This is a genomic window from Rhizobium sp. SU303, assembly GCF_021052345.1.
GTDB lineage: Bacteria > Pseudomonadota > Alphaproteobacteria > Rhizobiales > Rhizobiaceae > Rhizobium > Rhizobium laguerreae.
This window is the reverse complement of sequence record NZ_CP088095.1, coordinates 1,902,688-1,956,099: the sequence shown is the minus strand read 5'-3', so window position 1 is coordinate 1,956,099 and position 53,412 is coordinate 1,902,688. Positions and strand designations below refer to the sequence as shown.

Below are 53,412 nucleotides of genomic sequence, written 5' to 3'. Positions count from 1 at the left end.
TGAGCGCTTCGCCGGAAGCCTTGAGTAGAACACGTTTATAGACAGGCTCTAAAGACATCTTGGCTCCTCGTAAATTGCCGTGAATGCCCGATACACGAAGGGCACCGCGTTGTCACGCGGTGCCCTTCGTGTTTTCCCAATTATGGCTGGAAGATCAACCCTTGACGGCAGCAGCGACTTCGGCCGCGAAGTCGGATTCTTCCTTCTCGACGCCTTCGCCGAGCAGCAGACGGGCCATGCCGGCAACCTCGATCGGCGCGCCGACGGCCTTTTCAGCTTCCTTGATGGCGGCTGCGACCGTCAGATCCGGATTGATGACGAAAGCCTGCGAGAGAAGGGCGACTTCCTCGAAGAACTTGCGCATGCGGCCGTCGACCATCTTCTCGATGATATTGTCCGGCTTGCCGGAAGCGCGCGACTGCTCGATGAAGACGTTGCGCTCGCGCTCGGCGACGGCGGCATCGACTTCTTCCGGGCGGATCGCCAGCGGCGCAGTGGCGGCGATGTGCATGGCAACCTGACGGCCGATGGCGTTCAGGGCTTCCTTGTCGCCGGTAGACTTCAGCGCAACGAGAACGCCGAGCTTGCCGAGGCCGTCGGAAACAGCATTGTGGATATAGGTGGCGACGACGCCGTCCTCGACCGAGAGAGCAACCGAACGGCGCAGGTTCATGTTCTCGCCGATCGTTGCGATCGCATCCTTGATCGTGTCGGACACGGACTTGCCGGATGCCGGGTAGATCGCAGCGGCAACGGCATCGACAGTGCCGTCGGTCGAGACGGCGACCTTGGCGATGCCGCGAACGAGTTCCTGGAAGGCATCGTTACGGGCAACGAAGTCGGTTTCGGAATTGACTTCGACGACGACGGCCTTGGTGCCCTGGCTCGAAACGCCGATGAGGCCTTCGGCAGCGGTGCGGCCGGACTTCTTGTCGGCCTTGGCGATGCCCTTGGCACGCAACCAGTCGATCGCCGCTTCCATGTCGCCACCGGTTTCAGCAAGAGCCTTCTTGCAGTCCATCATGCCTGCGCCGGTCTTTTCGCGCAGTTCCTTCACCATTGCAGCCGTAATCTCGCTCATTAGCTTCCTCTTGTCGGTTCATACGGTGGGCCGTAAAGCGCGGCTCGGCACCGGATTGAGGCACGAAATGTACCTGTATGTATGACAGCGTGATGAAGACGCGCCATAACGAAACTTATCGGGCGGAGAGCCTGACGCCCTCCCCTTGAAACAGGCAAGGCCGCCGAACTTCGATGAGTCGCGAGCGGCCTTTCCCAGTCTCTGCAAGCATTGGCGGACCTTTTCGATCCGCCCGCTTTCATCAGCCTTCGGCTGCTTCCTCGAGAGCCGGCTCGACCGGAACTTCGGAGGATGCGCCGAGATCGCGGCCGGAAGAGCCCTGCTGGCGTGCGATGCCGTCGATGGCGGCGCGGGAGATCAGCTCGCAGTAAAGAGCGATCGCGCGCGATGCGTCGTCGTTACCCGGGATCGGATAGTCGATCAGGTCCGGATCGCAGTTCGAGTCGATGATGGCGACAACCGGGATGCCGAGGCGCTTGGCTTCGTCGATCGCGATCTTTTCCTTGTTGGTGTCGATGATGAACATCAGGTCGGGCGTGCCGCCCATATCACGGATACCGCCAAGAGCCTTGTCCAGCTTTTCACGTTCGCGCTCGAGGTTCAGGCGTTCCTTCTTGGTGAAGCCCTGGGCTTCGCCGTTCAGGATCTCGTCGAGCTTGCGCAGACGCTGGATCGAGTTGGAGATCGTCTTCCAGTTCGTCATCATGCCGCCGAGCCAGCGCGAGTTGACGTAGTACTGGGCCGAGCGCTTGGCGCTGTCGGCAATGATCTCGGACGCCTGGCGCTTGGTGCCGACGAAGAGAACGCGGCCGCCGCGGGCAACGGTGTCGCTGACGACCTGGAGGGCGCGCGACAGCATCGGAACGGTCTGGGCCAGATCGATGATGTGAATGTTGTTGCGATCGCCGAAGATATACGGCTTCATCTTCGGGTTCCAGCGATGAGTCTGGTGGCCGAAGTGGACGCCTGCCTCAAGAAGCTGGCGCATAGAAAAATCAGGCAATGCCATGCCTTGTTACTCCTTTTCCGGTTGAACCTCCGCAAGGCGAACAGCACCCTCTTCGAGGATGCCACCGGGCGGAACAGCCCGGATTTCTCCCGGACGATCCCATGCCTTACGTGTGGAATGCCGGTGCCCATACATTCGATTTGGCGCAAAAGCAAGGCTTATGCCGAAAAAACCTGGCGGCTCAGCTTGCCAGTGTCGGCAGCAGCGACAGCATAACGCCTGCATCCGGCATCGGCAGGATGGCATCGACCTCGGCCGGCAGCAGGGTGCCGATCGCACTGTCGGCGTTGCCGGTGGCGGTCCCCAGCGGACCGCGGAAGCCGTGTCTCGTCCAGGCGAGTTCCTGGAGCTTCGGGCTCACCAGCGCTTCGATCAGCCGGTTGGCGTTCTCGTCGACGACGATCAGCGGATGCGCCGAATAGACGGTCGGGCGCGGATAGAGCACCACCGGCTTTGCGCCGGCACTCGCCTTGATGCGGTCCCAGCGTGCGGGATCGGCGAGGATCCATTCGACCAACTGGTTCTCATAACCGACGATCATCGGCTCGCCGCCGAGGCCGCCTGCGAGATACTGGTCGAAAAGTTTGCCTGACGACGGCGACTTGAAGCCCATGTTGCGGAAGATCGCCTGCACCTTGCCGCCGAAGGTGGCGAGATCGCCTGAAGTCGCGACATTGCCGCTGAAAAGGCTGAGCACCAGGCCTGCGAACATGAAGCCGGAATTGGAGCGGTTGGGATCGGTCGAGACGATGCGGGCACGGCCGTAGAGCGAATTGACGCCGAGCTTCGACCAGTCGGACCCGGCAAGGATCGCATCCAGCAAAGCCTTGAGGTCGAGCTGATGATGGCCTTCGTTCGTCACCGTCACCAATCCCGCTTTCATCAGTCCATCGACGACGGGCTGCCAGGAATAGACGACGATCGGCGTGTTCAGCACGACGCGGTCGTTGCGGATGGAAATGCCGTTCTGCCTGGCGATATCGACCATGATCGAGGAGGACGGCCAGAGGAATTGCGGATGCTGCGACAGCAGCGCCTGTTCGCGGACCATCTCGACGGAGCCGGCGACACGGCTGCCCACCGTCAATCCGTATCCGCCGAGCGCCTTGATGACGTCGGGATCGGCCAGGAAGGCTTCCTTCTCGCCGCCGACGAAGCCGAACAGCGTCGTGCGGCTGCCGAGCAGGCCCTGCAATTCCGGCCGATCACGGACGGCGAAATAACCGCCGGTGCCGACGACGCCGGCTCCGAGCAGTCCCACTCCAAAGGCGCGACGAGAAAGGGCCATCAGCGTCCGATATCCTCTTTGAGCGATGCCTGGATGAGGCGCAGATCGGTGTCGAGCGTGCCGAGTTCCTCATCGACCAGGCTGTCGGCATAATGGACGAAGGCCTCTTCAAGCTTGACCAGCACGCCGCGCACCTCTTCCAGCTGCTTGGGGTCTGGAACGCGCTTGGCCTCGATCACGGCAAAACCTTCCGCCACCTCGGCGGCACGCGGCAGATAATAGGAGAGGAACCGCCGTACCGCATTGGCGCTCTCGGGCTTGGCCTCGACCTTGCGAAAGACATCGGCGGCAATTTCGGCGAGATGCCGGACTGCGGCTGCCATCTGACGATCGCTTATCGTGTCGGCGGCAGTCTCCAGCCTCTGTGCAAAGGGAACGGCGGCCTCTAGCAGGTCGCGGGCAAAGGCGACGCGCCCGCTGCCGATGCTCTTGATATCGAGGCCTTCGAACAGCCGGCGCGGCGCGAGCAGAATGACGAGGCCGGCAAAGACCAGAAGGGCGATGATGGCGGCGATCCAGAAGGGCATGCCGGCGGCAAAGCTCAAGAGCGGCACGGTGATTGCCGCCGCCAGTCCCGCCACGATCCAGTTGCCGTCATTGCCGAGCCAGTTGCGCATGCCTGTCCTAATTGTAGCCTCGCGCGGTGCGGAAGGCGGTGGCGAGATCCGAACCGCCATCGAATACGCGCGCCGAGGTCAGCTTGGCGAGACTGTCGAGCTGGGTCTTGTCGGCATCGCCGAATGTGATGCCGAAGATCGGCACATGCGGCTCCATCGCCTTCCATTCTCTGGTGAAGGGCTGGCTTTGATCATCGGACTTGCCGTCGGTCATGATGACGATGGCAGGCAGATAAGTCGAGAGCCCGTCGGTTCGGGCAATCTGCTGCAGAGCCCGTGCGGCGCAGGCATACATGTTCGTGCCGCCATTGGCCTTCTGCCGGGAAATCTCGTTCAGCAGCCCCTCCTGCTCCAGCGGATTTCCACTCGCCATGAAAGTGTTGCGCACGCTGCCGTCGAAGGGAATGACGATGATCTGATCGGCGGGCGACCATTGCACCAGCACCTTGCTCGCCTCGTCGGGCGTCAACAGGAAACGCATCGCCTTCTGCAGCTGATCCTCGCCGTCACCCTGCATCGAACCGGAAAAATCGAGGCAGAGCGCGGTCAGGGACGGTTTGCGCAGCGCGGCCTGATAAAGGTTGAGCGCCTGGCGGATGACGCCCGCCTCCGGCATGCGGATTGCCGTCACCAGCCGGGCGGGATCGAAATTCCAGCTTGGCTCCGGCTTTGCGGCAACGCCGGTCAAGGGAATGCGCCGGCCGGTATCGGCGATGCGCTGCTGCACGGGGGCCGAGCTCAGATAGGCGAGCAGATCGTTGAAGAAGGTCTGGACTTCCGGCCCGCGGCCATGATCGACGAAACCGATAGGCGAATCCGCCATGGCCACACCATCGGCCGGATAGATCGCGTAAAGCGGTTCCTGCGACAGGGCGGCGAGCTTGTCGTTGGTTTCCTTCAGCACCGCCTCGTAATTCCACATCGCATCATAGATCGTGCCCTTGCCGGCGGATTCGACATAGAGTTCGGCAAGCCAGCCGGAAGAGCCGGAAGAGCGCACGACACCTGACAGCAGCGACCGGACGCTCTCCTGGACGTGTTTGTCGTCGAGATCGCCGGGCTCGATCACCGGCTTGTTGCCGAGCGCGCTCGACAGCATGGAAAGATAGGCGCTGGCGCCCGAATTGGATTGCGTCGCCGAGGTCATCAGGAACTTCAGCGACCCGCTCTCGACCGCAGCGAGAATGTCCTTCATGAAAACGTCCTTGCCGATCCAGCCGAGCTGCTCGGCCTTCGACCTGCGCACGCCCAAGACCACCGGCGTCTGGGCGATCGAGGTCAGGCTCTTGACGCGGCGCTTGGTGTCGAACATGTCGACCCAGACGCTGGAGGCCGGCCAGACCGCATCCTGCGCGACGCCCTGGTCACTCTGCAGCGCCAGACCGATATCGAGCGTGCCTTCATACTTGAAGGTGCAGGTGGCGTTCTTCTGCTTGCAGAATTCTTCGACGATCGGCTGCAGAACGGTGTTCTCCGATCCCGATACGATCGAGAAATCCGGCCCCAGGGGATTGCAGCCGGCAAGGGGCAGAGCGGCAAGAAGTGCCAGGCCTGAAAGCAGTGCTCGCATCGTCATCTTGCCGATCACGCTTGGGTCATCGCCTTCTTGAGTTCGATCGTCATCTGCTCCATCTGCTGTTCGGCGAGCGCCCGCTTGCGGCGTCCCTCCTCCTGAACCTGCAGCACGCCTGATATCGTATCGATCAGATCCCTGTTCGCCTTGGCGAGCGTGTCGATATCGACGATGCCGCGCTGCGACTGCTGCTCGATTGATATCGCCTGGTCCTTCATCATCTCGGACGCCTGGCGGATCATGTCGTTGGTGGCGTCGGTCACCGCCTTCTGCAGGTCGAGCGCCGATTTCTGCCGCGTCAAGCCGAGCAGGATCACCATCTTCTGCTTCCAGGCCGGCACCGTCAGCGCCGAAGTCGCCTGCAGATTCTCGATCAGCGTCTCATCGCCCGCCTGAACGATGCGGATCTGCGGCAATTGCTGGATGCCGAGCTGACGGGCCTGCTGCAGGTAGAAGACCCGCTTTTCCAGCCGGTCGAGCGCCTGCAGGCTGTCCTGATAGGTCTGTGCTTCCAGCATGCCGCCGCCGGGGCCGGTCGCCGCCGCCTCGGCTTGCGCCTTCAGCGTCGGCAGATCGACGCTGCGGAAACGCTCGGCGAAAGTCTTGCCGGCCTGAACATAGGCCTCGAGCCGCATGATCGATTGCCTGGTTTCCTCATGCAGGTCGTCGAGCAGCGCAATGTCGCGCCTTAGCGTATCCTTATGGCGGTCGAGCTCCAGGCCGATCCGGTCGATCTGGCCGGCCACGTCTTCGAACTCCGCCTTGAAGCGTTCGAGCCTGGCCTTGGCCGAGAGAAACATGCGACTGAGGAAACCCTTATCCTTCAGCGATGCCGGATCGAGGCTTTTCGATTTGAGGATGATGTCGGTCAGCAGGCGGCCGACATCGCCGAGGTCCTTGTTGCGGACTTCGCGCAGGATCCTGTCGGCATAATCGCTGACCGCCTGCTGGGCGCGGTCGCCATAGACCGAAATGCCGGCACGGTCGGTGATGTTGATGCTATCCGAAATGCGGGCAATTTCCGCCGGATCGGCGACAACAACCGGCAGGGCGGCATTCTGAACAGTCGCGAGATCGGTGTCGGCCATGATTCGGGCTTTCAAGCTTGCGATGCGTAATGGCTACGCAGTCCAGCAGATAAACGTCATCGCAATGGCTTGGCCGCCAGGATCGCACCGACCCGAAAAGCAGGACGACAGACGGCGACTCAGTCATCGCTGATCGCCGAACCATAGTGAATTTTATGATACAGTTTTATGACAGGCGAGAGCCCGTCGCCTACTTGCAAACCTCGGCCTTGCGGTCCAGCAGCTCCAGCTTGGCGAGCTTGCCGCTCAGGACGAAATCACCGTAATCCATCGTCAGATCGCGGGTAATGCCGTTCTCATAGAGCTTGAAGGACATGCGGTAGACCGGCAACGCATCCGATTTCGCACTTTCGTTGAAATAGGCGATCGTCACCGGCCAGAAGGCCGTCTTGGAGAAGGCGCCGGCGTTGCCGGCATCGGCTTCCTCGGCGATCGGCGTCTCCTGCTTGCCGACGATCGTCGTCGTCGCCAGCGACTTGTCGCCGTCGTCCGAACCGTCAAAAACGCGCGCCTCGAAGAAGCGCTTGCCGTCCTTGGCGTGCTGGATCACATCGAGCATATGTTCCGTGGGAAAACGGCTTTCTAAAAGCTGCAGCTCGCGGCTCGCCGGCTGCTTGAGATCGACCTTGACACCATCAGGCTGGTCCTGCGCCGCACCGTTGACCTCTTTATCGAGCTGCTCGTCGGTGAAGGATTTGGTGTCGAAAGTGAACTTGCCGTCCTTCAGGTTTTCGAAGGTCTTCGTCTGTTGATCGCTGACACGCACGCTGTCGCCGGTGTCGATCTGGGTCACGAAGCGGAAATTGGTGGTAAAGCCCTGGCAATAGCTGCCGTCGAACTCATAGACCATGCGACCGTACATGCCGGCGATGCCGGAGCGGTCCGAGGCATCCTTCAATTCCAGATCGTAGACCGCGCGATGTGCGACGAGGCCGGTCGCGATCGCAGCGCTAACCGCGGGCGCAGCCGCCCATGCATTGGCGGAAACGCTGGCGAGAAGCAGAGCGACAAGACTCGATCGGAACATTCATTAACTCCTGTTGGACTCGGTCGCCATGTTATAAGAACGCTTTCGGCCAAATCGAGGCTCGAAACTGTCATATTGAAGAATCTAGTCTTGATGCATAATTTTTGAAGAATTGACAACAAAAGCGGAGACGAAAATGCCCGATGAAATTGCGGCTCGCCTGATTGAGATGGGGATAACCCTTCCCGAAGCCGCAGCACCTGCTGCAAATTACGTTCCCTATGTCATCAGCGGCAATCTTCTCTACATCTCCGGCCAGCTGCCGCTCGAAGGCGGCAAGATCGCTGTCTCGGGCCATCTCGGCACGACAGTCGACGTTGCAACGGGCCAGCGCGGCGCCGAACTCTGCGCCATCAACATCCTTGCCCAGGCGAAGGCCGCACTTGGCGGCGATCTCGGCCGTATCCGGCGCGTCATCAAGCTGAACGGCTTCGTCGCCTCGGCGCCCGACTTCGTCGAGCAGCATCTCGTCATCAACGGCGCTTCGAACCTGATTGCCGGCGTGCTTGGCGAAGCCGGCAAACATGCCCGCGCTGCCGTCGGCATGGCGGCCCTGCCGCTGAATGCCGCCGTCGAGATAGACGCTATCATGGAAATCGCAGAATGACCAATGTTGCCTGGATCAGGGAACTGCCGGTCGCCCATCGCGGCTATCACGACCTCAACACGCATGTCTGGGAAAACACGCTTTCGGCCTTCTCGCGCGCCGTCGAAGCGGGCTTTGCGATCGAATGCGACCTGCATTACGCCTCCGATGGCGTGCCGGTCATCTTTCACGACGAGGACCTGCAGCGCCTGTGCAATCTCAACGGCGACATCCGCGAGCGCACCTCTCGGGAACTCGGACTGATCGCCGTTGGCGGCACAAGCGACAAGGTGCCGACGCTGCGCCAGCTCCTCGATCTCGTCGAGGGCAAGGTGCCGTTGGTGCTGGAGCTCAAGGGGCGCGAGGCCGATGACGAAGGTTTCGCCGAAGCTGTGCTCGAGGTCCTCGAAGGCTATGAGGGCAAGGTGGCGCTGATGAGCTTCGACCACTGGCTGCTGCGCGATCTGAAGGCGCTTGGCTCACCCTACCCGCTCGGGCTGACCGCCAACGGCAACACGCCGGAAGAGTTAAAGGCGCATGCGAAGGCGATGGAGATCGGTCTCGATTTCATCTCCTATTATTATGACGACCTGCCGAATGCCTTCATCACCGGCGAACGCGAAAAGGGCATTCCCGTCATCACCTGGACGGTGCGTGACGAAGAGGCGCGCCGACGCACATTCGCCAATGCAGACCAGATGACCTTCGAAGGCTTCGATCCGCGTGGGACTGTTTGACGCTCGCTTTTTGGCCAAGATCATGCGCAAACTGCTGCATAATTCCTTAAACCGGATCGATTTGAGGACAAAATTATGCCGCAACTCAAAGTGTTACAGCGTCCTTTGCGGATCTGAAAAGACGCGCGGCGCTGTAAGGCAGAGCCGAGACTCTCCTCCCACAGGCTTCGCATTTGTCCCATGACTGATGAATTATCCATTCGCGTAGAACGCTCCTTCACCGCGATTTCCCCGGAGAGCTGGTCCAGGCTTTCCGGGGCCTCGAAGACCTGCGCTACGATTGCCTACAACCCTTTCGTTTCGCACGCCTTTTTATCGTCGCTGGAAGAATCCGGCTCGGCCGACGCAGAGACGGGATGGCTCGGCCACCATCTGCTGCTCGAGACCGGGCACGGCGAACTGATCGGCGCCCTGCCCGGCTATCTCAAGAACCACAGCCAGGGCGAATATGTCTTCGACCATGGCTGGGCCGACGCATTCGAGCGGGCCGGCGGGCGTTATTATCCCAAACTTCAGTGCTCGATCCCGTTCACCCCGGCGACGGGCCCGCGGCTTCTTGTCGCCGAAGGGCTGCAGCGACTGCCGATCCAGAGCGCGATCGCCGAAAGCCTGAAGGAGGTGGTGCGCCGGCTCGGCATCTCCTCGGCCCACATCACCTTCGTGCCGGATGATGAGATCGGCGTCTTCGAGATGGACGGCTATCTGCACCGCACCGACCAGCAGTTCCATTTCATCAATGACGGCTATGCCAATCACGAGGATTTTCTCGAAACGCTTGCCTCGCGCAAACGCAAGGCGTTGCGCAAAGAGCGCCGCGCCGCCCTCGAAAACGGAATCAGCATCGACTGGCTGACCGGCCGCGACCTGACAGAACGCATCTGGGACCAGTTCTTCAAGTTTTACATGGATACTGGCGGGCGCAAGTGGGGCCGGCCCTACCTCACCCGCAAGTTCTATTCGTTGATCGGCGAGCGCATGGCCGACGATATCCTGCTGATCATGGCCAAGCGCGACGGGCGCTATATCGCCGGCGCGATCAACTTCATCGGCGGCGATACGCTCTACGGCCGTCACTGGGGCTGCATCGAGGATCATCCCTTCCTGCATTTCGAGGTCTGCTATCACCAGGCGATCGACTTCGCCCTTTCGAAAGGGCTGAAACGGGTCGAGGCCGGAGCGCAGGGCGAACACAAGCTCGCCCGCGGTTACCTGCCGGTGACGACGCATTCCGCCCATTATGTCGCGCATGCCGGCCTTCGCCGGGCGATCGGCGACTATCTCGCCCGCGAGCGCGCCGATGTCGAACAGATGAGCGAGTTGCTGAGCGAGCACAGTCCTTTCCGCAAGGGCGAGCGTCAGCAGGAGGATTGACGCCGCCGCACCGGCTGCGTTACCCGCTCGACGACGCATATTCCTTAAATCGGAATCGATTTAAGGATAAAACTGTGCAGCGATTCAAAGTGCGACAGTGTCCTTAGCGCGTTTGAAAAGACGCACGGCGCTCTGAAAAACGAGGAGATTTCGTGATGACCAGCCCGGCCGCTTATGACGACAACAACATCTTCGCCAAGATCCTTCGCGGCGAAATCCCCTCGCACCGGGTTTACGAGGACGAGCATACCATTGCCTTCATGGACGTGATGCCGCAGGCGCCGGGCCATGTGCTCGTCCTTCCCAAGGCGCCGTCGCGCAATCTCCTCGATGCCGATCCAGCCACCCTCACCCACGCGATATCAGTCGTCCAGAAGATCGCCAATGCGGTGAAGGAGGTCTTCGACGCCGATGGCGTGTTTATCGCCCAGTTCAACGAGCCGGCCGCCGGGCAAACGGTGTTCCATCTGCATTTCCACGTCATCCCGCGGCATGAAGGCATGGCCCTCAAGCCGCATTCCGGCAAGATGGAGGACGGTGCGGTGCTTGCCGGCAATGCCGAAAAGATCAGGGCAGCACTCGCGTAAGGTCAACAACTGGTGGGCGGACGTCCCACTGACAGTCCATCCTTGCTGAACGGTGATTTTCTGGATATATTACCGGAAATAAGCTGAAGGTGCATCGTGACCAGTTCGCAAAAGCGTGCCATTCAAAATTATCGATCCCGCCTCGGCGAGCGTGGTATGGCGCGCTTTGAGGTGATTGCGCTTGACAGCGACCGAGATCTTATCCGCTCCCTTGCTCGGCGCCTTGCGGAAGAAGGTCCGGATGCCTCGCGTTTGCGTGCGGTCGTCAGTCAATCGATTGCCGGCGAGCCTGCTCCGAAAGGCGGCATTCTGGCCGCGCTTCGCCGCTCTCCTATGGTCGGCGCTGACCTCGACCTCACGCGCCCTCGCGAGGAAGGTCGCAAAGTCGACCCTTGATGCGTTATCTGCTCGACACGAACATTCTCAGCAATGTCACCAAGCCCGCGCCATCGGAGCCCCTGCTGGCCTGGATGGCCGTTCAGACCGACACAGACCTCTTTATTTCCTCCCTTACCGTCGCCGAGATCCGAAGCGGCGTTCTTGAGAAGCCTGCCGGCAAGAAGCGCGATCAGTTGGAGGCATGGTTTTCAGGGCCCGAAGGTCCGCACGCCCTATTTGCCGGTCGTATCCTCGCATTCGACGAGAAGGCCGGCCTGATCTGGGCACGGCTGATGGCTGATGGAAGGGCCAAAGGCCGGCCACGCAGCGGCCTCGACATGATCATCGCGGCTGTCGCCGAGGCCAACGGATGCATTGTCGTCACGGATAACGAGAAAGATTTCGACGGGTTCGATATCGTCAATCCGCTGCGGTATCCTTCATGACCGGCATACCCATCCCATCGTTCCCGTTGACGCTCTTCTACTGAATTTCGTTCGCACCTCTGAAGGAACAAGATCATGATCCGCCATACTGTCGCGTTCCGCCTGAAGCACGAAGCCGGCTCGGCTGAAGAAACGTCGTTTCTCGCCGACGCGCTGGTGCTTGCCAAGATCCCGAGCGTGCGGAACTTCGAGCAGCTTCGGCAGACGAGTCCAAAAAACGATTTTACCTTCGGCTTTTCGATGGAATTCGACGATCAGGCTGGCTACGACACGTACAACCTCCATCCCCTGCATGTCGCCTTCGTGCGCGACCGCTGGGTGCCCGAGGTCGCCGACTTTCTCGAGATCGACTACACCAGGCTCTGAAAAGGGCATACAGATCCGGAAACGAAAAAGGCCGCGGGTGACGCGGCCTTTTCCAATTCGGTGACAGTATCTTACTTCTTGCGTGGAACCTTCGGAACCGCGCTTCCCTTCTTCGGGGCGTCGCGGACCTCAGGCTCGGCCTGCGGCACCGCCTTGGCGCGCGTCTTGCGGGCTGCCTTCGTCTTCAGCTCGCCGTCATCCCCATCCTCGGCTTCGGGATGCACGACCTCGGCTTCGGGCTTCGGCTTGATCGGCGCCGTTTCCGAGATGGCTTCGAGCACGATGCCGGGCTTGCCGTCTTCCTTCGGGCCGACGGTGACATTGACGACGCCGCCCTTCTTCAGCTTGCCGAAGAGGATCTCGTTGGCAAGCGGCTTCTTGATCGTATCCTGAATGACGCGAGCAAGCGGGCGGGCGCCCATCTTCTCGTCGTAACCCTTTTCCGCCAGCCAGGCGATCGCATCCTCGTGCAGGTCGAAGGTGACGTTCCTTTCGGAAAGCTGGGCCTCCAGCTGCATGATGAACTTCTGTACGACCTTGTGGATGACGGCCGTCGGCAACGCCGCGAAAGGAATGATCGCGTCGAGACGGTTGCGGAATTCAGGCGTGAACAGGCGGGTGAGCGCCTCCTCGTCCTCGCCGGTGCGCTTGGACGAGCCGAAGCCGATCGCCGCCTTGGCCATTTCCGACGCACCCGCATTCGTCGTCATGATCAGGATGACGTTGCGGAAGTCGATCTTCTTGCCGTTATGGTCGGTCAGCGTGCCGTGATCCATGACCTGCAAGAGGATATTGTAGATGTCGGGATGGGCCTTCTCGATTTCGTCGAGCAGGACCACGCAATGCGGGTGCTGGTCGACGCCATCGGTCAGAAGACCGCCCTGGTCGAAGCCGACATAGCCGGGAGGCGCGCCGAGCAGACGCGAGACCGTGTGCCGCTCCATATACTCCGACATGTCGAAGCGCAGGAGTTCGACGCCGAGCGACGATGCCAGCTGCTTTGCCACCTCGGTTTTGCCGACGCCGGTCGGACCGGAGAAGACATAGGCGCCGATCGGCTTGTTCGGCTCGCGAAGACCAGCACGCGCCAGCTTGATCGAGGTCGAAAGAGCTTCGATCGCGATATCCTGGCCGTAAACCACAGAACGCAGTTCCTGCTCAAGATTGGCGAGCACGGCTTCATCGTCCTTGGAGACGGTCTTCGGCGGAATGCGCGCCATCGTGGCGACCGTCGCCTCGATCTCCTTTTCGGTAATCAGCTTGCGGCGCTTGGACGGCGGCAGCAGCATCTGGGCCGCACCGGTTTCGTCGATCACGTCGATCGCTTTGTCGGGCAGCTTGCGGTCGGAGATGTAGCGGGCCGACAATTCGACGGCCGACTTGATGGCATCGTTCGAATAACGAAGGTGGTGATACTCTTCGAAATAGGGCTTCAGGCCCTTCATGATCTCGATCGCATCTTCGATCGACGGTTCGCTGACGTCGATCTTCTGGAAACGACGGACCAACGCACGATCCTTCTCGAAGAACTGGCGGTATTCCTTGTAGGTGGTCGAACCGATGCAGCGAATCGCGCCCGATGACAGGGCCGGCTTCAGCAGGTTCGATGCATCCATCGCGCCGCCCGAGGTGGCGCCGGCGCCGATCACCGTGTGGATCTCGTCGATGAAGAGCACGGCGCCCGGATATTCTTCCAGTTCCTTGACGACCTGCTTCAGGCGCTCCTCGAAATCGCCGCGGTAGCGCGTGCCGGCGAGCAGCGTGCCCATGTCGAGCGAGAAGATCGTCGCATCGGCGAGGGCTTCGGGAACCTTGCCTTCGACGATGCGCTTGGCAAGGCCTTCGGCGATCGCCGTCTTGCCGACGCCGGGATCACCGACGTAGAGCGGATTGTTCTTCGAACGGCGGCACAGGATCTGGATGGTACGGCTGACCTCGGCGTGACGGCCGATCAGCGGATCGATCTTGCCGCCCTTGGCCTTCTCGTTGAGATTAACGCAATAGGCCTTGAGCGCATCCTGCTGCTTCTTCGGGCCGCCCTCTTCCTCGCCGCCGCGCGCAGTCGGCTTGCTGCTTTCGGCTTCGTCCTCAGCGCCGCGCGGGGGACGCACATCCGAAGCGCCCGGCCGCTTGCCGATGCCGTGGGAGATATAGTTGACGGCATCGTAGCGGGTCATCTCCTGCTCCTGCAGGAAATAGGCGGCGTGGCTTTCGCGCTCGGCGAAGATGGCGACGAGCACGTTGGCGCCGGTCACCTCTTCGCGGCCAGACGATTGCACGTGGATGACGGCACGCTGGATGACGCGCTGGAAGCCGGAGGTCGGCTTCGAATCCTCGTCATAACCGGTGATCAGGTTGGAAAGTTCGTTATCGACATATTCGACGAGCGTCTTGCGCAAGGTGTCGAGATCGACATTGCAGGCACCCATGACCGCGGCCGCATCGGCATCGTCGATCAGGGCAAGCAGCAGATGCTCGAGCGTCGCATATTCGTGGTGCCGCTCGTTGGCAAAGGTCAGTGCCTGATGGAGCGCCTTCTCTAAACTAGGCGAAAATGTTGGCACGTTCAGATCCTCACTTCTTTTCCATGACGCATTGCAGCGGATGCTGGTGCTGCCGGGCGAAGTCCATCACCTGGCTGACCTTCGTTTCCGCTACCTCGTATGTGAATATTCCGCATTCGCCAACGCCGTGGTTATGGACATGAAGCATGATGCGGGTGGCACTTTCACGATCCTTCTGAAAAAAACGCTCCAGAATATGGATGACGAATTCCATGGGAGTGTAGTCGTCATTCAAAAGCAGCACGCGATAGAGGTTGGGCTTTTTGGTCTTCGGCTTGGTGCGTGTGATGACCGAGGTTCGATTTGCGTTGTCCCCGTTCCTTTCGCTGTCGTTCTGCATCCGGATCGGCTTTGCGATCATTGTCATTCATTCCTCAAGCAATCCGGCGGAGCATGGGAGGGTGCTTTTCCCGCCGAATATCTGAAACACTAACTTAGTTCATAATAGGCTGATTTTAAGCCCCCTGTCAGACACTGCAATCAAGAAATGGCCGGCATGCACGGGAAAGACCAAAAAAGTCCCTGGTCGATCCCATGCGGGCGCTGCAGCGAAAGCGGAAACAAAAAGACCGGCCACAGATGCGTAGCCGGTCTTCGTTTTTCAATATGTAGCGCAGGTTGCGCCGTCAAAATCGATTCATGCAGCAGCAGGCGTCGCCGAGGGCGCCGACTTGGCGGTCTTGACGACAGCAGCGGCGACCGGCGCTTCATAGGGTTTGTAGGCTGATTTGGCGAGATCGGCATACATCTCACTGAGCTTCGTCGTCTCGGAGACAAAGCCTTCAAAATACGCCTTGACGTAGTTTGTCTGCAGCTCGAAAGCGGCCTCGAAGCTCTTGACGCCGGCCAGGGTTTCGAAATGCGTCACCGCGTCCTGAAAGGATTTCTTCGAATATTCCGTGGCTTCAGCGGCGATCGCCTGAAAACCCTTGGTGGTGTCGGAATAAGTTTTCACCGCCGTGTCGACGGCTTCCTTGCTCTTCTTGTTGGCGTCTTCAAAGTTGAACATAAGCCATCCTCCGTTGGGCTGTTGGTGGCGGCAGGGTAGCTGCAATGCAAAAATAGTCAAGTAGTCTTGTGCGCTGCACAACATCCAGTAGTTGCATGACAATCATATAACAAAGTCCGCGCGTCAGGGCACGTACGTCTTTAACTGATTTTGCTAAAATATATCAGAATGCCGCAACCAGAAGTTTTGAATAAATTCTCACTCCGAATCGAAAAACAAAAAAGACCGAACGGATTGCGCCGTTCGGTCCTTTTGAAGCATTCGAGCGCGATCAGAGATCGACGTCGAGGATCGCCATCGAAAAGTTGTATGAGCGGTCGCCGTCCTCGTCATCGATATAGACGACACCCAGAAATTCTTCGCCGAGATAGACTTCCGCAGAATCATCCTTGCGCGGACGCGCCTTGACGATCATCTGCGGGTTGAACATGCGCTTGAAATAGGCGTCGAGCTTCTTGATTTCTTCTGGCTTCACTCTGTCATCTCCGTAAGCGGTCTTGATTGGCCGCTTCTTGCACAGGAAATGCAGCGGTGTAAAGGCAAGGTTGCCGTTTGCTCATGGCCCTGCCCGCTCGGATCCCGCCGACTTTTCCTATCCTTGTTTCCAACGGGCGCTCAGATATCGGCGCCGATCACCTGGTCCATGTTGCGCGACGGCTCGGAACAACCGGCCTCGCCGACGACCTTGGCCGGCACGCCCGCAACCGTCTTCTTGGGCGGCACCGCCTTCAGGACGACGGAGCCGGCGGCGACGCGTGAGCAATAGCCGATCTCGATATTGCCGAGGATCTTCGCACCGGCGCCGATCATGACGCCGGAGCCGATCTTCGGATGGCGGTCAGCGCCCTCCTTGCCGGTACCGCCGAGTGTGACGCCGTGCAGGATCGAGACGTTGTCGCCGATGACGGCCGTCTCGCCGACGACGAGGCCGGTGGCGTGATCGAGGAAGATGCCCTTGCCGATACGGGCGGCCGGATTGATGTCGGTCTGGAAGACGCTGGAGGAACGGCTCTGCAGATAAAGCGCAAAATCACGCCGGCCGCGGTTCAGCAGCCAATGGGCGAGACGATGCGTCTGCAGCGCGTGGAAGCCCTTGAAATAAAGTACCGCCTCCATGAAGCGCAGGCATGCGGGATCGCGGTCGTAGATCGCTTGGATATCGACACGCAGGATGGAGCTCCAGTCCGGCCAGTCGAGGAGCATTTCCTCGAAGGTCTGGCGAAGCAGGTTCGCCTGCATGTCGGGGTGATCGAGACGTTCGCAGATGCGGTGGATGACGCATTCCTCGAGCGAATGGTAGTTGATCACAGTAGAATAGAGGAAGGCGGCGAGAACCGGATCGCGTTCGGCGGCGAGTCGGGCTTCCTCACGCAGGCTGTCCCAGATGGGATCCATCACCTTCAGCGGATGGCCTGTGTCAAAAGCACGAATGTCAGTCTTTGCGACCATCGCCGCTCTCCTCGTTGCCGGAAGGAATGCCGTTTTCGGAATGCCAATATATAGAGGAAAACGCCAATAACATAAATGGGTGCCGTCGCCATGGTTTTTTAGTATGGTTTTTCGGCATCACGATGTTGTCAGCGATGGGCGACCTTTGCGTAGAAGGCCAGAACCGCCTGCTTGAAAACCCTGTCGCCGACGGCGAGCATATGATCGCGGCCGGGAATATCGAGCGCTTCGGCATTTTGCATCAGCGCCGCCAATTCCTGCGGCGAGCCGGCGATATCATCCTTGGTGCCGACGCCGATCAGCGTCGGCATGTCCAGCTTGGCCATGTCGGAGCGGGCGACGAGATCGCGCGAGCCGCGGATACAATCGGCAAGCGCGACGCGGTCGCTCTTCGTCTGCTCGGCGAAGGCGCGGAACATGCGGCCGCGGGTATGCGTCACCGCCTCCAGCGAGGGAGCCAGCAGCGCATCTGCGATCGGGTCCCAGTCGCCGACGCCGTCGGTCATGCCGATGCCGAGGCCGCCGAGCACCAGCGAACGGACGCGATACGGATTGGCAAGCGCGGCAAAAACGGAAATGCGCGCGCCCATCGAATAGCCCATGACATTGGCTTCCGGGATGCCGAGATGATCCAGCAAGGCGATCGCATCGCCGGCCATGACCCAGGGACGATAGGCTTCGGCATCGTGCGGCTTGTCGCTTGCGCCGTGGCCGCGATTGTCGATGGCGATCACCCGGTAGCCGGCATCGCCGAGCGTCTTCAGCCAGCCCGGATGCACCCAGTTGACGTTTGCGGTCGAGGCAAAGCCGTGGATCAACAACACGGGGACGCCGGCCGGATCGCCCTCATCGAAGAAGGCGAGCTGCAATCTGTCATGGGTGAAGCTCGAAAATGTCGGCGTATTCAGGTTCATCGGGCCTTCCTTTTTGGCGCGACCATAATCGAGCGGCCCTTTATCGTGAAGCCAAAAACTGTGGCTAAAAACTGTGCCTGGCGCGGCGCTTTGGCTCTACACATTTGCGGCGAAGGCTTATAAGGTTCGCGCACATTTCAAAGCATTCGGAGAGCGACATGGCCGGCCACAACATTCCTCACTTCCAGAACGACGGCGGTCACCGCGTTATCGAAGTCGGCGTCAAGGAATTCATGTGCACCGGCGCTTCGGCTCCCTTCGATCATCCGCACATCTTCATCGACATGGGCGACGACAATGAGAAGGTCTGTTCCTACTGCTCGTCGCTCTATCGCTTCAATTCCACGCTCAAGCCGAGCCAGACCAATCCGGCCGGTTGCGTTTTCCACGTGAAGGCGGCGTAACGCGTCCAGATCCGGATCGGACGGACAATGCCGGTCGAACATGCCGCCATCATCGGCGCCGGGATATCAGGGCTGACCGCTGCCCTTGCGCTTTCGCGCCGCGGTATCAGCTCGGAGATTTTCGAGCAGGCGGGCGAACTCACCGACATCGGCGCCGGATTGCAGGTTTCGCCGAACGCTTCCCGCATCCTTGCCGAACTCGGTATCCTTGAAGGACTGTCAAAGGTCTGGCTCGAGCCGGACGCGATCCGGCTGATATCGGGTGGGTCGCTCCGCCAGCTCGCGGCCGTGCCGGCCGGCAAATTCGCGCGGGAACGCTGGGGCGCTCCCTATGGCGTCCTGCATCGCACCACATTGCAGAAAACCCTTTTGGCTGCGGTTGCGGCCGATCCGCGCTGCCGGCTTCACCTCGGCGTGCGGATGGACTTGACCCTACCGCCTTTCGAGCGGGCGGCCGATGTCGTGATCGGCGCCGACGGCGTCTGGTCGAAGCTCCGGCAAGCGGTGCCGGGCAGCCCCTCGCCGCGCTTTTCCGGCAATATCGCCTACCGCTTCACCATTGCCGAAACGGAGGCGCCCGGTTTCCTCGACCGGACAAGCGTTTCGGCCTTTCTCGGCGGTTCGGCGCATCTCGTCTGCTATCCGCTGAGGGAGACCGGCAGCTTCAACATGGTGGCGATCACGGCCGGCAATATCGCGCCCCAGGCCTGGCAAAGCGAAGCGACGGCCGAGCAGCGGGCGCAACTGCGGGCGCGCCTTTCCGGCTGGAACACCGCGATCGTCTCGCTGCTCGACAGAAATAGGAAGCTGACGTTCTGGCCGCTGTTCGAAACCACATCAGGCGCATGGCAGGATGGCCGAAAGACGGTTCTGATCGGCGACGCAGCGCATGCGATGATGCCTTTTGCCGCCCAGGGAGCGGCGATGGCGATCGAAGATGCCTACGAACTGGCCGCGTTTCTTTCGAACCGTCCCGTGGCGGAAGCGCTGGCGCGGTTTGAAAGACATCGGGCGCCGCGCATTGCGAAGCTTCGCCAGCGTGGCGCCTTCAACCGGTTCGCCTATCATGCGAAAGGGCCGATTCGGATCGGCCGCGATCTCGTGCTCGGCCTCAAGCCGCCGCTAAGCCTCGCGGCAGATCTCGATTGGATCTACGGCTATCGGGCTGTCGATCTGCCTTGAGGCGCCGCAAGCGACGATGAGCGTGCCTGATCAGACCGCGCTTGCCGCCGCAAAACCCCGTTCGATATCGGCCTTCAGGTCGGCCACGTCCTCGATGCCGATCTGCAGGCGGATGACCGGACCGTCCGTCGGCGCCTTGGCGACCTTGCGATCGTTGAGATAGGCATGCAAGGCGAGGCTTTCAAAGCCACCCCAGGAATAGCCGAGACCGAAAATCCTGAGCGCGTCCAGGAAGGCATGCGCCTTTGCTCTGGACTTTTCGGGACCATCGGCGGCAAGCACGAAGGAAAAGATGCCGCTGGCACCCTTGAAATCGCGCTTCCAGAGATGGTGCGAGGGGAAACTCGGCAGGGCCGGATGCAGCACGCGGGCGACGTCGTCCCTGCCCTCGAGCCATTCCGCGATCGAGAGTGCGCTTTCATAATGCCGCTCGAGGCGCAGGCCCATGGTGCGCAATCCGCGCAGAATCTGGTAGGCATCATCGGGTGCGCCGCAGATGCCGAGCACACCGTTTGCTTCCTTCAGCCGCTCCCAGTGCTCGGCATTGGCCGAAACCGTTCCGAGCAGGATGTCGGAATGGCCGGACGGATATTTCGTCGATGCGTGGATCGAGATGTCGACGCCGTAATCGAGCGGCCTGAAATAGACCGGCGTCGCCCAGGTATTGTCCATCATGACGACGGCGCCATGGCGATGCGCAACCGCCGAGATCGCCGGAATATCCTGCATTTCAAAGGTATTGGAGCCGGGAGCCTCGGTGTGGACGAGCTTCGTGTTCGGCCGGAACAGCGTCTCGATGCCGGCGCCGATCTCCGGATCGTAATATTCCACCTCGACACCGAGGCGCTTCAGCATCGTGTCGCAGAAATGGCGCGTCGGGCCATAGACCGAATCGACCACCAGCGCATGATCGCCGGCAGCGACGAAACCCAGAAACGGAATGGTGACGGCCGCAAGGCCCGACGGCACAAGGATCGTTCCGGCCGAGCCTTCAAGTGCGTCGATCGCCTCGCAGAGCGCATCCGTCGTCGGTGTGCCGCGCGTTCCGTAGGTGTATTTCTGCGTGCGCGTCTCCATCGCCCGCGCATTCGGAAACAACACCGTCGAGGCGTGCACGACCGGCGGATTGATGAAGCCGTGATAGTCGAAGGGGTCGTTGCCGATATGGGTCAGGCGGGTATTGATGCCGGCATTCTGCAGCAAGCTGTCTTTGTCTTTCATGTCGGGGATAGCCTTTGCGAAAGGTCGCGAAACCAGACTTTTGGACGCCCGACCGTTTCGGGTCAACCCCTTGAGGATCGGTTGGAGGCGACGATCCGAAATGATGGAAATTTCGATTTTCGCGTTATTTTTCCGCAACAGGACGCCTATTTCCTAGTCAACCGCCCATGAATGCAGCGCTATCTGCCAAAATGTTGCATTTCGCCGCAATTATTGGGCGCGACACTTGACCGTAGTGACATTTGCGACTGTGATAGGGTCACTCGCGCCGGGAGGGTGTCGAGACAATGGGGAGGCGGCACGGATTGTCGGCACGCACTCTCCACAAGAAAAGATAAGACAACGGAAAAGGTTGGGAAAATGAAAAATAAGCTCCTGTCGGCCGCCATCGGCGCAGCAGTTTTGGCAGTTGGCGCCTCGGCCGCCTCCGCCACCACTCTCTCAGACGTCAAGGCAAAGGGTTTCGTTCAGTGCGGCGTCAATACCGGCCTTACCGGCTTTGCCGCACCTGACGCTTCCGGCAATTGGGCCGGCTTCGACGTCGATTTCTGCAAGGCCGTCGCTTCGGCCGTGTTCGGCGACCCCACCAAGGTCAAGTATACGCCGACAAACGCGAAGGAACGTTTCACCGCTCTGCAGTCCGGCGAAATCGACGTCCTCTCGCGCAATACGACCTGGACGATCAATCGCGACACCGCACTCGGCTTCAACTTCCGTCCCGTCACCTATTATGACGGCCAGGGCTTCATGGTGCGCAAGGGCCTGAACGTGAAGTCGGCTCTCGAACTCTCCGGCGCCGCAGTCTGCGTGCAGTCGGGTACCACCACCGAACTGAACCTTGCCGATTATTTCAAGACGAACAATCTGCAGTACAATCCGGTCGTCTTCGAAAATCTTCCTGAGGTCAACGCGGCCTACGACGCCGGTCGTTGCGACGTTTACACGACCGACCAATCCGGTCTCTATTCGTTGCGTCTGACGCTGAAGAATCCCGACGAACACGTCATCCTTCCTGAGATCATCTCCAAGGAGCCGCTTGGCCCGGCCGTCCGTCAGGGTGATGATCAGTGGTTCGACATCGTTTCCTGGACGGCTTATGCGCTGATCAATGCCGAAGAGTTCGGCATCACCCAGGCAAATGTCGACGAGATGAAGAACTCGCCGAACCCGGATATCAAGCGCTTCCTCGGCAGCGAGACCGACACCAAGATCGGTACCGATCTCGGCCTGACCAATGACTGGGCCGCCAACGTCATCAAGGGCGTCGGCAATTATGGCGAAATCTTTGAGCGCAACATCGGTCAGGGCAGCCCGCTCAAGATCGAACGCGGCTTGAATGCTCTGTGGAACAAGGGCGGCATCCAGTACGCACCGCCGGTTCGTTAATCGAGCACTGGCATGAACTACCGGGAGGGCGGCCGAGCCGCCTTCCCGCTTCCAAAAGTTAAAAAAGAAAGCCCGAAAACGGGCACAAGGGGATTGGCGCGGTATGACGCATGAGGCTGTGGATAGGACACCTTTGCATGGCACCGGCTGGAGTTTCCGGTCGGCAATGTACGACCCGAAATACCGGAGCATATTTTACCAGGTTCTAACAATTGTCGTTCTCGTGGGCTTTGTGTGGTGGGTGGCCCATAACACGGCCGTGAACCTTGCCCGCAGCAATACGGCATCGGGTTTCGGCTTTCTTCGCGGTCGCGCCGGTTTCGAAATCGGCCAGTCGCTGATCGGCTTCTCGAGTGACTCGACTTATGCGCGCGCACTTCTCGTCGGTATTCTGAATACCTTGCTGGTGGCGGTGACCGGTATCTTCACGGCGACCATCATCGGCTTTCTGATCGGGATCGGCCGGCTGTCGCGCAATTGGCTGATTGCCAAGCTCTGCACGGTCTATGTCGAGGTTTTCCGCAACATTCCGCCGCTGCTCGTCATCTTTTTCTGGTATCTCGGCGTTCTCTCCGTGTTGCCGCAGCCGCGCGAGTCGGTGGGTCTGCCGTTCAGCATGTACCTCAACAACAGAGGACTAGCCTTCCCGAAGCCAATCTTCGAGACGGGCATGATAGCGGTCGGCATCGCCCTCGTGATTGCGATTGTCGCCACCATCATCATCGCGCGCTGGGCCCACAAACGCCAAGCCGCAACCGGCCAGCCGTTCCACACCGTATGGACGGCGATCGCGCTGATCGTCGGCTTGCCATTGCTGGTCTTCGTTATCTCCGGCTTTCCGCTCACCTTCGACGTTCCGGTTGCCGGAAAATTCAACCTCACGGGCGGCTCCGTCGTCGGCCCCGAATTCATGTCGCTGTTTCTCGCTCTGTCCTTCTATACCGCCTCGTTCATCGCCGAGATCGTTCGCGGCGGCATTCGCGGCGTTCCAAAGGGACAATCCGAAGCAGCCGGCGCGCTGGGGCTGCATCCGTCGAGCGTGACGAGACTTGTCGTGGTGCCGCAGGCGCTGCGCATCATCATCCCGCCGCTGACGAGCCAGTACCTCAACCTGACCAAGAACTCCTCACTCGCCATCGCGATCGGTTTCTCGGATCTCGTTGCCGTCGGTGGCACGATCCTCAATCAGAGCGGTCAAGCGATCGAGATCGTCTGCATCTGGGGTATCGTCTATCTCAGTTTGAGCATTCTCACGTCGCTGTTCATGAATTGGTTCAATGCCAAGATGGCACTGGTGGAGAGATAAGATGTCGGTTGCTGATAAACCCTTCGTCAGAACGTCCATCCTTGCCGCCGAACCGCCGCCGCCCGGCGAGAGGGGAGCCGTCGCCTGGATACGTCGCAATCTCCTGGCAACTCCGAAGGACGTGATCCTGACAATTCTGGCTCTTGCGCTCATCGCATGGGCCGTGCCGCAGCTCGTCAACTGGTTGTTCATCCAGGCCGTGTGGTCCGGTCCGGACCGCACATTCTGCGCGACGACGCTCCAGGGCGGCATCCAGCCTGACGGCTGGAGCGGTGCATGCTGGGCCTTCATCAGCGCCAAGTACGATCAGTTTATCTTCGGCCGCTACCCGCTCGGTGAGCGTTGGCGGCCGGCGATCGTCGGGATCCTGTTCATTGTGCTGCTGGTTCCAATGCTGATCCCGTCGGCGCCGCGCAAGGGCCTGAACGCCATTCTTCTGTTCGCCGTCCTGCCGATCGTCGCCTTCTGGCTTCTTCACGGCGGCTTCGGCCTCGAAGTGGTGGAAACTCCACTCTGGGGCGGGTTGATGGTGACGCTCGTCCTGTCCTTTGTCGGTATTGCCGTCTCCCTACCCGTCGGCATTCTGCTTGCGCTGGGACGCCGCTCGAAGATGCCCGTCATCCGGATGCTTTGCGTTACCTTCATCGAGGTCATTCGAGGCGTTCCGCTGATCACCGTTCTGTTCATGGCAAGTGTCATGCTGCCGCTTTTCCTTCCGACAGGCTGGAACGTGGACAAACTGCTTCGGGCGCTGATCGGCGTGTCGATCTTCACGTCGGCCTATATGGCGGAAGTGATCCGCGGCGGCCTTCAGGCGATCCCGAAGGGACAGTTCGAAGGCGCCGATTCGCTTGGCCTCGGCTACTGGCAGAAGACCCGGTTGATCATCATGCCGCAGGCCATCAAGCTGGTGATCCCGAGCATCGTGAACACTTTCATCGGAACCTTCAAGGACACGTCGCTGGTCACCATTATCGGCATGTTCGATCTGCTTGGCATCGTCAAGCTGAACTTCTCCGATGCCAACTGGGCAAGCGCCGTCACGCCAATGACGGGCCTGATCTTCGCGGGCTTCATCTTCTGGCTGTTCTGCTTCGGCATGTCGCGTTATTCAGGCTTCATGGAACGCCATCTCGATACCGGCCACAAACGATAAGAACGCTACAACGATAAGAATGAGGGAAAATAGTCATGGCTGAAGCTCCAGCGAAAAAGCTCACCGTTTCCGCAACGGAAGTGGCGGTCGAGATCGTCAACATGAACAAGTGGTACGGCGATTTCCACGTGCTGCGCGACATCAACCTGAAGGTCATGCGCGGCGAGCGCATCGTCATTGCCGGCCCGTCGGGTTCGGGCAAGTCAACGATGATCCGCTGCATCAACCGCCTTGAAGAGCATCAGAAAGGCAAGATCGTCGTCGACGGCACCGAGCTCACTAACGATCTGAAAAAGATCGACGAGGTGCGGCGCGAAGTCGGCATGGTGTTCCAGCACTTCAACCTCTTCCCGCATCTGACGATCCTGGAAAACTGCACGCTGGCACCAATTTGGGTCCGCAAGATGCCGAAGAAGCAAGCCGAAGAAGTGGCCATGCACTTCCTGAAGCGGGTCAAGATCCCGGAGCAGGCCAACAAATATCCGGGCCAGCTCTCCGGCGGCCAGCAGCAGCGCGTGGCGATCGCCCGGTCGCTGTGCATGAACCCGAAGATCATGCTGTTCGACGAGCCGACTTCGGCGCTCGACCCCGAAATGATCAAGGAAGTGCTCGACACCATGGTAGGTCTTGCAGAGGAAGGCATGACCATGCTCTGCGTCACCCATGAAATGGGCTTTGCCCGCCAGGTCGCCAACCGCGTCATCTTCATGGACCAGGGCCAAATTGTCGAACAGAATTCGCCGGCCGAGTTCTTCGACAATCCGCAGCACGAACGCACCAAGCTGTTCCTCAGCCAGATCTTGCACTAAATCGAAGCGTCCTTTGAAAAGACCCGCCGCGCCTCCCGGTCGGCGGGTCTTTCACGTTCAGCGGGAGGCTGTCGCCTGCAGCAGACTGCAGAGACCGGCAAGACCGGAATCACCGCCGGAGCCGGAGATGTCGGCGCAACGGACGAGCATCTTGCGCTGCTCATTGACAGGCCTCGCCCGGAAGGCCTCCAGAGTGCGGGCCTGTGAGGGCCTGAGGGTGCTGCCAGACGTAGCCGTGGCTCCGCCGCCAGCTTCGTCTACCCCGCCTATGGCGAGATTGGCGATGCCATTACCGCTGCCGACCGAGGCCGTTGTGTTGGCATCGATTCCATCGGAACCGCCGATGCGTGGGTTGAGATCGGCATTGACGCCACGCCCGCCACCGATCCTGGCGTGGGCGTCTGCGTCGAGACCGTTGCCACCGCCGACACTGGCATTGACATCGGCGTCGATGCCCCGGCCACTGCCGGCATTGGCGGTCGCATCGGCATTGACGCCACTCGAGCCGCCAACGGAAGCATCGGCATCGGCGCTGATGCCGCTCCCGCCGCCAATCGAAGCCCCGACATCGGCGCTGACGGCGTTGCCTGCATTCACCGACACACCGACATCGATCGCACGCGCATCGCTTGCCGGCATGGCAAGGAGGGCGCAGGTAGATGCGAAGACTGCAAAGGAGAGTCTATTGTGGTTATGGGTCATGTTTTCCTCCGTTTCCATTCCGCCGAACGATCTGCCCGGCAGTCGAAAATCGAGGAACGCGCGTGCCTTCGATCGATCGGACGCCTGCAACTACAGGACGTCCATGGCAAGGCAACGTGAAGAGATGACGAAGGTTTCACAGTATGGCGCGGCAAAGTCGGTTCGGCGGCGTGCAATGATGTTTCACGGTTATTGAATTCCGAATCGACCGACCGACTGTGCCAAAAACGGGCATGTCTGCTAACAGTCGGAGGACTGCTGAAGTATTCCCTCCGATGGCGCCAGCAATCTTCAGCCGTCGGCGAATAATCGTATGGCAGCTTTTCCCTATGATCGACCTCAGATGTCGCGCGCATTGGCTTTTCCACCAGCGATTGAACATGCTAAAAATAACTCCCTTTCCGCCTGGATATATCAAGCGGGAAGTCCATGTTTCTGCATGTTCTCATCTGAGGGAACTGGAGGTTTAAAATGGGTATTTTCGACAAGATCAAAAATGCAATCTTCGGAGAGGCGAAAGCAGCCGAACCCGTTGCTGCCGGCGCGCCGAAGACAGAGCCGGCGCCAGCGCCTGCCTCACCGTCGGCAGCCCCCAGTCCGGCGCCCGCGGCCCCTGCCCCGCAGAGCAAGCCGGTCCCCACGGCCACCGCACCAGGCACAGCCACAGTCGATATCGTCCCGATCCTCGATGCGGCTGCGAAAAAGAGCGGTCAGAAACTCGATTGGCGCCGCTCGATCGTAGACCTGATGAAAGCCGTCGGGATGGATGCGAGCCTGACCGAACGCAAGGAACTTGCCGCTGAACTCGGCTATACCGGCGACACCAACGATTCCGCAAAAATGAACATGTGGCTGCACAAGGCCCTGATGAAGCGGCTTTCGGAAAATGGCGGCAAAGTCCCGGCCGATCTCCTGGATTGATCGATGACGCATCGCTGCCGCTATTCTGTGGCGGCAGCGATGCGGGCAACGTCTCGGGCAGATGCGGACGCCGGAACAAGGCGTCCCTTGCCCGCAGGCGCTGGAACCAATAATGTTTGGCTCGATACTTCGATAATCGATCAGGGGAGAATTAAATCCGATGAGATTGATGGCAGTCGTTGGTGTTGCACTGAGCCTGGGCTGTATATCGGCCGCAGAATCTCCTTCAAACTATCAATCCTACAGCGGCATTCGGGTCGATACGGACCCGGTCCTCCTGGCTCGATACGACAAGGCACTCCAACGCTGCGTGCCGGAAGCAAGCTCATGGCGACGAGGCTCGCCGGACCCGCGAAGCCTTTATTACAACGCGGCTCTCAGAAATTGCCTCTATAGGCGCAGCTTCGTCGACAGAGGCGTCCACGCCTACCCCATCCCCCAGGTCTACTTCGATCATTTCCTGGATCGCTGAGAAGAGCCGCGCCCTTCAGAGGCCTGTCAAACAGAAACCCCGCCATTTTGGCGGGGCTGTCTTCAATCGCGATGCTGCAACCTCTGCATAGTTCCTTAAATCGGAAAAGACGCGCGGCTTTATAGTCAGCGTTTGCCGCCAGCTGGCGGCCGACCCTTGCCCGCCGGGCGATTGCCGCTTCCGGACGAGGTCTTGGCATCATTGCCCTGACCGAAGTTGGTGCCGCCGAGATGGCCACCGCCGCTGGTATTGGCAACCTGGCGCTGCGCTTTGCGCAACAGTGCCTCTGCATTGGTCTTGCTCATGAAATTCTCCTCAATGGCTGGAAAACCCAGCCGGAATGCCGCCGCTGACATCCGCGGTCAAAGACCGAAGGCATATCAGGCAGCGACGATGGGTGTGGGCGGAGGCTTGTGTCGATCAAAGAATTGCCTGCGTTCATGACGATCCCCCCTCAACCGGCATGACAATCACCCTCCGGCGGCTGCCGGACGGCGCAGAAATCGATTTTGAAAGGAAAGATCAGCTGGGACGCCAAGGCGCAACCAAGCTCGACAAGCAATTTCGATAGATGAATCAATATGACGGCAATGTGTTTAAAACAAGTTCCCGGCTTCCTGCCTGGAGAGGCGTTGCCGACTGCTTTTGCCGATTCATAGAGGATAATCATCCTGCAGCGCTGGTTGGAACACTTCTTGCAGAGTTACTAATATGTTTATGATGCAAGGACCAAATGTCATGAATCGGTACACATCGCATCAGTTTCCCGCACTGAGGATCCTCATGAGCGGCCAGGAAAAATACAGCGTCGTCAGGACCCTCGGCGACGCAGCCACCATGCTCATTTCCCAATGGCCCGGCGATGACGGCGAGGAATATGTCGTGGCGGTGAGGACATGCCTCGACGCCATCCGCGGCACGACGCCCCCAAATGCCGCACGGGAAGCGCTGATGAGAGCGGCTGATGAAGCCGGCATCCGCTACCTCTCGGTCGTTCACTGAGAACGCTCGAGCAGATTCCAGGGAAGAATTTGCGGAAAACGCTCGAGCAGTGCAAATTCGCCGCTCGAACAGATATGGGCACCGCGTTCCTGAGCTTTGGCGAATAACGGAACGACTGCAGAATTCGAGCCGCGCGTATCTTCCTGGCTTCGCCATTTCAAGCGCGTTTGAAGCAAGGCATTTCTGCCTTCTGATCGACCTTCGCAATTTCGCACATGGTCTTTCCCGCGTCACACGAATCGAAATAAACACCGAACGCCGATCAATGGGTCATTAAGGGAATAATATAATAATGCGCGCTGGTATCTTAACAGTATTGATTGCCATGGGATTGCTTACGGCCTGCACGCCGACGCGTCAGGACTATGATGCTCTCGTCACATTGCTGCAGGGCAGCTCGAGAGCGAGAAATGAAGCCGTCAAAGAATGCGTGAGGGGCTTCGACGGAAGGACCACTCGCAACTTCGGCCTTTTGACAAACACCTCGGACAAAGACGCTGCGCGCGTTGGCTGCAATCGATTTGTCGCAGCGATCGCTTCCGGTCGCGCCACTTATGACGACGTCGTTGACATCAAACGTCACCGGCCCACCCCGAAGCTCATCAAGATTTTTCAAGGTCGCTAAATAGAATGCGCCGCCGGCTTGCAGTGTCAGGCTCGCAAGCCGGCGGCAACTCATTTGGGACGAAGCCGCCGCCCAGCAGGCGGCGGACACGGTGCATTCAGAGCCGATTGCCAATTCATCTGAAATGGCTATCGTGTGGCATCACCAATCTGCCGTGTGAGATGAGATGACCTACGAGAAGATGCCCGGAGGTCCGGAACTGCTGGCGTGGTTCGGCCAAAAGCCGACCTTTCATGACGCGGAAATTTTGAGTCTCGCTCTCAATCGCACTGGCATAAGCGAGCTGAAGATTCACGGCTGGATTGGCACCGACGCTGTTGATCAAGATGGCTATCGCGTCCTCGACAAGCACGCAGTCGTCACCTTCACCTTCGAAGATATTATGGACCTGCAGCTGGACGGCTTCAGCCGTCAGAACGTGATCAACGGTCTCGTCCTCCGCTATGCAGCTGATCGCGGTCGAGCCAGCTACTATGCCCTGCCAAAAGGACCAGAAGACATCGAAATCGAGCTCCGACCCTGTTACGGGCTGGATGGTTTCATCCGCGCGAAGAAAGTCACCGTGACGTTCCGTCCGGGTCGTCCTGCTGACGACAAACTAACCGCCGCAGCGGTCCCTTGAAGAAAGCTTGCTTCTCGACTTTGGTTCTGCCCAACTCATAGCCTGTCCTGGCGCTTCTCCCGTGACATCAGTTGGCTGGCGAATGCAGCGGAGAGCGCGTCGTCGACATACTCAAACGTACCGGCTGTTTTGACCTCCATAGCGGCGCGCATCAACGCACCCAGCGCGGCCCGCGCGAAAGAGCCGCCGACACTCACGCGGCGCACGCCGACGCTCGACAGTTCGGCAACAGAGTATTTTCGCCCTTTCAAACCCATGACCACGTTGACTGGCTTGTCCACGGCTGCACAGACGGTTCTGATTGCCTCGATATCAGGCAAGCCGGGGGGCGTAAAGTACATCTGCCCCAGCGGCCGAAAACGCCTGCAGCCTTTCGATGGTATCGTCCAGATCGGGTCTCTCCCAAAGATAGTTCTCCGCCCGCGCCGTGAGTAGGAAAGGCAGACCGCGTGCAGCCTCTGCTGCAGCATGGATGCGCTCGACGGCTTGCGACAGCTCGTAGATCGGGGCAGCAGAATTCCCTGTTGCGTCTTCGATCGATCCGCCGACAAGTCCGGTTTCGCAGGCCAAGCGGATGGTTTCCGCACAGGTTTCTGGCGACGCACCGAAGCCATCTTCAAGGTCGGCAGAGACAGGAAGATCCGTAGCACGGATGATCTCGGCAGCGTTCTCAAGAACCTCATCCCGTCCAAGGCTCGCGAATGAATCCAACTTGCCTTTGGAAAAGGCGTAACCCGCGCTGGTGGTCGCGAGCGCCTCGAAGCCAAGGCTTGCGAGAAGGCGAGCCGAACCGGCGTCCCATGGGTTCGGGATGACAAAGGCGCTATCCCCCTGGTGAAGTTCCTTCAGTCGCTCGAATTTGGCCCTTTGATCCATAAATGCCCCCTCGCGGTCACTGAGGGTGAGAGTAGCACCATGGGAACGAAATATGAACAAGCTCACAAACTTGCTTCGGCGAGAATAGCGACAATGTCCGCTCGGGCCGCTGGACCAGACATGAGTCCGCACCAGAGGCCGAAACCAGCTGTTACCCATCTCTTCGGTACGGACACTTGAAATGGTGGCGACCCCTGCAGGAATCGAACCTGCGACAACCTGCTTAGAAGGCAGGTGCTCTATCCAGCTGAGCTAAGGGGCCGTCCGGCGGCCGCGTCTCACGAGCGCGACCGGATGCGGCATATCTGGACCAGAAATCTCAATGCGTCCAGGGCTGCGTGCGCGTATAGCGGAAATTGTCCGGATAGGCGACGACCTGGCGAACCGGATCCTTCGGTGCGATGACGCGGTATTCGATGCCGCTGCGCTGGGCGTAGGCTTCGGCGAGTTCCTGCGTTTCGAAGGTGAGCCTCACCTGCTGGCGCATATCACCCGAGGAAGTGTAGCCCATGATCGGATCGATCTTGCGCGCCGACTCCTGATCGTATTCAAGCACCCAGAGATGGGTCTTGGCCTTGCCGGACTGCATGGCGGTCTTGGCTGGACGATAGATCTTGGCAGACATGACTGCAGCGTCTCCGACTATGCGGGCAGCGCCCGCCTTTCATGGTCTCAATCCCGTTGCCGGCCCGTTCTCGGGCCTTAGCATCATCGCTGAGGATAATGCCAAGAGATGAATTTTGCTTAGCCGCGAATCCCCGCTTTTTCAAGAAAAAAGGCGGTGTGCGACACGGCTGCCGACTCCGTTCGCATAACGGTCGACACCGCCTCCCTTTCAAATCCGGTGATTGCCGGCCGGATTTCGCAATATTTCCGCTTGTCTCACCTTGTGATCACAACCTGATTGCCGCTGCCTTCCCTCAGCACTAGTTTACGGCTCAATCGATTTCAGTGGATTTGCAGCTCATGATGAGACGTTCGGCGGAGTTCAATGCCATTGTCATAGGCGCTAGCATCACGGCGTTCTTCTACATTGTCATCAGCTACGCCCAATATATCGGCCTGATCGCCCACGGCTAAGGTAGCCTTGTGCTGACGTACAATTGCGCCAGGCAGACCGAACTCATGCGCCCGGCAAGCAGGCTGGCGGCCCATCAAGATTTTTCTGTCTTGCATCCACAGGTCCGGCGAGGAATCTTCGGCCAGAGCTGGATTTATGGGTTGCGACGGCGAAGTGAACCGTGTATCTCCCCTGCCATTCACGGCACGGAGTGTAGCGCAGCCTGGTAGCGCATCTGGTTTGGGACCAGAGGGTCGGGAGTTCGAATCTCTCCACTCCGACCATCAATCTTCCTTAGTTTTGCGGTTTGGGCGGTTGACGCTCCAGCAGGCGCCACCGAAAGCCGCCACCGGTTCCGCCACCGTTTGGTGGACGTAAGACCCCGGATCAACGTTCTCGTCTATCCCTTTTGCTCTCAGCTTAGTCGAAACAGACGCTCTCCCCTCATTCGTAGCTGGCAGCCAAGGCCTTCTCTGCTAGCGCCCCGATGCTTGCGCCTCACCTCAATTAGGCACGCCAGTGTCATTCGGGCAGCAAGGCCATACCCAACCTTCCGTCTCAAGCCAACAGCAGGAGAGGATGGCCCAACTCAGGCCATCAATCGCGAGGAGCCGCGCGGGCTTGATTACAAAATACGCGGGGCGTGACCCGTCCGCTTGTGTCGCTCCGCCCCAGATAGAGCCATTCGAACGAAGCTTTGAAACTCCGCATTCTTACCCCGTCGTCACGACTCTTCGCCGAGGACCACGCCATTCCTTAACTGTGGCTTAGCGCAGACATTCGGCGCGCTCACCCTGGAATGTTGACAAATAATCAGGTTTGAGGAACATTCTGATCACGTTGTGATCAAAATGTTTCTGATTCTCGAAGGATTAGCTGATGAAAATTCTCAGATTTGGAGAGCCGAAGGGCAACTCGTCGATCCGTGCCATCGTCGGACGGATTAATTCGTCAGCCACTCTCATTGCTGATTTAAGCTTGATCTTGTCCGAGCGCTCGCTGCCGGTCCTTGATCCAGCAGAGTCTGCAATCGTTGAGCAATGGACTATCGAAACCTACATGGCGCCGATGTTGACCGGATACATCCATTATCCGAAGCGGTTCGATCCCAAGGCGGCAGAGTGGCTCAGCTTCACGACCCCAATAGAGTTGATGTCGATCCAAGGCGGAGCGGTCAGATCAATGGATCGGTGGTACAGGCTCGGGACGCCTTCCGCGTTCGCAGAAGATTCGGTCAAAGTCTGGAGTTCCTCCGATGGCAGGTAGAGCGATCGCCGCAGCGGCCGTCGAGTCCAGGAACATTCGCCCCGAGGTCTTCAATGCAGTTCGCAGAATTCCAGCGCTTTTCTTAGCCTATTCCACGCTTCGGAAGACGTTGCGGACACAACACGCCCTGATGAACGGACACCCTGCGACCGTCGTTGTGGTGACCGGCAGCGCAGAAGTCACCGATGCTCATCGAAAGGCAGCAGAGCTCCTACTGATGGGATCGACCGACACCTGGAACCGGCGATCGCACGGGAGGGAACTGGTACATGTATTGGACCTCCCTTCGCACCGAAAAAAATCCAAAATTGCAAATCCAATTTTGGAGGAGCATGGGAAATACGACTTTATAATTGTACTTGCCCGCTCTCGCGCCGAGGTTCCGCCCGATCTGGCTATTTCGGCGGACGCGATTGTTGATTTGGCCCGCCCCAAGGTGCGACACATACACGCCGTACGTCGACTGCTTGGGCGACAGCCTTTCGATGAGGAAACTGCTACGATAGTTGCGACGCTGGATTTTCCACTGTTGGTTCCCGTCGTTTGCAAACGCCGGCTCTCGGCAGCAGAAGCGCAACATCTAATCGCAACGGCCCAGGGCGCCGCCGCGAGCGCGCCATCACTTGAAGAGCTTCCGGGATATGGAAAAGCGAAAGACTGGGCCAACACCTTCATCGCCGATCTGGGCCGAGTCAGGATCGGCGAACTGGCGTGGGTCGATATGGACCGCGGCGTCCTTCTTTATGGTCCACCAGGAACGGGTAAGACACTCTTCGCACATGCATTCGCGCAGTCCGCGGGTCTGCCTCTCATAAGCGCCTCTGTATCGCGCTGGCAATCGTATGGACATCTTGGGGACCTGCTCGGCGCGATGCGGGAGACTTTCGACCGCGCTCGCGCTCAGCAGCCAGCAATCATATTCTTGGACGAACTGGATTCGATTGGTGACAGAACCAAGTTCAGCGGCGATCACGTCAACTATTCCCGTCAGGTGGTGAACTACCTTCTCGAGTGCATTGACGGCGCGGAAGGTCGGGACCAGGTGGTGGTCGTCGCAGCAACGAATCTTCCGGAGGTCATTGATCCGGCTCTTCTGCGCAGCGGCCGTATTGAGCGGCATATAAAGGTCGACCTCCCAGGCGCCAATGAGCGGTTTGACATCCTGCGCTATCACCTTGCAATCAAAAGTTCGGATGAAGCGCTCAGGATCGCTGCAGCCGATCTCGAAGGTTGGAATGGCGCAGATCTGGAGATGTTGGCGAGGGAGGCGAAACAGCGTAGCCGCCTAAGTCAAAGAGCGGTTCAGGTGGATGACGTCATCGCCTCATTACCTCCGTTGCAGGAGCTTTCAAGTTCAAATGCCCGACGTGTCACGGTTCATGAGGCCGGCCACGCCGTGGTCGCTTGTATCCTCTCACCTGGCTGCCGCGTTACTTTGTCGTTCAAAAGGAAGTTCCGCTGGTTCCGAGAGAATGAGCTTGCACCTGGTATAATGCGATATGAGCTTTCCGGCGACGACCAACTCCTCCAGACCCGTGAAGATTTCGAGGATCTGATTTGCAGAACGCTGGCCGGCGCGGCCGCCGAGGAACACATCCTAGGGTCGAGATCAAATGGTTTCAGCGGGTCGATCGGAAGCGACCTCGAGACAGCAACGGTCATCGCCACACGCATGCTCTGCTCCTACGGTTTAGGAGGAAGCCTGCCATTCCTCTTCGAATCCCGCAGAGTGGATGCGACCCGGACCTCTGGGCTGCCCGGAGACCTCCGCAGAGAAGTTGGTCGAATCCTTGACGAACAGTATTCGAGAGCAATGGCAATCGTCGCCGAGCACACGACCAGAATTGAGGAAATCGCAGCAGAACTCATGAATCGAGGCATGCTTGGTCCTGATGACGTCGCGACGATCTTTGCTAACGGCGTAAATACCGGGGGCTCCAACAACTTACCTAATCTACGGTAGGCCGATTCTTTGCGCCGCGATTCCGTACGAGCGCGACCGCAGGCCCACGCTCCGCATTTCCTTCAACGAAGACAATGCCGTCGGCCTCCAACGCGGCTCGGACCTTATCGATCGCCTCCGCGAGGATATTGCCGTCACATCTTTCGATGCGGATTATGATTTGACGGCTGACCCCCGCGGCTACCGCAAGCTCTTCCTGGCTAAGGCCGAGCAGCGCTCGCGCAGCGCGTAGCGCGCTCATTATGTCCGACATCGAATCCATAGATTCGAACAGTCTTCAAATGGAAATCATTGTCAACAATTAAGGATTCGCGCTGAGGCGCTGGTGCAAGTTTCCAAGAATTCATGGATTCTTGCCGCGTCGTTTCAACGCCTCGCGAGGTCGACCTTGCCCGACTACACGGCGTCGAACTCGGTCATCGCTTAGTATAGATTCGGCGATGGGTTTGCGACTGGGCCTGTCCGACATTGGGCCCACTCGGCTGTTCGTTAGATGGCATCTCTGTGCCACCGTTGTCGTCGCTTCCGTCCATCGCGGCCTCAGGGGTCCGGGTTCATCCCTTTCCGGAAGATCGTGAAGGCGAGGTCCGCCGGGAAGATGTATTCGCCGATTCCATCGCGATCGAGGCCCGAAGCGTCGGCGAGTGAATGGATGAGTTGGTGCGAGAACGAGTGCAGGAGCATGTACACGAACGGCGGAAGCGTCCGCGGCATTCCCTGCCGCTCCTTGTCCTTGTAGTCGTCGAGGAACTGTCCGAAGTCCTGGTACCGTTCGAGATATGCCTGCGACAGGCCGACGCCAGTGTAAAGACGTGTCAAATCGAGAGCTTTCGGATCCGATCACCATGCGCCTTCCAACCGACGTCCTTGCGGAGATGGAGAAAATCGCGGAAATCTGCGGCCGCACCCGGCGCTGGGTGTTCGTCCGGGCGCTGAAATCGTATCTGGCCGCAGAAGGAAGAGAGATCGAAATCGACCGCGCCCGGCGAGACGTCGAAGCTGGCAACGGACATGATCTCGACGATGTCATCGACGAGCTTGAGGGCATCGTCAAAGGCGCAGCGGCGTGAAGGTCACGGTCTCTCCAGACGCATGAGAATACATCGCGACAGAAGGCAGATATCTCAGGGCGCGGCGTCCAGGAGCGGCACAGCAAATGCCACCAACCTCGGAACGTATGACGGCCGAAACCCTTCACACAAGCGGACGTGAGCCCTTGACTTAAAATGAGTGGACGACTGGGGGCCGGTTTCTGCCACTCTCCTTTAAAGGTTTGAATGCCCGAAAACAGAAATTCGCCCGGTCAACCAAGGATGCTTAGGATTGTTTTCGAGCCAGGGTTGCAGAAGTTGATGAATCGGGTCAAACAGACTTCCTAGCTCAAGAAATTAGGGGACGAGAGTTGCTTAAAGAAGAAATCGAAGAAGCTAAGCGGTCAGTCAATACCGACGCTGTGCAGATAACGATCGGGGAAGTGAGCAATATGTACACTTCGAAAGAGCTCAACATCCTCCCCGACTTCCAGCGGCTTTTCCGCTGGACCAACGATCGAAAGTCTAACTTCGTTGAATCGATACTAATCGGCATCCCAATACCTCCTGTCTTCGTCTACGAAAACGAGGATGGCACCTGGGAGCTTATCGACGGCTTGCAACGCATCTCAACGCTTCTCGAATTCATGGGCGTGCTGAAAAATCTGGAGACTGGGAAGCTGCAGCGTTCTCAACTCCAGAAGACCAAGTATCTGCCGTCCTTGCAGGGTTTATTCTGGGAGGAGAAGGCTGAGGGAGAGGTGGCGATCGACAAAGCCCTTCAGCTTTTCTTCCGACGTGCAAGGGTGGAGTTTCAGATCCTGAAGCACCCCAGCGACCCGAAAACAAAGTTCGACCTGTTCCAGCGGCTGAATCGAGGCGGTGCTTATGCGAACGAGCAAGAGGTCAGGACATGCTCGATGGTCTTGGCCAACGCTGAATTTGTGCAAGCAATCAGGAAGTTCGCCCAACGAGAGGATTTCCGGAAGGTATTTCAGATCACTCCCGAGCAGGAAGGCAATCAAAGAGATGTCGAGTACGTCGTACGATTGATCGTACACACGTTCACGGAGTTCGACCGCACACTCGATGTTCAAGAATTCTTAGATGCAGCCATCGTGGATATCCTGACAACCAAGGGACAAGACGATGTCATGAGCACCATCACATGGATGGTGGAATCGCTTTACAGGACATTTGGAGAACGTGCACTCTTCCCGCCGCCGGAAGCTGCGGGTGGTGTGGCGCCACGCTTTTCTCTCAGAGCGTTGGAAGCAATCGCAGTCGGTATCTCTCGTAACAAGGCAGCCATCACTGCGTTGGCCGATGCCGATGGCTTCCTAAAAGAAAGAATTACCTCGTTCTGGCAACAACCGCAGGTGCCAGAGATGAGTGCGTCCGGTCTCCGAGGCACTGTGCGGCTGCAGCGCACCATCCCCTTCGGCAATGATTGGTTCAAGCCAAATGACTAAACTGGACGATTTCTTCGACGAGATCGATCTTGCACGAATTCGAAGAGCCAAAGAGCTGTCAGAGGTCAAGCGAAGCTTCGGTCGGATGACTGATAGCGACATCTATGGAGTGGCTTCGAAGGCGGTCGTGGTCCTTGCGTATGCAAACTGGGAAGGCTTCTACAACGAGTGCGTGCGAACCTACATGCGGTTTCTGATCGAAAAGGGCGGCAGGATTCGTGATTCCGACTGGCTGCTTTTGGTGAGTGCCCTCCACAGTGATTTCGAGAGCATGAGGGATAGAAATCATTCGTTGGAGGCACGCCAAAAGTTCGTTGAGAACCTCAAGATTAAAATCGACTGCGGGTTCGACGCTATAGATACTAGCATTGTCGAGGCAAGATCAAACTTGGACTTCGCTCGTCTATCGCAGAACTACTCGCTGCTCAGCTTTGATCTCTCTGCGATGCAGCGGGTGAGGAACCGATTAGACAAAGAGCTAGTGGGATGGCGTCACGCGGTTGCTCATGGGGACTCCCCCGACCTCACTTCCATGGATGTCGAGACCCACATCGATTTCGCCTCATCTCTGCTAGTTATGATAGCCGATCGATTCCAATACGCGATGCTGGGGCGGGTATGATTGGCTTTTGCGAATTCTGGCAGGATATTGGCCGACGCCCGAAAAGGGGCGAAGCCGGCTTCTGTGGTCGGTTCCTGTATGTCTACTTTGGGCCGACTGCAGACGAACCCTTCGGCGGCTTCGCGCCAGAACTGGTCATCGCAAGATCGACTGCCGCGTCTGCGGCGTCACGGCAGTCGAACACGTTAAGCCACGTCCTGAAGCTGAGCCTCGCCGTTGTGCAGGAAGCAGGCTTTGTTGAAGAGCCCTAAATCGACGAGATTGGGTAGACGAATGTCCCGGATATCCGGCAGGCGCTTGCTCTCCGGATCAAACGACCGATCAATCTGTGAGATGAACCCAAGGACAACACCAGTTTTTCTGGCGAAATCTCCAAGAGCGAGGACCTGGTCCGAAAGCGCCGGTTTGCTTCGCTGCTGGTCGAGTATCTGCAGATAGTCGATCACGGCGACGGTTCCTGGCCTCGACCCCGACAAATAGCGGATGATGTATTCCGCGCTGATTTCATCCGACGTCACGATTTCCAGACCGTCGCCAACGCCGTGAGAGCCTTCATCCAAAGACTGAAGGTGTTTGCGTGCCTGCTGCTCGGTAAATTCTAACGTGAATAATACCGCTTTTCTCTCGTCTCGGGCGGCGTCGAGCAAAAGCTGAAGGCCAAGCGCGGTCTTGCCATGTCCCGGCCGACCGGCCACCAACAGCAGATCACCATCATTCAGTCGGGACAGTATTGTTTTGGACAGTGATCCCGCCGCGATTTGAGAGGAAAGCAGGCTCCATCTTGCGAACCCCTCCTCTCGCGCAATTTGATCCAGGGCTTCGTGCAGCGGGACGTTACTATTCCGAGCCATGAGCTTGGCTCGGCGTTTCAATTGGAAGATCGGGGCAGAAAGTTTCATCAAAGACCTCCATTCCGAGCCAAAACGCAACCCCTCCTTATGCGACGCCCGAACAGATGGTTCGATGATGATGCGGAATGATGTAGCAATTGCCACCAACGAAGCGGGTCTTGAGGCGTGAGTATATGACATTCGTTGCTAGGTATGTTGACGCGAACTCCTATTGAAATTCACTGCCTCAGAAGGTATATAGGAATGGTGTATTTCTATAGGAGTCTGCGATGTCCTCTACAGTTTCGGCGAATGTCGATGGCAAAACGGCGATGAAATTGAAGGCGGTGGCCTCGATGGAAAACAGGTCCATATCGAATGCGGTTTCCAGCGCAATCGCAGTATTCGTTGGGCTGCCCAAGGGTGTCCGTGATTTCCTACTCGAGTTAAACGCACAGAACGACCAGGACACTATCAACAGGCTTGGCCGTGAAATGATGGCAGCGGCGGCGCGAGTTCGCCTTGAGAAGGCAACCACCGACCTAGCATCCGAGCACCGCTTCGGGGGGACAGAAGAAGTTTCCAGCGAGATCGACATGTTGGAAGAAGCGACGGCTCTCGCCCGTGCCGCAGCACACCGGAAGTAAGACATGGATCGTCCTGTCCGAGTGCTGCTCGATGTCAACGTCTTCGTCGGCAACATAATGGCGCACGACCGTGGCCATAAAGGAACTGCAATCCAGACTCTGGTGTCGATGGTTAGCAGCCAAAAATGGGGCATAGATGACAGAGCTCAGCTAGTCATCTCGTTCGAGATGGTCGAAACCCTCGAGACGGTTCTCCGTCGGCTGCAGTTCACGGAAGACCGCATTAAGGCGTATACCAACTCCATTATCGACATCATGAAATATGGGCCAGATTCGCTCGATCCCTATCTTATTTTGGGCGGAGAAGAGCGCTTCGCCATGTCTGACGCAGAGGATGCAGGCGTGCTAGCTACAGCCTTTGGCGCCGAAGCCGACATTCTTGTTACGGACAATTTGAGGGATTTTGCAACCAAGGACGCTTCTGTCGTAGACACGCAAGTGGTCAACACTACTCATTCGGGCCAGCGAACCCTACAGGCTTTAAGATATGAGATCGGCAGTGCGGATCTCATTGTCGCGCACCCGTTCGATGTAATGCAATGGATGCGCTTGGGCTATGATTTTACGCCGGCCACCCTCTGGAACTCCATTCAAGAGCCCGGCAATGAACCTGGCCTATGATTGCGGGCAGCGTTCTCACTTTTGGAGTTCTGGTGGCACTTGCTACATAATTCCGTGATGATGATGTCACCCCGTATGTGCGATACTTCCCCGAAAGGAGGGAGGAGGCGCGGGCCAAGCCTGTGCAGCGGAAGCTAGCGGGCCTGATGATTCGTCACAAGCGTCAAAGACTGCAAAGGGCCGAAGGGAGACGCCGGTTGGCGTCTCGAATGCGCCAGAAGCAGACATCGCCATCAATTGACAATGCCCTATAGGCTGCGCTTATGGCCTCGCCAAACGCGTGTCGCGGCCATGAATTAAGAGCCCGTTGATGAAAAATCCCGCTGCTGCTTTCGTCATGGCGGCCTCAATATGGCGGACCATTGGTGGGGCATTCCGAGATTGGCGAGGGGCTTAAGGATCTTGGAGCGAGAAGCAACGCCCTGCCGTCCGTTTCTTGCGGGATCGAAGCGTCGGTGCAACGGGATGCGAAACGGCTATTTGACGAGCGGTCTGAAACTTACCAAGCCCTTTGGTTCCTCGAGAAATGGGTCGACGCCCGTCTCGTCGAGGCTGTCCGCGAGCAGGATAGCGCGAAGCAGGACAGCAACTTCTCGGCTCCCGACAACGGTAACGTGGTCGCACGCTTCTGCGGCCTCATGCGTGACGTGAAGCATCCGGGAGCCGGCCTCGTCGCGGCTTTGCATATAGGCCCCCTCGTTGCTCGAGCCGACCGGTGCCGGATGAAGCTGATTGGACCGTTCCTCCACAATCCCGTCGTGAACCGGCCTCAGCGTGACCCGAAAGCTACTGATCATATTGAGGAGCTTCCGTCCGAGCGAGACGCTCCCCATGAGCATCGATGGCAGGCGATCTCCGGCCTGCCGCTTCGTGTGGAAGTATTGCGCGGGAATACTGACGTAGGTCTTGCCGTCGAGCCGGCCGGGCTCGACCTTGTGCATTTCCTTAAGTGCGTTGCGAATAATGGAATTGGCGTTCGTCAGATCCATGATCCCCGAAGCTCGCGGAAACACAGGGTCCAGGCGTCTGAGCCCAAGGGTCGTCATCTGTCCAAGGAGATTCAATTGCTCGCCGCTGATCGTCCCGTGGTTTGGCGTCGCGAGGGTCACTATCCTCGCCACCATCGGAAGATTCCGGCGCAGCACGGCAAGGCGTGCGACGAGGCCCCCCATGCTGTGTCCCACGATGTCGACGCGTCGCTTTCCAAACGCCCTACGCTCGATGGCCTCCGCAAGATGGTCTGCGCTCGTAGCGAGCGATTGACGGTAATCGTAGTCGAATGTCCAGAGGTCAAAGGGACTCATCACATCGAGCGCCTGAATGGTGGGTAGCATCTGACCGAAGGTTCGCGAATCCGATAGTATACCGTGCACGAATATCACGACATGATCGTTTGTCGCGATAATCGGTTGGTCGGGCCATCTTCCAAGACGAGGACGTGTCGCCACTAGAATTCCCCCTTGATGAGGAAGACGTCGACGATTTGAATGTCCATACGCATCTCGGGAAGGCTGATCCGGACAGTGCATCGGCCGCCGTGTGATGCTTCGTTCGAATAGCGGTCGAATGGCCATGCCATCGCTGTGCTTACCGATGCGAAGGCAGGAAGAATCGAGGAGCCATCCGGTCCATGGCCGACGACGACCGCGGTCAGGCTTGCTGGGCTGACGTTCGACCGCATCACCGGGAGCGGCAGCGAGACATGGAAGAATTCTTGCTTGTATGACCCCATAGGCTTTGAGGACGCGCTCGCGCCCTTTCTGACGGTGATTCCGAGCTGACCTCCGATTACCTCGTTACCAGGAGCCAGTACGACGGGTTCCAGGAAGCCGTCGCCTGGTGATAGCTCAGACGTTTTCTCCAAAGCCCATTTGAACGCCAGGTTCCAGTCACGGCTGGCGTCTTCACCGAAGATCATTGGAGGCATACGGTACTCGCCGCTACCGAGATAGGTCGAAACGATGGGGACGACGCGTGCTTCAGTGAATTGCGAGGCGGAGTAGTCGGTTTGATCAAGAAGTTCGACCAGAGGTTCCAAACCAAAAAATTCTACCGCGCGTCGCCAGACGGAGGGGGACACTCGTAGTGCCGTCCCCGCGAAGCGGTACCAAGTTCGTCGCAAAGCAATCGTTCGCTGCGGCTCGGTCATCTCTTTGAGGCGACGAACGCCCGTGGCCACCAGTTCGGTGGCGGGCGACGACTTCCCAGGGCCGCCGTGAGGAACCGTTGGCACTCGCCGAGAGTACGCCTGGAGAACGTCGATCGCGGCGTCAACATAGATTAGTACTGCAGATGATTCCGAGTCGAAGGACGCGCGAGGCGACTCTTCGAACCGAGGATTGGGCAGCAGGTCGAGGTCACCCCGTAAGGCTCTTTCGAGTAGTTCGTCCTTTTCAACCGGATCGAAAAGACGCTGGGTTCCAATCCTGAATTGTCGTAATGGAACGGCGACGTTGTATTTTCCGAGACTGTCGAGAGCGGCAAGCCCTTCACGGTCGACGATCGACCACCGGAACCACGGAGCCAGAGGCATCTCCTCGATTATTGCCTGCGCGAACTTCGGGTTAAGAGACGGCGGGCCGGTGTGTCCGACGTCGATGTCGGCTACATGCTCGGCGAGTTCGAACAAGTTCTTCGCAGGTGCGCCGGCGGCTTCGAACAGCAGCGCCCGCGTAGCGACCGAGCCGAACAGAACCACATCGACGTCGAGGCGCTTGCCTACGCGAGCGAGCGGCTTAAGGACCGGCGAGTCCTGTAATACTCTCAATGACATTTTGGAATCTCCCCGGCGCACGATCGGTCCAACAGACCGCACGTTCAAGTGGAAAATGGCATAGAGGCTGCTACTCGCCCCCGAAACAGGACGCTTCGATGTTAATGTTCGGCAAGACGCCCAGCGCTGTCCACTCGTTGGTCATCGAGGGGTCCCCGATGTCAGCCTTCGAGACGAAGTTCGACTTCGTCGATTACGACGCTGCCCGTCTCCCCGATCGCCCCCCTGACATCGGCCGGAAGGGCGAGCGAGGCCCTGAACGTAGCCTTCCTGCCTTCGAATGTGAAGAAGCCGGTGCTGATCAGAAGGTTTGCCCGGCCGAAAAAACCGAGACCCGTCTTCTACGTCGATGCTGCTGGGGTCAACCTCAACGGCCACAACCGTCGGATCATCAAGACAATCTTCCCACGTTCCCCCAGGCTGGGAAGTGGCGTGGATCCATCCGCCGTATCGTAGCGGCAATGGCCGAGCTCACGCATTCTTCCGTCATGCGACCTCCTGAGACCTTGTAGCCATCTGATCGCATCGATGCATGGCTAACTTCGAAATATTTCGACAGGCAGCCGCTCCGAAAGCTGCCTCTCGCGTGAACGTTGGCGAGGTTGTGAGGATATTCGAAGGTACCGATGTCCTCCAGCTCTCAGAAGGTGTCGATCCCTTCAAGTCCCGCGCTGTTTTCCAAGAACTGAAAAGGCGCGAACGAAAGTTCATGTCGTCCTCGTGATCGCTGGTCGCGTCTGCCTTTCTCTACCCCTAAGCACGCGGTTCCTCCGAGGCGACAACCGCGTGCTCCGAGCTCGTCAGTCTTGTAGATGCCATTCGTGTGGACACTGGTTTCGAAGGCCATTGCTATCAGTTGATCGTGCCTTCGAGGCCGCTCTTCTACGGGATCATCTTGGGGTCGAGGTCGAGGATCGTCACGACGCCCTCGCCCCGAATTCTGAGCGACTGCTCGGTTATCACGTACTTCTCGGCCGACCAGTTGTCGAACCAAGCGTCCGCGCCGATCTTCCTGGGAAATCCCTCGTCCTTCGAATCCGGATTGTGCAGAAGTTCGAAAGCGAAGCTCTCCACGTCGAGATCGTCCCTAGGACGCCAGTAGCCTGGGATGCCCGCCGCGAGCTTGTGCCACTTCCGTCCGCCCGTACCGTGGCTGATCATGATGACAGTCGGGTAGTTGCCGCTGTCGATCATTCGGATAAGTGTCGCCGTGAGGCTAGTATTGAAGACGCCGGCCACCGCCTTGAGGGCCTTCAGGTCCAGTCGGCGATGCTGCCGGCATTCAGTCTTGAACATCGCCAGCGGCATCAGGAGGTTAGCGGCATAGAAGTCGGCCGCCCGCTCCTGTTCGTTCTTGTTGGAAAACTTGCCGATGTCGCTCGACCGGCATGCGATGGTTTCTCCGCGGTGCTGGGCCCAATGGCCAAGCTCGTGGGCGATCGAGAACCGTTCCCGCTGCGGCATCCCGCCAGGCACGACCGATATGATGCCCTTATTGCCACGCCCAGTGATCATCGCCTCGCAGCAGTTGAGGCAGCGGCGCTTGATGCGGAGACCGACGTAGTAGGCTATCGCCTCGACGTCGATGTCTCGAGGCTCGGTGATCCCGAGTGATCGAAGCAGGGCGTCAGGCGACAGATTTTTCGGCAGGGGATCAATCCTCGGCATCGTCGTCGCCTTCGAGTTCCGCCAGGTCCTCCAATATCGCGTCGAGATCCCCGTCCATGGAGCCGTCGCCAAAACGGGCCGCCAGAGTCAGGCCTGCCGTCGTATCGCCTGCTTTTGCTCGCTCGTATAACCTTCGCGCCTTTTCGATATCCAGACTGGTCACCTTTCCAGACATATTGCTGGAAAAGGCGCCCGCACGAGCGCGCTCGAGACGAGACTTGGCAAGCTTGAGTTCTGCCTGCTCGACTGCGTCGCTGAAGATCTTGAGATCGTCCTCGTCCTCGGCGCCGACAGGCGTATCGTCCGACAGGATGAATTCCATGAGGTTATCGAGAGCGTCCTTTTTCGTGTCGCTCATCACGATGTTCCTTCCTTTTTGCCGTATTCGGCAGCGAGTTTCTTAAGCTCGCGCGTCAACCGGGTGCGCAGCGCCTCAAGGCGCTTGGCGTCGACGCCGATCAACTCCTGCAGTTTCTCTCCGATCAGTTCCTCGCGAAGGCCGAGCAGCAGCAGCTCCATTTCCTCGTCTCCGGCGAAACGTGCCTCGATCTTTGACAGAGCCTCCTCGCCCATCGCTTTACGGGCCTGTTCGTCCTCGTCTTCCTCGAGGGCAACAGTGTCCAGATGCTCGGACGTGGCGATAGACGAGCCCTCGTTGCGGCGCACGAGTTTTCTCTCCTCCGGGAGAAAGTCGCCGTCACTTGCGAGGCTGCGCAGCACGCCAGCAAGAAACTGATGGAAGGTCCTGTCCTTCCGCCACTTGCGCCGGCCGTCGGCGATCCTGACGTAGGCTTCGCTTATGAGTTCCTGGGGCGTGGCGAACCCAGTCCCGGCCAGGCCGATCCGAGCCACCCCCACCAGGTTGCGCTGCTCCTCCCTCGAGAGTGCGCGGAACGCTTCGATGGCTTCGTCCGCGGTGTAGTGTTTTTCGACAGGTCGATGCACCTGCTCCTCCTCTTTTCCATATCCACGCTCCGAGTCCTCCTTCTCTCTGGCACTGAGTTTGCGCGCGAGAACGCGGATTCCGACAAAGTTTTTTTCATGTCGGAATCGACGAGTGGTGCGCGCAAATGTGGTGGACGAGATGTCCATCCGAACAACAGGACGCATCACAATGACTATCGAACATCACGAACCGCCCCCCGACAAGAAGACCACTATCGAAATCGCGGGGCTCGACCTCAACTTCCACGACTTTCCTTCGGATACGACGACGCCCACGGGTGGCAAGATCGCGAAGGTGTTCGGGTTCACCCCGGAGCAGCCTGCGTATGTCTTCCAGTGGCGCGACGATGGCGATCTCGAGGAACTGCGCACCCAGGAAGAGGCAGACCTGGACAAGGGCCGCAAGTTCATCGTAGCGGAAGCCGACGGCACCAACCGCATTAGCATCGAAGGCGAAGGACTCGACTGGCCTGCGGATACGATCTCCGGTTCGATCATCCGGAAGCTGGGAAGGATTCCCGCCGATCGCGCGATCTATCTCGAACGGACGAACGAGCCCGACCACGCGGTCGCAGACGCCGACGTCGTGAAGATCAAGGCTTCCGGCGTCGAACGCTTCCGCAGCGGCAAGCCCGAGGTCTGGGAACTGAACGTCCAGGGCAGGAAGATCACCTCGCTGACGCACGTGATCTCTGTCGTCGACGCTCTGACGCGCACCGGCTTCGATCCCGACGCCTGGATCATCATCCTGAAGGTCGCCGGACAGCCGAAGCGTCAGCTCTCCGTCGGTGACGACATCGATCTTCGCACGCCGGGCATCGAGAAGGTCCGCCTGACGGCAAAGGACGTGAACAACGGGGCGGCGCGCCACGCGCCTCTTCGCGACTTCGCTCTCCTGGAGCCGGACGAATCCTATCTGGACGATCTCGGTCTCCAGTGGGAGACCCGCGTCAGTGACGGGAACAGGTGGCTTGTCATCAACGACTTCCCGCTTCCCGACGCGTACACGGCCGGCAGCACGACCCTCGCACTGTTGGTGCCGCCCACCTACCCTCAGGCCGAGATCGACATGTTCTACTGCTATCCGCCGGTCGTCCGGTCGTCCGGCGCGTCTATCCCGAACACGGAGGCGACCCAGGCGATCGGCGGCCTGAATTTTCAGCGCTGGTCGAGGCATCGCGGCGCGATCGTTCCCTGGAACCCGCTCCGCGACAACGTGGTGACGCACCTCGCCCTTGTCGAATCCGCGCTCGTCAGGGAGGTCGGCGAATGAAGCCCGAACGCACTCTCGCCATGGCCGGCGTCACCCATGCTGCCCTTCATGCCCACCTGATGGCCGACGGGAACGAGGCAGCGGCTATTCTGATCTGCGCGCCGTCCCCCGGTCCGCGCCAGCGCCTGGTTGTCCGCGATACCATCCTCGTCCCGTACGAAGCCTGTCCGGTACGAAAGCCGGACGCTATCGTATGGCCAGGGAGCTTTATCGAGGACGCGATCGACGTCGCAGAGCCGGAGGAGCTCGTCATCATCCTGCTGCATTCCCATCCAGTCGGCTGGCTCGAATTCTCCCGCGTCGACGACGAGAGCGACGCGAGAGTGATCCCCGGCCTGTTGGAAGCGTTCGGGACCAGCCACGGGTCGGCGATCATGACGCCCGACGGTGCGATCCGCGCGCGGCTTTATCGTCCCGACATGACGTCTCGGCCGGTAGACCTCGTAACGGTCGCGGGCGACGACATCCGCCACTGGTGGAACGACGTCGTCGACGGGATTCCGGCAGGCCGCCCCCTCGCTTTCACCGGGGCGATGACGGCTGAACTGTCTCGGCTGTCCGCCGCGGTCGTCGGCGTTTCCGGTACCGGCTCGATCGCTGCCGAGCAGGTCGCTCGTCTCGGTTTCGGCTCCGTCACGCTCGTCGATCCCGACAGGATCGAGCGGAAGAATCTCAACCGAATCCTGAACTCGACGTCGGAAGACGCTGATCAGGCGGCACCGAAAGTGGAAATGTTCGCGGATACGGTTAGCCGTCATCGCGGCGACGGCGTCGCCTTCGGAATTTTCGATACCCTGGGCACGCGCGAGGCTATCGAAGCAGTCGGCCAGTGCGACGTCCTGTTCTGCTGCGTCGACAGCAAGGAAGGCCGCATGTACGCCGACCTCCTCGCCTCGGCCTTCCTGCTGCCGCTGTTTGACGTTGGCGTGACGATCCCTACGTTCACCAACGAGGGAAAGGTCGCGATCGCCGATGTCAGCGGCAGGATCGACTACGTGCAGCCGGGCGGATCGACGCTCTCAGATCGTGGAGTCTACACACCGGAGGGTCTGCGTGCCGAGCATCTCCAGCGGTCGAATCCTGCCGCATATCAGGACGAGCTCGCCGCCGGCTACATCAAGGGAATCCTTGAAGAGGCGCCTTCAGTCATCACGCTCAACATGCGGGCGGCATCCGCCTTGATGAACGAGTTCGTTGCGCGCGCCTTCCCCTATCGGCAGGAAGCGAACAGGAACTACGCGAGGACGGAATTCAGTCTCGCCGCCTGCGACGAGGAGCACTACTCGGAAGACGACTTCGAGAAGAAGGACAACCCGGTTCTTGGGCGCGGCGCCGCCGAACCGTTGCTCGGCATGCCGCAGTTCCGTCTGGTAAGGAAGGGCACGGCATGACGTTCATATCCTGGTTTCGCCGGCTGTGGGACCGATACGGTCCGGCCCGACGTCGTCTCGTCGTCGAAGGCAACGGTCTTCCGGAGGCGCTGCCTCGCCGCGATCTCGTCCTGCTGCGCGAAGACGGCGACGACTGGAGCGTGGGCATGCGGTGCCCATGTGGCTGCGGCGAAAAAATCGAGCTGATGGTGATCGAAGAAGCTAGGCCAAGGTGGGACGTCGCCGTCGACGAGCGAAGCCGGCCGACGCTTCATCCGTCAGTATGGCGGAAAACCGGCTGCAAGTCTCATTTCTGGCTACGGAAAGGCCGGATCCATTGGTGCAAATGATCCGAGGCCCAAGCGACTTGCCATGGTGGGGACCGCAGCTTTAGTGCGTTGAATCCTAGCTGCTTTCTTCCCATTTATGGCGAACGGCGAAGCGTAGCTCGCCCGGCGCAGTGAAACCGTGTCATTCGACAAGCCATCCGCCTCGATGGCTTGTTCGATCCAGATCAAGACGATCCTGAACACCACAAAAGGCGTGACGGTGAGCCTGTCCGTCGTCGAGCGTCTGGCCCAGAGTCCTACACCCGCGTTCATCTACATCATCAGGCTCGACGACCAGCGCAAGCCCTTCCAGATCAGGGCCTTCCACCGCTCGGAAAGATTTTGAAGCGCTTGCGCAAGGAATTCTCGAATGGGACGACCGACCTGCACAACAAGTCGCTCAACTTTACGATTAGGGAGGCGACGACGATCGGCCTTTCCGGAGACGACCTTGCCCGATACCTCGAGCGAGAAATCGGTCCGGATATGGACGAGTACGCGAAGCGAAAAGGCGCTCAAAAACGGGACCTCGGATATGAAAGCGGAAATCGTACCAAGGTAACGGGCTCGTTCCAGGCCGGAGGCATCAACGAATTTGTCGACGGACTGCTCGGCTTGAAGCCGCTCTCTGTCGCGAAGTTGAAGGCGGAAGACGAGAGGTTCGGTATCGCCCTGCCCCATCCGTCATTCCCGAAGTTCCAGCCCGGCATAATGGCGCACCTGACCCCGACGCCTACTTCGAGCTGCGTGCTGGTGCTGGGTGCGCCCGATGACGGCGCCGAAACACGCTGCGACGTCATCTTTCTCGAAGATTGTCAGTCTCGGCATGGCGATCGGCCGCTAAGGCACGGACTACGAGGTCGCCAGTGTCATTGTTTATCTCGCCTGCCCTGAGGCCGCCTTCGTCACCGGCGCTGACATCGTCGCCGACGGTTCACCGCCTGATCATCCTCGAGAGATCGAATGCGAGCGACGTTCCGTGCCAGGGCATCGGCATGATCGTTGCCAAGGATTCCAGAATGGCCTTTGCACAGCTCGACTTCTACAATCGAGTTGTTCTGCAGCAGGGCGTCGAGCTGTTGCCAGAGATGCGCATCCGGGATCGATCGCCGCCTGGCTCGCAGGTTCGGATCGATCCGTTTCCAACCGTTGTTTCGCCAGATGGCCCTCCATCGGCGGCATCCCTCGACGACATGGTTAGAGTCCGTCCAGACGGTGACCGCCCGCCCCGCTGCTTCCGCTTCGATCCACGACAGGGCCTTCACGGCGGCCAATACTTCGAACGTGTTATTGGAAAGGCCGGTGTCGAAACCGCTAGCTGCATGCATCCGTTGGTCGCCATCTAGCGCTACGACCGCCCATCCTCCGGTCAGGGAGGCGGCATCGAAGGAGCCATCAGCGTCGATGTGGAGCGTGTCGGGCATGAGAATCCTATCTTCGATCCAGGATTGTTCCCTGCGAGAGCACAATCATTGGCCTGATATTAACTACTGGCCCAGTAGCCTACACCCGCATCAGAGCAACGTTTCGCTCGTTGCGCCTCGGACAAGCACAGGCGAAACCTCGGCGATCAATCAAGGCACGACATTGCCCAGACTCTATCAACGTACCTTGCTTGGCCTTCTCTCGAATCCTTTCGGAAGCACGGTTCGGGCGGTGGAACTTGACGGGCACCACCTGACATTCACCCAGCGGGGCCGAACGACGTCGGTATCTCTCGCCAGCGTCACATCTTCCCCAATCCTGCGGAAAAGAGTTTTTGGGACAACGCTGGTTATTCCCGTGATGGGAGGTAACGACGTCGTCTTGCGTGGCGCCCAACATTCCCGCGCCGTCGACTTCTCGAACGAGGTCGAGACCGCCTGGACGGACTACAACGTCTCGGCTCTCTCCAGTGAGGCGGATCGGTTCTTCCGGCTGCATTCTGTAATATTCGGGCTGCTCTCTCCCGACCGCTACCCCGCGGCCTGCAGTCTTACATCTGTACTGGAAGACGCGAGGTCCCTCGATGCGACCTTGTTGTCGAGGCTGCAGCCGCACGCTATCGGAAGGGAAGCGGCCGATATCGTCGCCTTCGTAAGGAAGTTCGTCGCCGATCCCCGCACAGCGCGAGCCTTTGCGGTCTCAAAGTTCGTCGAAGCCGAGCTTGAAACCTGGAAGGACTTCTTCGACACCATCGAAAGCAAGCCGCTGACACCGGAACAGCGGCTCTCCGTTGTCGTCGACGAGGACGCGACCTTGGTCCTTGCGGGTGCCGGTTCCGGAAAGACGAGCGTGATAACCGCCAAGGCCTCCTATCTCGCAAAGGCCGGCATCCGTCAGCCTGAGGAAATCCTGCTACTGGCGTTTGCGAAGAACGCCGCCGAGGAGATGTCGGAGCGGGTCGAGGCGCGATCTGGCGTGCCGTTGGTGGCGCGGACTTTCCACGCGCTCGCGTACGACATCATCGGAGAGGTCGAAGGATCGAAGCCTGCTCTTGCCAATCACGCGACCGACGATGCTGCCTTCATCGACACCATCAAACAGATTTTGAAGGATCTCGTGCGGAGCCATCCCGAGATCGCCAAAGCGATCATCAAATGGTTCGCCCATTTCCTGGTAGAGACCAAGACAGAGTGGGATTTCAAGACCAAGCACGACTACTACATGCACATCGAGAAGCAGGATCTGCGTACCCTCCAGGGTGAAAAGGTCAAAAGCTACGAAGAGCTGCAGATCGCGAACTGGCTCTACGAGAACGGCGTCGAATACGAATACGAGCCACTTTACGAACACAAGGTTTCCGGCGGTGGTCTCCGGGATTATTGCCCCGACTTCCGCCTCACTGAAAGCGGCGTCTACGTTGAGCACTTTGGCGTGAGACGCCAGACGGCATCCGACGGCGTTGAACGGCTGATGACGGCGCCCTTCGTCGATCGCGAGAAGTATCTCGCCGGCATGGAGTGGAAGCGCGAGATCCACGCTACGCACGAGACGACGCTCATCGAGACCTACAGCTACGAGCGGCAGGAAGGACGCCTGCTGACCGCCTTGGCGGAGAAGCTCCAGCATCATGTGACGCTCAAGCCCCGCCCGGTCGAGGAGATCTTCGACCGGGTCGTCGAACTGAGTCAGGTCGACACCTTCTCGCAGTTACTCGGCACTTTCCTTCGCAAGTACAAGAGCGGCGGCTACGCGATTGCCGGCTGCGCAGCGAAAGCGGAGAGGTTAAAGCAGGGCGCTCGCGCGGAAGCCTTCCTTTCGGTCTTCGCACCGGTGTTCGAAGAATACGAGAAGCGCTTGAAGGGACGCATCGATTTCGAAGACATGATCCTGAGGGCCGCGCAATATGCGGAGGCCCGCCAATATCACAGCCCGTTCCGTCACATCCTGGTCGACGAGTTCCAGGACATCTCGCAGAGCCGGGCCAGACTGGTGAAGGCATTGAAGGCCCAACATCCAGACGTCCGCATCTTCGCCGTCGGTGACGACTGGCAGTCGATCTTCCGTTTTGCGGGATCCGACATCCATCTGATGCGCCACTTCGGCGACGAGTTCGGTGGAAGCTTCGACGGAGAGACCGGCGTGCATCGCACGGTCGATCTAGGACGCACCTTCCGATCCGTAGACCAGCGTTCGCAGCAAGGACCTTCGTCCTCAAGAACCCGGCGCAGATCGAGAAGCAGATCGTTCCCGCTGGGACGGCGACTGAGCCGTCGATCAAGATAGTTACGGCAGCAGCGGGTGACGATGGGCGAAAGCTCTTCGAGATCCTTGCGTCGATTTCAACCGGCTGCGGCGTCGCGGACACGGCCAGCGTACTGCTGCTAGGGCGCTATAGGTTTCTCGAACCCGACATGCGGGATGTTCAGCGACGCTTTCCGCGATTGCGCATCAGCTTCAAGACGATCCATGCCTCGAAAGGACTCGAAGCCGACCACGTTGTTCTTCTGAAGGCCGACAGCGGTCGCATGGGGTTTCCCTCGGAGACCGTCGACGACGCCCTGCTCTCCCTTGTCTCGCCCGAAGAGGAATCTTTCGAGAACGCTGAGGAGCGGCGCGTGATGTACGTCGCGATGACGCGGGCGCGCCGGACCCTGACCATCCTTGCCTCAGTTTCGCGTCCTTCGTCCTTCGTGACCGAATTGCGAAACGACCCCGCGTACGGCGTTGGGGCGGCGTCGTCGGGACCTGAGAAGACGCAAGAGTGCGGAGAGTGCGGTGGACGGTTGCTTGTCGCGCGGGGCCAAGATGATCGCATGTGGTATCGTTGCGAGCATGTGCAGCACTGCGACAACGTGCTACCAGCATGCCAAGCCTGCGGCACCGCCCTGCCCCGGCCGAAAGTCGGGTCACAGGAGGTTTCATGTGGATGTGGGGCGAATGCCCCGAAATGCCCGCAATGCAAAGACGGCTGGTTCGTGGAGCGAAGCGGCCGGTATGGTCCGTTCCTGAGTTGCGTCCGTTATCCATCTTGTGACGGAAAGGCTAGGAGCAACACCGTAAAGCAAAAAAGAGATACCTCCGTGCGCTCAGCGTAACCTTCGAGGAGGCGATTCGGACTTCGCGTTTCTCCCTGCAGCCATATGAGCCGGCTCTAACCAATTGCGGCACAGTTTTCTTAGAGACTAAGCAGACTTGCGGGCTACTATCCGGCCGGCTCGTCTTCTTCTGCGCCACCAAAAATATCGAGAAGGAGTTCGGGATTCGAGCCCTCTCCGCGCAGCTCTTCAAGCGTCTGCTCGAGGATACGACCGTATTTGGCGAGGGGCTTTGCCCTACTTCTGTG

The 53,412-nt window shown here is 59.1% G+C and carries 60 protein-coding genes, 2 tRNA genes and 1 pseudogene (2 of these 63 cut by a window edge); 33 read left to right on the top strand and 30 right to left on the bottom strand.

The features are described from left to right. The 8 genes from pyrH to RlegSU303_RS09810 form a co-directional block, all read right to left on the bottom strand. Window positions 1-58, bottom strand: the start of a protein-coding gene (gene pyrH / locus RlegSU303_RS09845) for a UMP kinase (protein WP_003539289.1). The gene continues 665 nt to the left of window position 1, outside the view; 58 of the gene's 723 nt are visible here — the first part of the coding sequence; its start codon is at window positions 56-58; its stop codon lies beyond the left edge, outside the window. Window positions 59-154: 96 nt separating this feature from the next. Further along, on the bottom strand, window positions 155-1,081 hold the full coding sequence (gene tsf, locus RlegSU303_RS09840) for a translation elongation factor Ts (protein WP_017960278.1): 927 nt from the start codon (window positions 1,079-1,081) through the stop codon (window positions 155-157). Between the two features lie 241 nt (window positions 1,082-1,322). Then, complete coding sequence (gene rpsB, locus RlegSU303_RS09835; protein WP_003539287.1) at window positions 1,323-2,090, bottom strand: 30S ribosomal protein S2; 768 nt, start codon at window positions 2,088-2,090, stop codon at window positions 1,323-1,325. Window positions 2,091-2,271: 181 nt separating this feature from the next. Then, complete coding sequence (locus RlegSU303_RS09830; RefSeq protein WP_017960277.1) at window positions 2,272-3,378, bottom strand: substrate-binding domain-containing protein; 1,107 nt, start codon at window positions 3,376-3,378, stop codon at window positions 2,272-2,274. Then, window positions 3,378-3,995: a 5-bromo-4-chloroindolyl phosphate hydrolysis family protein gene (locus RlegSU303_RS09825; RefSeq protein WP_017960276.1), complete on the bottom strand. Its 618-nt coding sequence runs from the start codon at window positions 3,993-3,995 to the stop codon at window positions 3,378-3,380. The genes RlegSU303_RS09830 and RlegSU303_RS09825 overlap by 1 nt, the downstream gene beginning before the upstream one ends. 7 nt (window positions 3,996-4,002) lie before the next feature. After that, window positions 4,003-5,565 (bottom strand): substrate-binding domain-containing protein, encoded by a 1,563-nt coding sequence (locus RlegSU303_RS09820; RefSeq protein WP_231283818.1) that lies wholly within the window; start codon window positions 5,563-5,565, stop codon window positions 4,003-4,005. A gap of 14 nt (window positions 5,566-5,579) precedes the next feature. Continuing rightward, window positions 5,580-6,656 carry a toxic anion resistance protein gene (locus RlegSU303_RS09815; protein ID WP_231283776.1) on the bottom strand — a complete coding sequence of 359 codons (1,077 nt, stop codon included), beginning with the start codon at window positions 6,654-6,656 and terminating at the stop codon, window positions 5,580-5,582. Between the two features lie 190 nt (window positions 6,657-6,846). Beyond that, window positions 6,847-7,683 carry a cell envelope integrity EipB family protein gene (locus RlegSU303_RS09810; protein WP_017960273.1) on the bottom strand — a complete coding sequence of 279 codons (837 nt, stop codon included), beginning with the start codon at window positions 7,681-7,683 and terminating at the stop codon, window positions 6,847-6,849. 136 nt (window positions 7,684-7,819) lie between these two features. Between RlegSU303_RS09810 and RlegSU303_RS09805 the strand changes: the two genes are divergently transcribed. From RlegSU303_RS09805 to RlegSU303_RS09775, 7 genes are all read left to right on the top strand, one after another. After that, window positions 7,820-8,290, top strand: a complete 471-nt coding sequence (locus tag RlegSU303_RS09805; protein ID WP_231283775.1) for a RidA family protein — start codon at window positions 7,820-7,822, stop codon at window positions 8,288-8,290. Next, entirely contained in the window at window positions 8,287-9,006 is a 720-nt protein-coding gene (locus tag RlegSU303_RS09800) for a glycerophosphodiester phosphodiesterase (protein ID WP_017960271.1), read from the top strand. The genes RlegSU303_RS09805 and RlegSU303_RS09800 overlap by 4 nt, the downstream gene beginning before the upstream one ends. 180 nt (window positions 9,007-9,186) lie before the next feature. Next, window positions 9,187-10,377: a GNAT family N-acetyltransferase gene (locus RlegSU303_RS09795; protein WP_094086059.1), complete on the top strand. Its 1,191-nt coding sequence runs from the start codon at window positions 9,187-9,189 to the stop codon at window positions 10,375-10,377. Window positions 10,378-10,532: 155 nt separating this feature from the next. After that, entirely contained in the window at window positions 10,533-10,964 is a 432-nt protein-coding gene (locus RlegSU303_RS09790) for an HIT family protein (protein ID WP_231283774.1), read from the top strand. 156 nt (window positions 10,965-11,120) lie between these two features. Next, entirely contained in the window at window positions 11,121-11,360 is a 240-nt protein-coding gene (locus RlegSU303_RS09785; RefSeq protein ID WP_205931710.1) for a hypothetical protein, read from the top strand. Further along, window positions 11,360-11,788, top strand: a complete 429-nt coding sequence (locus RlegSU303_RS09780; RefSeq protein WP_231283817.1) for a PIN domain-containing protein — start codon at window positions 11,360-11,362, stop codon at window positions 11,786-11,788. Before RlegSU303_RS09785 ends, RlegSU303_RS09780 begins: the two co-directional genes overlap by 1 nt. 75 nt (window positions 11,789-11,863) lie before the next feature. Further along, window positions 11,864-12,154 carry a Dabb family protein gene (locus RlegSU303_RS09775; protein ID WP_003559040.1) on the top strand — a complete coding sequence of 97 codons (291 nt, stop codon included), beginning with the start codon at window positions 11,864-11,866 and terminating at the stop codon, window positions 12,152-12,154. Between the two features lie 71 nt (window positions 12,155-12,225). Here the strand turns inward: RlegSU303_RS09775 and clpA are convergent, their stop codons facing one another. From clpA to RlegSU303_RS09745, 6 genes are all read right to left on the bottom strand, one after another. After that, entirely contained in the window at window positions 12,226-14,718 is a 2,493-nt protein-coding gene (gene clpA / locus RlegSU303_RS09770; protein ID WP_094086063.1) for an ATP-dependent Clp protease ATP-binding subunit ClpA, read from the bottom strand. Between the two features lie 10 nt (window positions 14,719-14,728). After that, complete coding sequence (clpS, locus tag RlegSU303_RS09765) at window positions 14,729-15,079, bottom strand: ATP-dependent Clp protease adapter ClpS (RefSeq protein WP_017988219.1); 351 nt, start codon at window positions 15,077-15,079, stop codon at window positions 14,729-14,731. A gap of 276 nt (window positions 15,080-15,355) precedes the next feature. Then, complete coding sequence (locus RlegSU303_RS09760) at window positions 15,356-15,727, bottom strand: phasin family protein (RefSeq protein WP_017960264.1); 372 nt, start codon at window positions 15,725-15,727, stop codon at window positions 15,356-15,358. Between the two features lie 271 nt (window positions 15,728-15,998). Next, a complete protein-coding gene (locus RlegSU303_RS09755; protein WP_003539277.1) occupies window positions 15,999-16,202 on the bottom strand; it encodes a DUF3126 family protein in 204 nt (67 codons plus the stop codon). Window positions 16,203-16,342: 140 nt separating this feature from the next. Next, window positions 16,343-17,176 (bottom strand): serine O-acetyltransferase, encoded by an 834-nt coding sequence (gene cysE, locus RlegSU303_RS09750; RefSeq protein WP_003539276.1) that lies wholly within the window; start codon window positions 17,174-17,176, stop codon window positions 16,343-16,345. 128 nt (window positions 17,177-17,304) lie between these two features. Continuing rightward, entirely contained in the window at window positions 17,305-18,090 is a 786-nt protein-coding gene (locus RlegSU303_RS09745) for an alpha/beta fold hydrolase (RefSeq protein ID WP_222402686.1), read from the bottom strand. A gap of 158 nt (window positions 18,091-18,248) precedes the next feature. On the opposite strand from RlegSU303_RS09745, the gene RlegSU303_RS09740 reads away from it, so the two are divergent. Together RlegSU303_RS09740 and RlegSU303_RS09735 are read left to right on the top strand one after the other, a co-directional pair. Beyond that, window positions 18,249-18,494: a zinc-finger domain-containing protein gene (locus RlegSU303_RS09740; RefSeq protein WP_222402685.1), complete on the top strand. Its 246-nt coding sequence runs from the start codon at window positions 18,249-18,251 to the stop codon at window positions 18,492-18,494. A 27-nt stretch (window positions 18,495-18,521) separates the two neighbouring features. Further along, window positions 18,522-19,676 (top strand): FAD-dependent monooxygenase, encoded by a 1,155-nt coding sequence (locus RlegSU303_RS09735; protein ID WP_222402684.1) that lies wholly within the window; start codon window positions 18,522-18,524, stop codon window positions 19,674-19,676. A 30-nt stretch (window positions 19,677-19,706) separates the two neighbouring features. Here the strand turns inward: RlegSU303_RS09735 and RlegSU303_RS09730 are convergent, their stop codons facing one another. Next, a complete protein-coding gene (locus RlegSU303_RS09730) occupies window positions 19,707-20,897 on the bottom strand; it encodes a cystathionine beta-lyase (RefSeq protein WP_077981278.1) in 1,191 nt (396 codons plus the stop codon). A gap of 360 nt (window positions 20,898-21,257) precedes the next feature. Between RlegSU303_RS09730 and RlegSU303_RS09725 the strand changes: the two genes are divergently transcribed. The 4 genes from RlegSU303_RS09725 (at window position 21,258) to RlegSU303_RS09710 (ending at window position 25,554) form a co-directional block, all read left to right on the top strand. Further along, window positions 21,258-22,283, top strand: a complete 1,026-nt coding sequence (locus RlegSU303_RS09725) for an amino acid ABC transporter substrate-binding protein (RefSeq protein WP_017960259.1) — start codon at window positions 21,258-21,260, stop codon at window positions 22,281-22,283. Between the two features lie 103 nt (window positions 22,284-22,386). After that, window positions 22,387-23,589 (top strand): amino acid ABC transporter permease, encoded by a 1,203-nt coding sequence (locus tag RlegSU303_RS09720; RefSeq protein WP_231283773.1) that lies wholly within the window; start codon window positions 22,387-22,389, stop codon window positions 23,587-23,589. A gap of 1 nt (window position 23,590) precedes the next feature. Continuing rightward, a complete protein-coding gene (locus RlegSU303_RS09715) occupies window positions 23,591-24,745 on the top strand; it encodes an amino acid ABC transporter permease (protein WP_077981125.1) in 1,155 nt (384 codons plus the stop codon). A gap of 35 nt (window positions 24,746-24,780) precedes the next feature. After that, window positions 24,781-25,554, top strand: a complete 774-nt coding sequence (locus RlegSU303_RS09710) for an amino acid ABC transporter ATP-binding protein (protein ID WP_012757299.1) — start codon at window positions 24,781-24,783, stop codon at window positions 25,552-25,554. Window positions 25,555-25,611: 57 nt separating this feature from the next. Here RlegSU303_RS09710 and RlegSU303_RS09705 read toward each other — a convergent pair whose 3' ends face one another. Then, entirely contained in the window at window positions 25,612-26,256 is a 645-nt protein-coding gene (locus tag RlegSU303_RS09705) for a hypothetical protein (RefSeq protein ID WP_231283772.1), read from the bottom strand. A 471-nt stretch (window positions 26,257-26,727) separates the two neighbouring features. On the opposite strand from RlegSU303_RS09705, the gene RlegSU303_RS09700 reads away from it, so the two are divergent. Then, window positions 26,728-27,177, top strand: coding sequence for a DUF3597 domain-containing protein (locus RlegSU303_RS09700; protein ID WP_131622534.1), 450 nt, complete (start codon window positions 26,728-26,730; stop codon window positions 27,175-27,177). 160 nt (window positions 27,178-27,337) lie between these two features. Further along, window positions 27,338-27,649: a hypothetical protein gene (locus RlegSU303_RS09695; protein ID WP_017960254.1), complete on the top strand. Its 312-nt coding sequence runs from the start codon at window positions 27,338-27,340 to the stop codon at window positions 27,647-27,649. 125 nt (window positions 27,650-27,774) lie between these two features. On the opposite strand, the gene RlegSU303_RS09690 is transcribed toward RlegSU303_RS09695, so the two are convergent. After that, the gene (locus RlegSU303_RS09690; protein WP_003559012.1) at window positions 27,775-27,954 is read right to left on the bottom strand and encodes a hypothetical protein; all 180 of its coding nucleotides are present in this window, start codon (window positions 27,952-27,954) and stop codon (window positions 27,775-27,777) included. A gap of 406 nt (window positions 27,955-28,360) precedes the next feature. Here RlegSU303_RS09690 and RlegSU303_RS09685 point away from each other — a divergent pair, with 406 nt between their 5' ends. The 3 genes from RlegSU303_RS09685 to RlegSU303_RS09675 all read left to right on the top strand — a co-directional run bounded on the left by RlegSU303_RS09685 (window position 28,361) and on the right by RlegSU303_RS09675 (window position 29,898). Next, entirely contained in the window at window positions 28,361-28,651 is a 291-nt protein-coding gene (locus RlegSU303_RS09685) for a DUF982 domain-containing protein (protein WP_017960252.1), read from the top strand. Between the two features lie 292 nt (window positions 28,652-28,943). After that, window positions 28,944-29,276, top strand: a complete 333-nt coding sequence (locus RlegSU303_RS09680) for a hypothetical protein (protein ID WP_077981129.1) — start codon at window positions 28,944-28,946, stop codon at window positions 29,274-29,276. 166 nt (window positions 29,277-29,442) lie between these two features. Beyond that, the gene (locus tag RlegSU303_RS09675) at window positions 29,443-29,898 is read left to right on the top strand and encodes an Imm50 family immunity protein (protein ID WP_077981130.1); all 456 of its coding nucleotides are present in this window, start codon (window positions 29,443-29,445) and stop codon (window positions 29,896-29,898) included. Window positions 29,899-29,933: 35 nt separating this feature from the next. Here RlegSU303_RS09675 and RlegSU303_RS09670 read toward each other — a convergent pair. The 3 genes and pseudogenes from RlegSU303_RS09670 to RlegSU303_RS09660 all read right to left on the bottom strand — a co-directional run bounded on the left by RlegSU303_RS09670 (window position 29,934) and on the right by RlegSU303_RS09660 (window position 31,399). After that, window positions 29,934-30,774, bottom strand: a pseudogene (locus RlegSU303_RS09670) (isocitrate lyase/PEP mutase family protein). A gap of 185 nt (window positions 30,775-30,959) precedes the next feature. After that, a tRNA-Arg gene (locus tag RlegSU303_RS09665) sits at window positions 30,960-31,036 on the bottom strand. 57 nt (window positions 31,037-31,093) lie between these two features. Then, window positions 31,094-31,399 (bottom strand): ETC complex I subunit, encoded by a 306-nt coding sequence (locus RlegSU303_RS09660; RefSeq protein ID WP_131629416.1) that lies wholly within the window; start codon window positions 31,397-31,399, stop codon window positions 31,094-31,096. Between the two features lie 642 nt (window positions 31,400-32,041). On the opposite strand from RlegSU303_RS09660, the gene RlegSU303_RS09655 reads away from it, so the two are divergent. The 3 genes from RlegSU303_RS09655 (at window position 32,042) to RlegSU303_RS09645 (ending at window position 35,063) form a co-directional block, all read left to right on the top strand. Further along, window positions 32,042-32,118: transfer RNA gene (locus tag RlegSU303_RS09655), tRNA-Pro, on the top strand. 595 nt (window positions 32,119-32,713) lie between these two features. After that, window positions 32,714-33,100: a hypothetical protein gene (locus tag RlegSU303_RS09650; RefSeq protein WP_131706909.1), complete on the top strand. Its 387-nt coding sequence runs from the start codon at window positions 32,714-32,716 to the stop codon at window positions 33,098-33,100. Further along, entirely contained in the window at window positions 33,090-35,063 is a 1,974-nt protein-coding gene (locus RlegSU303_RS09645; protein ID WP_231283771.1) for an AAA family ATPase, read from the top strand. The genes RlegSU303_RS09650 and RlegSU303_RS09645 overlap by 11 nt, the downstream gene beginning before the upstream one ends. On the opposite strand, the gene RlegSU303_RS09640 is transcribed toward RlegSU303_RS09645, so the two are convergent. Together RlegSU303_RS09640 and RlegSU303_RS09635 are read right to left on the bottom strand one after the other, a co-directional pair. Continuing rightward, on the bottom strand, window positions 35,050-35,304 hold the full coding sequence (locus RlegSU303_RS09640; RefSeq protein WP_231283816.1) for a helix-turn-helix transcriptional regulator: 255 nt from the start codon (window positions 35,302-35,304) through the stop codon (window positions 35,050-35,052). The two genes, RlegSU303_RS09645 and RlegSU303_RS09640, sit on opposite strands and share 14 nt — an antisense overlap. A gap of 299 nt (window positions 35,305-35,603) precedes the next feature. Continuing rightward, window positions 35,604-35,882 (bottom strand): hypothetical protein, encoded by a 279-nt coding sequence (locus RlegSU303_RS09635; protein WP_231283770.1) that lies wholly within the window; start codon window positions 35,880-35,882, stop codon window positions 35,604-35,606. Window positions 35,883-35,908: 26 nt separating this feature from the next. On the opposite strand from RlegSU303_RS09635, the gene RlegSU303_RS09630 reads away from it, so the two are divergent. The 3 genes from RlegSU303_RS09630 to RlegSU303_RS09620 all read left to right on the top strand — a co-directional run bounded on the left by RlegSU303_RS09630 (window position 35,909) and on the right by RlegSU303_RS09620 (window position 38,188). Continuing rightward, entirely contained in the window at window positions 35,909-36,133 is a 225-nt protein-coding gene (locus tag RlegSU303_RS09630; RefSeq protein ID WP_231283769.1) for a CopG family ribbon-helix-helix protein, read from the top strand. A 332-nt stretch (window positions 36,134-36,465) separates the two neighbouring features. Further along, window positions 36,466-37,566 (top strand): DUF262 domain-containing protein, encoded by a 1,101-nt coding sequence (locus RlegSU303_RS09625; RefSeq protein WP_231283768.1) that lies wholly within the window; start codon window positions 36,466-36,468, stop codon window positions 37,564-37,566. Continuing rightward, on the top strand, window positions 37,559-38,188 hold the full coding sequence (locus RlegSU303_RS09620) for an MAE_28990/MAE_18760 family HEPN-like nuclease (RefSeq protein ID WP_131706914.1): 630 nt from the start codon (window positions 37,559-37,561) through the stop codon (window positions 38,186-38,188). The genes RlegSU303_RS09625 and RlegSU303_RS09620 overlap by 8 nt, the downstream gene beginning before the upstream one ends. A 185-nt stretch (window positions 38,189-38,373) precedes the next feature. On the opposite strand, the gene RlegSU303_RS09615 is transcribed toward RlegSU303_RS09620, so the two are convergent. After that, on the bottom strand, window positions 38,374-39,087 hold the full coding sequence (locus tag RlegSU303_RS09615) for a DNA helicase (protein ID WP_131706915.1): 714 nt from the start codon (window positions 39,085-39,087) through the stop codon (window positions 38,374-38,376). Between the two features lie 221 nt (window positions 39,088-39,308). Between RlegSU303_RS09615 and RlegSU303_RS09610 the strand changes: the two genes are divergently transcribed. Together RlegSU303_RS09610 and RlegSU303_RS09605 are read left to right on the top strand one after the other, a co-directional pair. Continuing rightward, window positions 39,309-39,665, top strand: a complete 357-nt coding sequence (locus RlegSU303_RS09610) for a hypothetical protein (RefSeq protein ID WP_077988579.1) — start codon at window positions 39,309-39,311, stop codon at window positions 39,663-39,665. 3 nt (window positions 39,666-39,668) lie between these two features. Then, the gene (locus RlegSU303_RS09605; protein WP_029875680.1) at window positions 39,669-40,286 is read left to right on the top strand and encodes a PIN domain-containing protein; all 618 of its coding nucleotides are present in this window, start codon (window positions 39,669-39,671) and stop codon (window positions 40,284-40,286) included. 476 nt (window positions 40,287-40,762) lie between these two features. On the opposite strand, the gene RlegSU303_RS09600 is transcribed toward RlegSU303_RS09605, so the two are convergent. The 5 genes from RlegSU303_RS09600 to RlegSU303_RS09580 all read right to left on the bottom strand — a co-directional run bounded on the left by RlegSU303_RS09600 (window position 40,763) and on the right by RlegSU303_RS09580 (window position 45,819). Beyond that, complete coding sequence (locus RlegSU303_RS09600; protein ID WP_231283767.1) at window positions 40,763-41,620, bottom strand: esterase/lipase family protein; 858 nt, start codon at window positions 41,618-41,620, stop codon at window positions 40,763-40,765. 113 nt (window positions 41,621-41,733) lie between these two features. Next, window positions 41,734-43,059, bottom strand: a complete 1,326-nt coding sequence (locus RlegSU303_RS09595; protein ID WP_231283766.1) for a hypothetical protein — start codon at window positions 43,057-43,059, stop codon at window positions 41,734-41,736. Between the two features lie 882 nt (window positions 43,060-43,941). Further along, the gene (locus RlegSU303_RS09590) at window positions 43,942-44,727 is read right to left on the bottom strand and encodes an ImmA/IrrE family metallo-endopeptidase (RefSeq protein ID WP_231283765.1); all 786 of its coding nucleotides are present in this window, start codon (window positions 44,725-44,727) and stop codon (window positions 43,942-43,944) included. Further along, a complete protein-coding gene (locus RlegSU303_RS09585) occupies window positions 44,714-45,085 on the bottom strand; it encodes a hypothetical protein (protein ID WP_231283764.1) in 372 nt (123 codons plus the stop codon). Before RlegSU303_RS09585 ends, RlegSU303_RS09590 begins: the two co-directional genes overlap by 14 nt. Then, window positions 45,085-45,819 carry a transposase gene (locus tag RlegSU303_RS09580; RefSeq protein ID WP_231283763.1) on the bottom strand — a complete coding sequence of 245 codons (735 nt, stop codon included), beginning with the start codon at window positions 45,817-45,819 and terminating at the stop codon, window positions 45,085-45,087. The genes RlegSU303_RS09585 and RlegSU303_RS09580 overlap by 1 nt, the downstream gene beginning before the upstream one ends. A gap of 22 nt (window positions 45,820-45,841) precedes the next feature. Between RlegSU303_RS09580 and RlegSU303_RS09575 the strand changes: the two genes are divergently transcribed. From RlegSU303_RS09575 to RlegSU303_RS09555, 5 genes are all read left to right on the top strand, one after another. Further along, window positions 45,842-46,945, top strand: a complete 1,104-nt coding sequence (locus RlegSU303_RS09575; protein ID WP_231283762.1) for a multiubiquitin domain-containing protein — start codon at window positions 45,842-45,844, stop codon at window positions 46,943-46,945. Beyond that, window positions 46,942-48,336, top strand: coding sequence for a ThiF family adenylyltransferase (locus tag RlegSU303_RS09570; protein WP_231283761.1), 1,395 nt, complete (start codon window positions 46,942-46,944; stop codon window positions 48,334-48,336). Before RlegSU303_RS09575 ends, RlegSU303_RS09570 begins: the two co-directional genes overlap by 4 nt. Continuing rightward, window positions 48,333-48,665, top strand: coding sequence for a DUF6527 family protein (locus tag RlegSU303_RS09565; protein ID WP_231283760.1), 333 nt, complete (start codon window positions 48,333-48,335; stop codon window positions 48,663-48,665). Before RlegSU303_RS09570 ends, RlegSU303_RS09565 begins: the two co-directional genes overlap by 4 nt. Window positions 48,666-48,783: 118 nt before the next feature. After that, a complete protein-coding gene (locus RlegSU303_RS09560) occupies window positions 48,784-48,990 on the top strand; it encodes a hypothetical protein (RefSeq protein ID WP_231283759.1) in 207 nt (68 codons plus the stop codon). Further along, entirely contained in the window at window positions 48,987-49,538 is a 552-nt protein-coding gene (locus RlegSU303_RS09555) for a hypothetical protein (RefSeq protein ID WP_231283758.1), read from the top strand. Before RlegSU303_RS09560 ends, RlegSU303_RS09555 begins: the two co-directional genes overlap by 4 nt. A gap of 11 nt (window positions 49,539-49,549) precedes the next feature. Here the strand turns inward: RlegSU303_RS09555 and RlegSU303_RS09550 are convergent, their stop codons facing one another. Further along, window positions 49,550-50,068, bottom strand: a complete 519-nt coding sequence (locus tag RlegSU303_RS09550) for a ribonuclease H family protein (RefSeq protein ID WP_231283757.1) — start codon at window positions 50,066-50,068, stop codon at window positions 49,550-49,552. A 361-nt stretch (window positions 50,069-50,429) separates the two neighbouring features. Here RlegSU303_RS09550 and RlegSU303_RS09545 point away from each other — a divergent pair, with 361 nt between their 5' ends. Together RlegSU303_RS09545 and RlegSU303_RS09540 are read left to right on the top strand one after the other, a co-directional pair. Continuing rightward, entirely contained in the window at window positions 50,430-52,352 is a 1,923-nt protein-coding gene (locus RlegSU303_RS09545) for a UvrD-helicase domain-containing protein (RefSeq protein ID WP_231283756.1), read from the top strand. Between the two features lie 128 nt (window positions 52,353-52,480). Continuing rightward, window positions 52,481-53,164: a 3'-5' exonuclease gene (locus RlegSU303_RS09540; protein WP_231283755.1), complete on the top strand. Its 684-nt coding sequence runs from the start codon at window positions 52,481-52,483 to the stop codon at window positions 53,162-53,164. A gap of 107 nt (window positions 53,165-53,271) precedes the next feature. On the opposite strand, the gene RlegSU303_RS09535 is transcribed toward RlegSU303_RS09540, so the two are convergent. Next, window positions 53,272-53,412 carry the final stretch of a hypothetical protein gene (locus tag RlegSU303_RS09535; RefSeq protein WP_231283754.1) on the bottom strand. The gene runs 2,220 nt beyond the window's last position, so only the last 141 of its 2,361 coding nucleotides appear in the window; its start codon lies beyond the right edge, outside the window; its stop codon occupies window positions 53,272-53,274.

What these genes read in the sequence shown, in the direction of transcription:
- RlegSU303_RS09705 (WP_231283772.1), bottom strand. Translation starts at nt 26,256, where the DNA reads ATGACCCATAACCACAATAGACTCTCCTTTGCAGTCTTCGCATCTACC.
- RlegSU303_RS09600 (WP_231283767.1), bottom strand. Translation starts at nt 41,620, where the DNA reads ATGCTACCCACCATTCAGGCGCTCGATGTGATGAGTCCCTTTGACCTC.
- RlegSU303_RS09660 (WP_131629416.1), bottom strand. Translation starts at nt 31,399, where the DNA reads ATGTCTGCCAAGATCTATCGTCCAGCCAAGACCGCCATGCAGTCCGGC.
- RlegSU303_RS09545 (WP_231283756.1), top strand. Translation starts at nt 50,430, where the DNA reads ATGGGAGGTAACGACGTCGTCTTGCGTGGCGCCCAACATTCCCGCGCC.
- RlegSU303_RS09580 (WP_231283763.1), bottom strand. Translation starts at nt 45,819, where the DNA reads ATGGACATCTCGTCCACCACATTTGCGCGCACCACTCGTCGATTCCGA.
- RlegSU303_RS09615 (WP_131706915.1), bottom strand. Translation starts at nt 39,087, where the DNA reads ATGAAACTTTCTGCCCCGATCTTCCAATTGAAACGCCGAGCCAAGCTC.
- RlegSU303_RS09565 (WP_231283760.1), top strand. Translation starts at nt 48,333, where the DNA reads ATGACGTTCATATCCTGGTTTCGCCGGCTGTGGGACCGATACGGTCCG.
- RlegSU303_RS09610 (WP_077988579.1), top strand. Translation starts at nt 39,309, where the DNA reads ATGTCCTCTACAGTTTCGGCGAATGTCGATGGCAAAACGGCGATGAAA.
- RlegSU303_RS09805 (WP_231283775.1), top strand. Translation starts at nt 7,820, where the DNA reads ATGCCCGATGAAATTGCGGCTCGCCTGATTGAGATGGGGATAACCCTT.
- RlegSU303_RS09830 (WP_017960277.1), bottom strand. Translation starts at nt 3,378, where the DNA reads ATGGCCCTTTCTCGTCGCGCCTTTGGAGTGGGACTGCTCGGAGCCGGC.
- RlegSU303_RS09690 (WP_003559012.1), bottom strand. Translation starts at nt 27,954, where the DNA reads ATGAGCAAGACCAATGCAGAGGCACTGTTGCGCAAAGCGCAGCGCCAG.
- RlegSU303_RS09570 (WP_231283761.1), top strand. Translation starts at nt 46,942, where the DNA reads ATGAAGCCCGAACGCACTCTCGCCATGGCCGGCGTCACCCATGCTGCC.
- RlegSU303_RS09810 (WP_017960273.1), bottom strand. Translation starts at nt 7,683, where the DNA reads ATGTTCCGATCGAGTCTTGTCGCTCTGCTTCTCGCCAGCGTTTCCGCC.
- RlegSU303_RS09675 (WP_077981130.1), top strand. Translation starts at nt 29,443, where the DNA reads ATGACCTACGAGAAGATGCCCGGAGGTCCGGAACTGCTGGCGTGGTTC.
- RlegSU303_RS09820 (WP_231283818.1), bottom strand. Translation starts at nt 5,565, where the DNA reads ATGCGAGCACTGCTTTCAGGCCTGGCACTTCTTGCCGCTCTGCCCCTT.
- RlegSU303_RS09650 (WP_131706909.1), top strand. Translation starts at nt 32,714, where the DNA reads ATGAAAATTCTCAGATTTGGAGAGCCGAAGGGCAACTCGTCGATCCGT.
- RlegSU303_RS09795 (WP_094086059.1), top strand. Translation starts at nt 9,187, where the DNA reads ATGACTGATGAATTATCCATTCGCGTAGAACGCTCCTTCACCGCGATT.
- RlegSU303_RS09740 (WP_222402685.1), top strand. Translation starts at nt 18,249, where the DNA reads ATGGCCGGCCACAACATTCCTCACTTCCAGAACGACGGCGGTCACCGC.
- RlegSU303_RS09595 (WP_231283766.1), bottom strand. Translation starts at nt 43,059, where the DNA reads ATGTCATTGAGAGTATTACAGGACTCGCCGGTCCTTAAGCCGCTCGCT.
- RlegSU303_RS09745 (WP_222402686.1), bottom strand. Translation starts at nt 18,090, where the DNA reads ATGAACCTGAATACGCCGACATTTTCGAGCTTCACCCATGACAGATTG.
- RlegSU303_RS09700 (WP_131622534.1), top strand. Translation starts at nt 26,728, where the DNA reads ATGGGTATTTTCGACAAGATCAAAAATGCAATCTTCGGAGAGGCGAAA.
- RlegSU303_RS09775 (WP_003559040.1), top strand. Translation starts at nt 11,864, where the DNA reads ATGATCCGCCATACTGTCGCGTTCCGCCTGAAGCACGAAGCCGGCTCG.
- RlegSU303_RS09575 (WP_231283762.1), top strand. Translation starts at nt 45,842, where the DNA reads ATGACTATCGAACATCACGAACCGCCCCCCGACAAGAAGACCACTATC.
- RlegSU303_RS09720 (WP_231283773.1), top strand. Translation starts at nt 22,387, where the DNA reads ATGACGCATGAGGCTGTGGATAGGACACCTTTGCATGGCACCGGCTGG.
- RlegSU303_RS09620 (WP_131706914.1), top strand. Translation starts at nt 37,559, where the DNA reads ATGACTAAACTGGACGATTTCTTCGACGAGATCGATCTTGCACGAATT.
- RlegSU303_RS09645 (WP_231283771.1), top strand. Translation starts at nt 33,090, where the DNA reads ATGGCAGGTAGAGCGATCGCCGCAGCGGCCGTCGAGTCCAGGAACATT.
- tsf (WP_017960278.1), bottom strand. Translation starts at nt 1,081, where the DNA reads ATGAGCGAGATTACGGCTGCAATGGTGAAGGAACTGCGCGAAAAGACC.
- RlegSU303_RS09605 (WP_029875680.1), top strand. Translation starts at nt 39,669, where the DNA reads ATGGATCGTCCTGTCCGAGTGCTGCTCGATGTCAACGTCTTCGTCGGC.
- RlegSU303_RS09780 (WP_231283817.1), top strand. Translation starts at nt 11,360, where the DNA reads ATGCGTTATCTGCTCGACACGAACATTCTCAGCAATGTCACCAAGCCC.
- RlegSU303_RS09790 (WP_231283774.1), top strand. Translation starts at nt 10,533, where the DNA reads ATGACCAGCCCGGCCGCTTATGACGACAACAACATCTTCGCCAAGATC.
- RlegSU303_RS09680 (WP_077981129.1), top strand. Translation starts at nt 28,944, where the DNA reads ATGCGCGCTGGTATCTTAACAGTATTGATTGCCATGGGATTGCTTACG.
- RlegSU303_RS09715 (WP_077981125.1), top strand. Translation starts at nt 23,591, where the DNA reads ATGTCGGTTGCTGATAAACCCTTCGTCAGAACGTCCATCCTTGCCGCC.
- RlegSU303_RS09695 (WP_017960254.1), top strand. Translation starts at nt 27,338, where the DNA reads ATGAGATTGATGGCAGTCGTTGGTGTTGCACTGAGCCTGGGCTGTATA.
- RlegSU303_RS09800 (WP_017960271.1), top strand. Translation starts at nt 8,287, where the DNA reads ATGACCAATGTTGCCTGGATCAGGGAACTGCCGGTCGCCCATCGCGGC.
- RlegSU303_RS09785 (WP_205931710.1), top strand. Translation starts at nt 11,121, where the DNA reads ATGGCGCGCTTTGAGGTGATTGCGCTTGACAGCGACCGAGATCTTATC.
- cysE (WP_003539276.1), bottom strand. Translation starts at nt 17,176, where the DNA reads ATGGTCGCAAAGACTGACATTCGTGCTTTTGACACAGGCCATCCGCTG.
- RlegSU303_RS09730 (WP_077981278.1), bottom strand. Translation starts at nt 20,897, where the DNA reads ATGAAAGACAAAGACAGCTTGCTGCAGAATGCCGGCATCAATACCCGC.
- RlegSU303_RS09725 (WP_017960259.1), top strand. Translation starts at nt 21,258, where the DNA reads ATGAAAAATAAGCTCCTGTCGGCCGCCATCGGCGCAGCAGTTTTGGCA.
- rpsB (WP_003539287.1), bottom strand. Translation starts at nt 2,090, where the DNA reads ATGGCATTGCCTGATTTTTCTATGCGCCAGCTTCTTGAGGCAGGCGTC.
- RlegSU303_RS09585 (WP_231283764.1), bottom strand. Translation starts at nt 45,085, where the DNA reads ATGAGCGACACGAAAAAGGACGCTCTCGATAACCTCATGGAATTCATC.
- RlegSU303_RS09710 (WP_012757299.1), top strand. Translation starts at nt 24,781, where the DNA reads ATGGCTGAAGCTCCAGCGAAAAAGCTCACCGTTTCCGCAACGGAAGTG.
- RlegSU303_RS09685 (WP_017960252.1), top strand. Translation starts at nt 28,361, where the DNA reads ATGTTTATGATGCAAGGACCAAATGTCATGAATCGGTACACATCGCAT.
- RlegSU303_RS09540 (WP_231283755.1), top strand. Translation starts at nt 52,481, where the DNA reads ATGCGGGATGTTCAGCGACGCTTTCCGCGATTGCGCATCAGCTTCAAG.
- RlegSU303_RS09760 (WP_017960264.1), bottom strand. Translation starts at nt 15,727, where the DNA reads ATGTTCAACTTTGAAGACGCCAACAAGAAGAGCAAGGAAGCCGTCGAC.
- RlegSU303_RS09640 (WP_231283816.1), bottom strand. Translation starts at nt 35,304, where the DNA reads ATGAGCGCGCTACGCGCTGCGCGAGCGCTGCTCGGCCTTAGCCAGGAA.
- RlegSU303_RS09825 (WP_017960276.1), bottom strand. Translation starts at nt 3,995, where the DNA reads ATGCGCAACTGGCTCGGCAATGACGGCAACTGGATCGTGGCGGGACTG.
- RlegSU303_RS09815 (WP_231283776.1), bottom strand. Translation starts at nt 6,656, where the DNA reads ATGGCCGACACCGATCTCGCGACTGTTCAGAATGCCGCCCTGCCGGTT.
- RlegSU303_RS09735 (WP_222402684.1), top strand. Translation starts at nt 18,522, where the DNA reads ATGCCGGTCGAACATGCCGCCATCATCGGCGCCGGGATATCAGGGCTG.
- RlegSU303_RS09590 (WP_231283765.1), bottom strand. Translation starts at nt 44,727, where the DNA reads ATGCCGAGGATTGATCCCCTGCCGAAAAATCTGTCGCCTGACGCCCTG.
- RlegSU303_RS09550 (WP_231283757.1), bottom strand. Translation starts at nt 50,068, where the DNA reads ATGCCCGACACGCTCCACATCGACGCTGATGGCTCCTTCGATGCCGCC.
- clpS (WP_017988219.1), bottom strand. Translation starts at nt 15,079, where the DNA reads ATGATCGCAAAGCCGATCCGGATGCAGAACGACAGCGAAAGGAACGGG.
- RlegSU303_RS09630 (WP_231283769.1), top strand. Translation starts at nt 35,909, where the DNA reads ATGCGCCTTCCAACCGACGTCCTTGCGGAGATGGAGAAAATCGCGGAA.